The organism is Corynebacterium liangguodongii, from assembly GCF_003070865.1.
Lineage (GTDB): Bacteria > Actinomycetota > Actinomycetes > Mycobacteriales > Mycobacteriaceae > Corynebacterium > Corynebacterium liangguodongii.
The window spans coordinates 507,644-565,314 of record NZ_CP026948.1 but is presented as its reverse complement, the minus strand read 5'-3'; the positions used below and the strand labels follow the sequence as shown (position 1 = coordinate 565,314).

40 protein-coding genes (2 of these 40 running past the window's edge) are annotated in these 57,671 nt (G+C 67.2%); 19 read left to right on the top strand and 21 right to left on the bottom strand.

Going from position 1 to position 57,671, the window contains the following annotated elements:
• From C3E79_RS02690 to C3E79_RS02665, 6 genes are all read left to right on the top strand, one after another.
• Nucleotides 1-1,315: the 3' portion of an LCP family protein gene (locus C3E79_RS02690; RefSeq protein WP_235840539.1), read on the top strand. It extends 287 nt beyond the left edge of the window; the window shows 1,315 of its 1,602 coding nt (coding positions 288-1,602); its start codon lies off the left edge, out of view; the stop codon is at nt 1,313-1,315.
• Nucleotides 1,316-1,333: 18 nt separating this feature from the next.
• Nucleotides 1,334-2,014, top strand: a complete 681-nt coding sequence (locus C3E79_RS02685; protein WP_108403522.1) for a TIGR03089 family protein — start codon at nt 1,334-1,336, stop codon at nt 2,012-2,014.
• A gap of 121 nt (nt 2,015-2,135) precedes the next feature.
• On the top strand, nt 2,136-3,407 hold the full coding sequence (locus C3E79_RS02680; RefSeq protein ID WP_108403521.1) for an ABC transporter substrate-binding protein: 1,272 nt from the start codon (nt 2,136-2,138) through the stop codon (nt 3,405-3,407).
• A gap of 100 nt (nt 3,408-3,507) precedes the next feature.
• A complete protein-coding gene (locus C3E79_RS02675) occupies nt 3,508-4,482 on the top strand; it encodes a carbohydrate ABC transporter permease (RefSeq protein WP_108403520.1) in 975 nt (324 codons plus the stop codon).
• Complete coding sequence (locus C3E79_RS02670; RefSeq protein ID WP_108403519.1) at nt 4,479-5,300, top strand: carbohydrate ABC transporter permease; 822 nt, start codon at nt 4,479-4,481, stop codon at nt 5,298-5,300. The genes C3E79_RS02675 and C3E79_RS02670 overlap by 4 nt, the downstream gene beginning before the upstream one ends.
• Nucleotides 5,300-5,509: a hypothetical protein gene (locus C3E79_RS02665; protein WP_108403518.1), complete on the top strand. Its 210-nt coding sequence runs from the start codon at nt 5,300-5,302 to the stop codon at nt 5,507-5,509. Before C3E79_RS02670 ends, C3E79_RS02665 begins: the two co-directional genes overlap by 1 nt.
• A gap of 37 nt (nt 5,510-5,546) precedes the next feature.
• Here C3E79_RS02665 and C3E79_RS02660 read toward each other — a convergent pair whose 3' ends face one another.
• The 6 genes from C3E79_RS02660 to acpS are packed head-to-tail and all read right to left on the bottom strand — an operon-like array spanning nt 5,547 to nt 9,308.
• Nucleotides 5,547-6,032 (bottom strand): YdcF family protein, encoded by a 486-nt coding sequence (locus C3E79_RS02660; protein WP_108403517.1) that lies wholly within the window; start codon nt 6,030-6,032, stop codon nt 5,547-5,549.
• A complete protein-coding gene (gene purE, locus C3E79_RS02655; RefSeq protein WP_108403516.1) occupies nt 6,025-6,525 on the bottom strand; it encodes a 5-(carboxyamino)imidazole ribonucleotide mutase in 501 nt (166 codons plus the stop codon). The genes C3E79_RS02660 and purE overlap by 8 nt, the downstream gene beginning before the upstream one ends.
• A gap of 2 nt (nt 6,526-6,527) precedes the next feature.
• Nucleotides 6,528-7,676: a 5-(carboxyamino)imidazole ribonucleotide synthase gene (locus tag C3E79_RS02650; RefSeq protein WP_108405012.1), complete on the bottom strand. Its 1,149-nt coding sequence runs from the start codon at nt 7,674-7,676 to the stop codon at nt 6,528-6,530.
• A gap of 29 nt (nt 7,677-7,705) precedes the next feature.
• Nucleotides 7,706-8,155, bottom strand: coding sequence for a hypothetical protein (locus C3E79_RS02645; RefSeq protein WP_108403515.1), 450 nt, complete (start codon nt 8,153-8,155; stop codon nt 7,706-7,708).
• On the bottom strand, nt 8,155-8,883 hold the full coding sequence (locus tag C3E79_RS02640) for a biotin--[acetyl-CoA-carboxylase] ligase (RefSeq protein WP_108403514.1): 729 nt from the start codon (nt 8,881-8,883) through the stop codon (nt 8,155-8,157). Before C3E79_RS02640 ends, C3E79_RS02645 begins: the two co-directional genes overlap by 1 nt.
• 47 nt (nt 8,884-8,930) lie before the next feature.
• On the bottom strand, nt 8,931-9,308 hold the full coding sequence (gene acpS / locus C3E79_RS02635; protein WP_108403513.1) for a holo-ACP synthase AcpS: 378 nt from the start codon (nt 9,306-9,308) through the stop codon (nt 8,931-8,933).
• 138 nt (nt 9,309-9,446) lie between these two features.
• Between acpS and C3E79_RS02630 the strand changes: the two genes are divergently transcribed.
• On the top strand, nt 9,447-11,057 hold the full coding sequence (locus C3E79_RS02630) for an acyl-CoA carboxylase subunit beta (protein WP_108403512.1): 1,611 nt from the start codon (nt 9,447-9,449) through the stop codon (nt 11,055-11,057).
• 37 nt (nt 11,058-11,094) lie between these two features.
• Nucleotides 11,095-20,025, top strand: a complete 8,931-nt coding sequence (locus tag C3E79_RS02625; protein WP_108403511.1) for a type I polyketide synthase — start codon at nt 11,095-11,097, stop codon at nt 20,023-20,025.
• A 555-nt stretch (nt 20,026-20,580) separates the two neighbouring features.
• Here C3E79_RS02625 and C3E79_RS02620 read toward each other — a convergent pair.
• Nucleotides 20,581-21,609: an alcohol dehydrogenase catalytic domain-containing protein gene (locus C3E79_RS02620; protein ID WP_108403510.1), complete on the bottom strand. Its 1,029-nt coding sequence runs from the start codon at nt 21,607-21,609 to the stop codon at nt 20,581-20,583.
• 598 nt (nt 21,610-22,207) lie between these two features.
• Here C3E79_RS02620 and C3E79_RS02615 point away from each other — a divergent pair.
• Nucleotides 22,208-23,203, top strand: coding sequence for an ImmA/IrrE family metallo-endopeptidase (locus C3E79_RS02615; protein ID WP_108403509.1), 996 nt, complete (start codon nt 22,208-22,210; stop codon nt 23,201-23,203).
• Between the two features lie 12 nt (nt 23,204-23,215).
• Here C3E79_RS02615 and C3E79_RS02610 read toward each other — a convergent pair whose 3' ends face one another.
• The 3 genes from C3E79_RS02610 to C3E79_RS02600 all read right to left on the bottom strand — a co-directional run bounded on the left by C3E79_RS02610 (nt 23,216) and on the right by C3E79_RS02600 (nt 25,992).
• Nucleotides 23,216-24,103, bottom strand: a complete 888-nt coding sequence (locus C3E79_RS02610) for a polysaccharide deacetylase family protein (protein ID WP_235840540.1) — start codon at nt 24,101-24,103, stop codon at nt 23,216-23,218.
• A 302-nt stretch (nt 24,104-24,405) separates the two neighbouring features.
• On the bottom strand, nt 24,406-24,702 hold the full coding sequence (locus C3E79_RS02605; RefSeq protein WP_108403508.1) for a hypothetical protein: 297 nt from the start codon (nt 24,700-24,702) through the stop codon (nt 24,406-24,408).
• A 357-nt stretch (nt 24,703-25,059) separates the two neighbouring features.
• Nucleotides 25,060-25,992 (bottom strand): RNase H family protein, encoded by a 933-nt coding sequence (locus C3E79_RS02600; RefSeq protein ID WP_108926533.1) that lies wholly within the window; start codon nt 25,990-25,992, stop codon nt 25,060-25,062.
• 212 nt (nt 25,993-26,204) lie between these two features.
• On the opposite strand from C3E79_RS02600, the gene gltB reads away from it, so the two are divergent.
• The 3 genes from gltB (at nt 26,205) to glnA (ending at nt 33,858) form a co-directional block, all read left to right on the top strand.
• Entirely contained in the window at nt 26,205-30,761 is a 4,557-nt protein-coding gene (gene gltB / locus C3E79_RS02595; RefSeq protein ID WP_108403506.1) for a glutamate synthase large subunit, read from the top strand.
• A complete protein-coding gene (locus C3E79_RS02590; protein WP_108403505.1) occupies nt 30,761-32,293 on the top strand; it encodes a glutamate synthase subunit beta in 1,533 nt (510 codons plus the stop codon). The genes gltB and C3E79_RS02590 overlap by 1 nt, the downstream gene beginning before the upstream one ends.
• Nucleotides 32,294-32,421: 128 nt before the next feature.
• Nucleotides 32,422-33,858 carry a type I glutamate--ammonia ligase gene (gene glnA, locus C3E79_RS02585; protein ID WP_108403504.1) on the top strand — a complete coding sequence of 479 codons (1,437 nt, stop codon included), beginning with the start codon at nt 32,422-32,424 and terminating at the stop codon, nt 33,856-33,858.
• Nucleotides 33,859-33,978: 120 nt separating this feature from the next.
• On the opposite strand, the gene C3E79_RS02580 is transcribed toward glnA, so the two are convergent.
• The 4 genes from C3E79_RS02580 to C3E79_RS02565 form a co-directional block, all read right to left on the bottom strand.
• On the bottom strand, nt 33,979-37,065 hold the full coding sequence (locus C3E79_RS02580) for an exonuclease domain-containing protein (protein WP_108403503.1): 3,087 nt from the start codon (nt 37,063-37,065) through the stop codon (nt 33,979-33,981).
• 231 nt (nt 37,066-37,296) lie between these two features.
• Nucleotides 37,297-38,307 carry an ABC transporter substrate-binding protein gene (locus C3E79_RS02575; RefSeq protein ID WP_108403502.1) on the bottom strand — a complete coding sequence of 337 codons (1,011 nt, stop codon included), beginning with the start codon at nt 38,305-38,307 and terminating at the stop codon, nt 37,297-37,299.
• Nucleotides 38,304-39,125: an ABC transporter ATP-binding protein gene (locus C3E79_RS02570; protein WP_108403501.1), complete on the bottom strand. Its 822-nt coding sequence runs from the start codon at nt 39,123-39,125 to the stop codon at nt 38,304-38,306. Before C3E79_RS02570 ends, C3E79_RS02575 begins: the two co-directional genes overlap by 4 nt.
• Nucleotides 39,122-40,132: a FecCD family ABC transporter permease gene (locus tag C3E79_RS02565; protein ID WP_235840541.1), complete on the bottom strand. Its 1,011-nt coding sequence runs from the start codon at nt 40,130-40,132 to the stop codon at nt 39,122-39,124. Before C3E79_RS02565 ends, C3E79_RS02570 begins: the two co-directional genes overlap by 4 nt.
• 221 nt (nt 40,133-40,353) lie before the next feature.
• Between C3E79_RS02565 and C3E79_RS02560 the strand changes: the two genes are divergently transcribed.
• Genes C3E79_RS02560 through C3E79_RS02545 form a run of 4 tightly spaced genes read left to right on the top strand, consistent with a single transcriptional unit; the run spans nt 40,354 to nt 43,105 of the window.
• Nucleotides 40,354-41,868 (top strand): acyl-CoA carboxylase subunit beta, encoded by a 1,515-nt coding sequence (locus C3E79_RS02560; protein ID WP_108403500.1) that lies wholly within the window; start codon nt 40,354-40,356, stop codon nt 41,866-41,868.
• An 18-nt stretch (nt 41,869-41,886) separates the two neighbouring features.
• Nucleotides 41,887-42,084 (top strand): acyl-CoA carboxylase subunit epsilon, encoded by a 198-nt coding sequence (locus tag C3E79_RS02555; RefSeq protein ID WP_108403499.1) that lies wholly within the window; start codon nt 41,887-41,889, stop codon nt 42,082-42,084.
• A 9-nt stretch (nt 42,085-42,093) separates the two neighbouring features.
• Nucleotides 42,094-42,696, top strand: coding sequence for a Maf family protein (locus tag C3E79_RS02550; protein ID WP_108403498.1), 603 nt, complete (start codon nt 42,094-42,096; stop codon nt 42,694-42,696).
• A gap of 10 nt (nt 42,697-42,706) precedes the next feature.
• Complete coding sequence (locus C3E79_RS02545; RefSeq protein WP_108403497.1) at nt 42,707-43,105, top strand: DUF3151 domain-containing protein; 399 nt, start codon at nt 42,707-42,709, stop codon at nt 43,103-43,105.
• 7 nt (nt 43,106-43,112) lie between these two features.
• Here the strand turns inward: C3E79_RS02545 and C3E79_RS02540 are convergent, their stop codons facing one another.
• Nucleotides 43,113-44,810, bottom strand: a complete 1,698-nt coding sequence (locus tag C3E79_RS02540; RefSeq protein ID WP_108403496.1) for a cation:proton antiporter — start codon at nt 44,808-44,810, stop codon at nt 43,113-43,115.
• A gap of 31 nt (nt 44,811-44,841) precedes the next feature.
• On the bottom strand, nt 44,842-45,906 hold the full coding sequence (locus C3E79_RS02535) for a Cj0069 family protein (RefSeq protein ID WP_108403495.1): 1,065 nt from the start codon (nt 45,904-45,906) through the stop codon (nt 44,842-44,844).
• 182 nt (nt 45,907-46,088) lie between these two features.
• Between C3E79_RS02535 and C3E79_RS02530 the strand changes: the two genes are divergently transcribed.
• Together C3E79_RS02530 and C3E79_RS02525 are read left to right on the top strand one after the other, a co-directional pair.
• Complete coding sequence (locus C3E79_RS02530) at nt 46,089-46,940, top strand: sulfurtransferase (RefSeq protein ID WP_108403494.1); 852 nt, start codon at nt 46,089-46,091, stop codon at nt 46,938-46,940.
• A 146-nt stretch (nt 46,941-47,086) separates the two neighbouring features.
• A complete protein-coding gene (locus C3E79_RS02525; protein ID WP_108403493.1) occupies nt 47,087-48,847 on the top strand; it encodes an acetyl-CoA carboxylase biotin carboxylase subunit in 1,761 nt (586 codons plus the stop codon).
• On the opposite strand, the gene C3E79_RS02520 is transcribed toward C3E79_RS02525, so the two are convergent.
• Entirely contained in the window at nt 48,808-49,581 is a 774-nt protein-coding gene (locus C3E79_RS02520; protein ID WP_108403492.1) for a trypsin-like serine protease, read from the bottom strand. The genes C3E79_RS02525 and C3E79_RS02520 overlap by 40 nt on opposite strands.
• Complete coding sequence (locus tag C3E79_RS02515; RefSeq protein ID WP_108403491.1) at nt 49,581-52,991, bottom strand: pyruvate carboxylase; 3,411 nt, start codon at nt 52,989-52,991, stop codon at nt 49,581-49,583. Before C3E79_RS02515 ends, C3E79_RS02520 begins: the two co-directional genes overlap by 1 nt.
• A 150-nt stretch (nt 52,992-53,141) precedes the next feature.
• On the opposite strand from C3E79_RS02515, the gene C3E79_RS02510 reads away from it, so the two are divergent.
• Complete coding sequence (locus C3E79_RS02510) at nt 53,142-54,488, top strand: M20 metallopeptidase family protein (protein WP_108403490.1); 1,347 nt, start codon at nt 53,142-53,144, stop codon at nt 54,486-54,488.
• 89 nt (nt 54,489-54,577) lie between these two features.
• On the opposite strand, the gene C3E79_RS02505 is transcribed toward C3E79_RS02510, so the two are convergent.
• The 3 genes in view from C3E79_RS02505 to prpD are tightly spaced (at most 10 nt apart) and all read right to left on the bottom strand, a layout consistent with a single transcriptional unit that may run on beyond the window.
• Nucleotides 54,578-55,726 (bottom strand): bifunctional 2-methylcitrate synthase/citrate synthase, encoded by a 1,149-nt coding sequence (locus C3E79_RS02505; protein ID WP_108403489.1) that lies wholly within the window; start codon nt 55,724-55,726, stop codon nt 54,578-54,580.
• Nucleotides 55,727-55,736: 10 nt separating this feature from the next.
• Nucleotides 55,737-56,660: a methylisocitrate lyase gene (prpB, locus tag C3E79_RS02500; RefSeq protein WP_108403488.1), complete on the bottom strand. Its 924-nt coding sequence runs from the start codon at nt 56,658-56,660 to the stop codon at nt 55,737-55,739.
• On the bottom strand, nt 56,660-57,671 hold the 3' portion of the coding sequence (prpD, locus tag C3E79_RS02495) for a 2-methylcitrate dehydratase PrpD (protein WP_108403487.1). It continues 500 nt past the right edge of the window; 1,012 of the gene's 1,512 nt are visible here — the last part of the coding sequence; the start codon falls outside the window, past its right edge; the stop codon is at nt 56,660-56,662. The genes prpB and prpD overlap by 1 nt, the downstream gene beginning before the upstream one ends.

The following is a 57,671-nucleotide window of genomic DNA, read 5'->3' as shown; positions in this document are numbered from 1 at the left end:
GCGTACCGACGCCCAAGGCAACCCGCTGAGCGAGGACGAGCTTGCCCGGCTCAACGCCGGTGTCGCCGACGGCGAGATCAATACCGACACGATCATGGTCATCCGCATCCCCGACGATGGCTCCCGCGCCACCGCGGTGTCGATCCCGCGCGATACCTACATCCACCACGACGAGTTCGGCAACATGAAAATCAACGGCGTCTACGCCTCCTACGCCGCCAAGGAGCGCGAGCGCCAGCTCGCGGGCGGCGCCTCCGAGGGCCCGGAGCTGGAAAAGCGCGTCGCGCGCGCGGGCCAGGAGGGGCTGATCGACGCCGTGGCGGACCTCACCGGCGTGGAGGTCGACCACTTTGCCCAGGTGGGCCTGCTCGGCTTCGCGCTGCTCACCGACGCCGTCGGCGGCGTCGACGTGTGCCTCAACGCCCCCGTCGACGAGCCGCTCTCCGGGGCGAAGTTCCCCGCCGGGGAGCAGACCCTCAGCGGCGCCCAGGCGCTCTCCTTCGTCCGCCAGCGCCACGACCTGCCGCGCGGCGACCTCGACCGGATCGTGCGCCAGCAGGTCTACATGGCCTCGCTGGTCCACAAGACGCTCTCGGCGGGCACGCTGGCAAACCCGAGCAAGCTGCGCGAGCTCGCCAGCGCCGCGGAGCGCTCAGTCACCCTCGACGAGGGCTGGGACGTCGTGAAGTTCGCCCAGCAGATGTCCGGGCTCGCGGCCGGCGACGTGACCTTCACCACCATCCCGGTCACCTCGGTCGACGGGGTGGGCGATTACGGAGAATCCATCGTCACCGTCGACGTCTCCCAGGTGCACGACTTCATGGACGCCGCCGTGAGACCACCGGAGCCCGCCCCCGAGGACGGCGCCGCGCCCGCGGCGCCCGCCGGGGCCGACGCGCTGACGGGCGCTACCATCTACGCACTCAACGCCGGGGAGACCGACGGGCAGGCCGGCGGCGTGGCCGGCTGGCTGAAGGAGCGCGGCGTCGATATTGCGGAAGTCTCCAACGCCGTGCCCGGCGTCTACTCGCAATCCCAGGTCGTCGCGCTCGACGCGGAAGACCCCGCGGCCCAGGCCCTCGCGCAGATGCTCGGCGGGCTGCCCGTGACGGCAAACGAGGGCCTGGAGCCGGGTAGCCTCGTCGTCGTCGTGGCGGGCGACTACGCCGGGCCGGTCTCCGCCGCGGCCGCCACGGCGACCTCGGCGCAACCCTCCCCCGAGGACGCCGTGGGGACCCCCGGGGAGGATTTCGGCACCGCCGTAGTCGCCCCCGAAATCGACGCTGGCGGCGACGGGCCGCGCTGCGTGAACTAGGCCCTATGATGGGCGCACATGAGCATCATGGCACCCCTGCTTGCGCACCACCCCCAGGCACCCAGGCTCACGGTCTACGACGAGGCGGCGGGCACGAGGATGGAGTTCTCCGCCCTTACGCTGGATAACTGGGCGGCGAAGATCGCGAACATGCTCGACGAGGAGTTCGAGCTCGAGCCCGGCGCAACGGTGCTCATCGACCTCCCGGCCTCGTGGCAGCTCGCGGTCATCGCGCTCGGCGTGATCAACTCCTCCCGTAAGCCGGTGTTTGCCGGCGAGACGGACGCGGCAGAGGAGCAGGCCGCGCCCGCGCTCGTCTTCACCACCGTCGAGGCCGCGCCCTCCTATGCCGCCGCGCGCGATGTCGTCGTGGTCTCCCCCGATCCCTTCGGCCGCGGCGTGATCGAATCCGGCGGGCAGCTGCCGGAGGGCACGGTCGATTTCGGGCCCACGGTGCGCTTCTACGGGGATAGCTATCTCGGCGACTCCCCCGCGCTTGCTGCCTACGCCGATGGGGAGCTCGGCGCCCACCGCTACATGGTCGATCCGTGGCGAGACCGAGTGGACGTCGATAAGCGTCTGCTCGCCCCGCTGGCGGCCGGCGGCTCGGTGGTGGCCTGCCTGGGCCTGAACTCCACGGAGCGGCTGCGCGCGATCGCAGAGGCCGAAAACGTCACGCACTATCTCTCCCGCGAGTAGCCGCCTGCCCGATTCCGGCGCGACACTCCCCCTGCTTGGGGGTAAAACGCTGGATTTTTACCGGGGAATTGCTGCGCATAACTACATTAAAGGCACCAAACGACCGAGAAAGGTGCCCCACATGTTCTCCTCTTCCACCCGGCGTCGGCTGCGCGTCCCCGCCGTGATCCTCACCGCCGCCATCGGCTCGGCGGCGCTCGTCTCCTGCGGCTCCCAGGAAGGGCCCCAGGGCGGCTCGGCGGCCCCGGTAGCTGATGCGCAGGGCCGCGGCCCCATCACCTTCGCGATGGGCCGCAACGACACGGACAAGCTCATCCCGGTCATCGAGAAGTGGAACTCCGAGCACCCGGACGAGCAGGTCACCCTCAAAGAGCTCGCCGGCGAGGCCGACGACCAGCGCGATACCCTCGTGCAGTCGCTGCAGGCGGGCAACTCCGACTACGACGTCATGGCGCTCGACGTGGTCTGGACCGCCGACTTCGCCGCGAACCAGTGGCTCGCCCCGCTCGAGGGCGAGCTCGGGGTCGATACCTCCAAGCTGCTGCAGGCCACCGTCGACTCCGCCACCTACGGCGGCAAGCTCTACGCCCTGCCGCAAAACACCAACGGCCAGTTGCTCTTCCGCAACACTGAGCTTGCCGCTCAAGCCCCGCAAAAGTTCGCCGACATCACCTCCGCCTGCAAGGCCGTGAACAACGCCGACTGCCTGACCACCCAGCTCAAGCAGTACGAGGGCCTGACAGTGAACACACTGGGCTTCATCAACGGCTTCGGCGGCGAGGCGCTCGATGCCTCCGGCGCGCCCGCCGTCGAGTCGCCGCAGTCCAAGGAGGGCATCCAGGCGCTTGTCGACGCCTACGCAGACGGCACCATCTCCAAGGCCTCCACCGCCGCCACGGAAGAGGAGACCAACCTCGCCTTTACCGAGGGCAAGACCGCGTTTGCCATCAACTGGCCCTACATGTACGCCAACGCGGTCGAGGCCGGCGTCGGCGTCGAGGTCCAGCCGCTCGTGGGCAAGGACGGCGTGGGCGTGTCCACCCTCGGCGGCTACAACAACGGCATCAACATCCACTCGAAGAACAAGGCCACGGCCCGCGACTTCATCGAGTTCATCATCAACGAGGACAACCAGCGCTCCTTCGCCGCGGCCTCCTTCCCGCCGGTGCTCGCCTCGATATACGACGACGCCGAGCTGATCTCCCAGCAGCCCTACCTGCCGGCGCTGAAGGAGTCTCTGGAAAACGCCAAGCCGCGCCCGGTCTCGCCGTTCTACCCGGCGATCTCCAAGGCCATCCAGGACAACGCGTACGCGGCGCTGACCGCGGGCAAGAGCGTCGACGACGCGACCCGCGACATGGCCGCCGCGATCCGCCAGGCCGCCGGCTCCTAGGAGGGCCCGCAGCCCGCGTAGCGAAACGCCCGAACCCGTGAGACGATCGGGGACGGGCGTTTCCCCGTCTCAAGCCCCCAGACGCAACGAAAAGATCCTGATGACCACTGCTACCGCTCAACCCCGCCGCTCAGATACCGGCCGCGCCGCGCTGCTGACCGCCCCCGCGCTCGCCGTGCTCGCCGTGGTGATCGGCTACCCCATCATCCGGGCGATCATCTTGTCCTTCCAGGGCAACCGCCGCCTCGATCCGGCAACGGGCCTGTTTACCGACGGCGGGTTCGCCGGGTTGGAGAACTACCTGTACTGGATCACCAACCGGTGCATGTCGCCCACCGGCGTGATCGGCACCTGCCCGCCCGGCGTGTTGTCCACGGATTTCTGGCCGGCGGTGGGCATTACCTTGTTCTTCACCGTGGTCACGGTCTTGTTGGAGACTGCCCTCGGCATGGCCATGGCGCTAATCATGAACACCGAGTCGCGCGGCCGAGCGTTCATCCGCGCCGCGGTGCTCATCCCCTGGGCAATCCCGACGGCGGTAACGGCGAAGCTGTGGCAGTTCATGTTCGCTCCCGCCGGCATCATTAATTCCCTGCTCGGCGCCGACATCGCGTGGACGACAGACCCCTGGGCGGCGCGCACCGCGGTGATCATTGCGGACGTGTGGAAGACCGCCCCGTTTATGGCCCTGCTCATCCTCGCCGGGTTGCAGATGATCCCGCGGGAGGTCTATGAGGCCGCGCGTGTCGACGGCGCGACCCGCTGGCAGCAGTTCACCCGGATCACCCTGCCGCTCGTGCGCCCGGCGCTCATGGTCGCCGTGCTCTTCCGCACCCTCGACGCGCTGCGCATGTACGACCTGCCGGTGATCATGATCTCCGGTTCCTCCAACTCGCCGACGGCGACGATCTCCCAGCTCGTCGTCGAAGACATGCGCCAGGGCAACTTCAACTCGGCCTCGGCCCTTTCCACACTGATTTTCCTGCTCATCTTCGCCGTCGCGTTCATCATGATTCGTTTCCTCGGCGCGGACGTCGGCGGTGGGCGTCGTGAAGCGAAGGAGGATTCGCGATGAAAAAGTTCGTCCACTACGCCGGGGTGTTATTCATCATGTTCTGGGGTCTCGCACCCTTCTACTGGATGCTTATCACCGCGCTGCGCGATAGTGCGCACACTTTTGATACCACCCCTTGGCCGACCCACGTCACGCTGGATAACTTCCGCGACGCCCTGGCCACGGACAAGGGCAACGACTTCCTCGGCGCGATCGGCAACTCTCTGCTCATTTCCTTATCGACGACCCTGATCGCGGTGGCAGTCGGAGTGTTTACCGCCTACGCCATCGCGCGGCTCGACTTCCCCGGCAAGGGCGTCGTCACCGGCGTCATCCTCGCCGCCTCCATGTTCCCCGGCATCGCCCTGGTCACCCCGCTGTTCCAGCTCTTCGGCGACCTCGGCTGGATTGGCACCTACCGCGCGATGATCATCCCGAACATCTCCTTCGCGCTGCCGCTGACCATCTACACCCTGGTGTCGTTTTTCCAGCAGCTGCCGTGGGAGCTCGAGCAGGCCGCGCGTGTCGACGGCGCCACCCGCGCCCAGGCCTTCCGCCTCGTGCTCCTCCCCCTGGCCGCCCCGGCGATCTTCACCACCGCGATCCTCGCGTTCATCACCACCTGGAACGAGTTCATGCTGGCCCGCCAGCTCTCCACCACCGCCACCGAGCCTGTCACCGTGGCGATTGCGCGCTTTAGCGGCCCGAGCGCGTTCGAATACCCCTATGCTGCGATCATGGCCGCCGGCTCCCTGGTCACAGTGCCGCTGATCATCATGGTGCTCGTCTTTCAGCGCCGTATCGTCTCGGGTTTGACCGCGGGCGGAGTGAAGGGCTGATGCGCCGCGACCTGCTGTGGCAAACCCTCATCGGCTTCGTGGGCTTCTTCGCGCTTCTCGCGCTGGCTCAGGCGGTGCTCAACTTGTTCCGGCCCTCCCCCGCGCTGTGGCCGGGTCTGCTGGCCGGGGCGCTGTGCGTTCTCACCTGGTGGCTGGTGCGCCGCTGGCTGCGCTGGCGCGAGGGCCCGGCCGGGGCCGCCGCCCCTTAGGGTAAACCCGGACGCCTCAACCCGCGGTCTTTCCGCCTCAACCCGGACCATTCTTAGGCTTCCGGGTTGAGGCGGAAGCGAGCAGCCGCCTCCACACCACCCGCGCCACGGAGTGCGGCAGCGCGATGACCTCCCGGGCATAGTTCTTCGCCCGGGAGCGCCGCGGCGTCGGCGCGCTCACGACCTCGACCGGGATGCCTAAGTGCCACGCCCACGCGCGGGTGCGCGGGACGTGGAAGGAACTAGTCACCACCGTCAACCGCACCCCGGGATACAGCGCGGCGGAATTCTCCAGATTCTCGTTGGTCGAGCGGGCCAGCGGTTCCTCCACCACCGAGGCAACCCCCCGCTGGGCAAGCCAGGCGGCCATCACCGCGGCCTCCCCGCGGTGCCCACTGACGACAATGTCGCGCGAGGGCTCAGCGCTCCAGAGCGTAAGCGCACTGGATAATCGCGCCTCGAGCATCGGCGAGGGGCGCCCGCCGATGACGCGGGCGCCGAGCACGACGATGGGGCTATTCACCAAGCAGGCGCGCGCGCAGCGCCTCGTCCTTGCGCTCAACCTCGGCGGCCATATCGGCCTGGTAGGCGGACATCTTCTCCAGCACCTGCGGATCACCAGCCCCGATGATGCGGGCGGCGAGCAGGCCGGCGTTCTTCGCGCCGCCGATGGAGACGGTGGCCACGGGCACGCCGCCGGGCATCTGCACGATGGAGAGCAGGGAGTCGAGGCCGTCTAAGTCCTTTAAGGCGCGCGGGATGCCAATCACCGGCAGCGGGGTTGCCGCGGCGACCATCCCGGGTAAGTGGGCGGCTCCCCCTGCGCAGGCGATGATGACCTTTAGGCCACGGCCGTGGGCGGACGTGGCGTAGGCGAGCATCTTCTCAGGTGTGCGGTGGGCGGAGACGACGCCGACTTCGAAGGGGATGGAGAACTGCGCGAGCACCTCGGCGGCGGGGGCGACGGTGTCCCAGTCGGAATCGGAGCCCATGATCAGTCCGACAATTGGCTGCATGCTTACCTCCATTGTGCGTTGATGATGTAGTGCGCGGCGTCCTCGGCGACGTCGAGGGCGCGCTCGAGCGACTCGTCCGCGACGTTGACGTGGCCCATCTTGCGGCCCGGGCGATAGCCCTTGCCGTAGAGGTGGACCTTGGCCTCTGGGTATTTCTTCATCACGGCGGCGACGCGCTCGCGCATGGGCACGGCCGGGTCGGAGTCACCGCCGAGGGTGTTGACCATCACCGTGTACGGCGCGGTGGGTTCGGTCGAGCCGAGCGGCCAGTCGATCACCGCGCGCAGGTGCTGCTCGAACTGCGATGTCACGCACCCGTCCTGGGTCCAGTGGCCGGTGTTGTGGGGTCGCATGGCCAGCTCGTTGACCAGCACTGCGTCTGCGGTTTCAAAAAGCTCGACGGCGAGCACGCCGGTGACGTCGAGTGCCTCGGCGATCTTCACGGCGAAGCCCTGGCAGGCGGCCGCCCGCTCCGCGTCAAGCCCCGGCGCGGGCGAGATGGCCACCCGGCAGACCCCGTCTGCTTGGCGGGACTCGACTACCGGCCAGGCCTTGACCTCGCCTGAGCGGTTGCGCGCGACCATTGCGGAGAGCTCGCGGACGAAGGGGACCTTCTCCTCGGCGTAGAGCTCCACGCCCTCGCCCACGAGCTTCTCCACGAGCTCTGTGAACGCCTCGAGCGAGTCAGGAAACCACACGCCGTGGCCGTCGTACCCGCCGCGGCGGGACTTCAGGCACACCCGGCCTCCGACGCGCTCGAAGAAGTCGCTGGCGTCTTTCGCGGAGGCGATGGGGGAAAAAGGTGGGACCGGGGCGCCGAGCTCGGTAAGCCGGGCGCGCTGCTCGAGCTTGTCCTGGGCGTAGAGGAGTGCGTGGGGGCGGGGTTCGACGTTGATTCCGGCGTCGATAAGCATGTGCGCGTACTCGTTGGGCACGTGCTCGTGATCGAAGGTCACCGCGTCGGCCCCCTCCGCGATGGCCTGGAGGTCAGCGAGGTCGCGGTAGTCGCCGATGCGGACGTCGCCGAAGACCTGCGCGGCCGAGGCATTATCGTCTGCGGCCAGCACGCGCGGCGCGAGGCCGAGCTCGATGGCTGCGGTCTGCATCATCCTGGCCAGCTGGCCGTCCCCAATGACTGCAACAACGGGCATGTTTTCTGCGTAACTCACGCCCACCTACCTTAGCCCTGCCCGAGCTGGGCGCACAGGACACGCTCCACCTTGCGGGCACGCCCGACCTCGGGGAAGTAGAGCGGGCGCTCAAAGCCGTAGACCGCAACCGAGATCCCGCCGCGCTCGCGGCGCACGGAGTGGATGTCACCAAAAGGGATGGAATCGATCGCGCCGCGGCGCCCGCGCGCGAGCACGCGGTGCTGCGTGACCACGAAGCGGCGCCGCCGGGCGGCAACCAGCGGCAGCAGGAAGCGCACCACACCGACGATCGCCCACAGCGCTACGACGAGGTTGCGGGCGGCCGCGGGGACGGCGTGAAAGTCCATCCAACCGATCGCCCCCCAGCACACCCCGGTGACCACGACGAACTCCAGCAGCGGGAAAATCATGCTGCTCAGCGGGCTCGTCGTATCCGCCAGCACGACCTCGCCTTCGGCGAGCGGCAGTCTGCCCGCCATTACGCCGGACGCAGGTGGGTGACGTCCCCCGCGCTATACGCGGTGCCGCCGATGAGGATTTCGCCGGCCGCGTTCACCCCTTCTACCGTGCCCTCAACGTCGCCTTCCGCCCGCGTGAGGCGCACGTGCTTACCGACGCTCTCGCACACCCTCCGGTAGTCCTCCAAGAGCTGCCCGTCGCCCTGCGCCCACTGCTCGAGGCGCCGCGCCAGCGCGGTAAGCAGGTCCACGGCAAACTCGTCGAAATCGACCTCGATGCGCTCGAGGTTGAGCGAGGTCGCTCCCTCGACGGGGAGGTCTTCGGCGCGCCACGCGACGTTGATGCCGATGCCGATGACCACCCGCGGCGGCGCGGAGGAGAAATCGACCTCGGAGAGGATGCCGGCGAATTTCTTTCCGCCCAAAAGCGCGTCGTTGGGCCACTTCAGCGCCGCCTCTGGGACGACGTCCGTGACGGCCAGCCCCGCGGCCAGGGACGCTAGCCCCAGGGGTGCGCTAGAGGGGGCGTCGACAAGCACGCTCAGCGCGAGCTGGGACCCCTTCGGGCTCACCCACCTCCGCCCCATCCGTCCCTTGCCCGCTGTTTGCTCGTCGGCAATGAGCACACTGCCGGGGCTGCCGGTGGCGAGCAGCTCTGCGTTGGTGGAGCCGATCGTGTCTACCCAGCGCACGTCGCGCCACGCGTGCGCGACCGCGCCTTGAATGTGTTCAATATTGCGCACTGTCATGGGGTATAAGCCTATTCGTTTTCAGCGGGGCGCGGCCTACACCAGGCCTAAACTAGGCACACCGCCACCGCACAGTTGCCGTCGTGGGACAGAGAGAGCGAGGCGGCGGGCGGCGCCACCGACTCAAGCTCGCCGTGGAGCGCAAGGGCAACACGCCCGAAGGCGTCGGAGATGACCTCTATGTCACGGAAGTCGACGGCGCCTACCACCGGCGGGGCACCGAAGAGCGATTGCGACCAGGCCTTGATGTAGGCCTCCTTGGCGGCCCAACGCGCAGCAAGAGAGGCCGCGCGGTCCGCCTTGGCGGCGCAGTCACGCAGCTCGCGGTCAGTAAAGACTGAGCTAAAGGTCGTCCCGGCGCTACCTAACTGCTCGCGAAACCGCTCGATGTCGACGACGTCAACGCCGATGTGCCGTGCTTCCATGGAGCGCCCCCTTCCCATTTATGTGACTAAACTCACATTACAATATAATCGCAGTATACGACCATAACTTACCATTTAGTAACCTACCAACCAGTAACCAATCGGCCATGGACCCACCTGCGCCGTTATTCTTCCCCCATGACGCTTTCTGCCTACGAACAATTGGGCGAGGCCGGTGCCCCGATCACCACATCGGACAAGCTCGCCGATCTCTACCGCCGCCGCGCGAATGCGCAGGCTCCCGTTGGCCCCCGCGCTATCGAGAAGCTGCGTGAGCAGGGAAGAATGACAGCCCGCGAGCGCCTCGACTACCTGCTCGACGAGGGCTCGTTCGTCGAGTCCGGCCAGCTCGCGCGCCACCGCACCCACGACTTCGGGATGCAGTCAAAGCGGCCGCTTACGGACGGCATCATCACCGGGTTCGGCACGATCGACGGCCGCGAGGTCTGCATCTTCTCACAAGACGGCACCATCTTCGGCGGCGCGCTCGGGGAGGTCTACGGCGAGAAAATGGTCGCCATCCAAGACCTCGCCCTCACCACCGGCCGGCCGCTCATCGGCCTCTACGAAGGCGCGGGGGCGCGCATCCAAGACGGCGCCGTCTCCCTCGACTGGATCGCCGCGACCTTCCGCCGCAACGTGCAGGCTTCCGGCGTCGTCCCGCAAATCTCCGTCATCATGGGCGCCTGCGCCGGCGGCAATGCCTACTCCCCGGCCTTAACCGATTTCGTGGTCATGGTCGAGGGAACCTCCAAGATGTTCGTCACCGGCCCGGAGGTGATCAAGACCGTCACCGGCGAGGAGGTAACCCAAGACGAGCTCGGCGGCGCGTGGACCCACATGCTCGAGGCCGGGACCTGCCACTACGTCGCCTCCGACGACGCCGACGCGCTCGACTGGGTCGCAGACCTCGTGGGTTACTTTCCTCCCAACAGCAGCCGCGCAGGCGCGCGGCAGGACGCCGAACCCACCGCCGGCACCGACGCGCTCGACGGCCTCATCCCGGATCACCCCCACCAGCCCTACGACGTGCGCGAGGCCATCTCCCGCATCACCGATGGCGGGGACTACCTCGAGGTCATGGAGCAGCGCGCCGAAAACGTCGTCGTCGCCCTCGGGCGCATCGAGGGCGTGGCGGTCGGCTTCGTGGCCAACCAACCTATGGTGAGCGCCGGCTGCCTCGACATCGATGCCTCCGCCAAGGCCGCGCGGTTCGTGCGCACGTGCGACGCGTTCAACATACCGCTCGTCATGCTTGTCGACGTCCCCGGCTTCCTCCCCGGAGCCGACCAGGAGCACGGCGGGATCCTGCGCCACGGCGCGAAGCTGCTCTACGCCTACGCCGAGGCCACGGTACCCAAGGTCACCGTCATCATGCGCAAGGCCTACGGCGGGGCGTACTGCGTGATGGGCTCGAAGGGGTTGGGCGCGGACGTGAACCTCGCCTGGCCCACCGCCCAGATCGCGGTGATGGGCGCGGCCGGTGCGGTCGGATTTATCAACCGCAGGGAGATCAACGCTGCCCGCCGCCGCGGCCTCGGCCCCGCGGAGCTCGCCGACCTCATCGCCTCCTTCGAGCGGGAGTACGAAGACACGGTGTTAAACCCCTACGTCGCCGCAGAGCGCGGGCTGATCGACTCCGTAATCGCCCCCTCAGAAACCCGCGAGGCAATCGCCGCCCACCTGCGCCTTTTGCGCGATAAGCGCGTCGCCCTGCCCGCCCGCAAGCACGGAAACATCCCCCTCTAGACCTCCCTCTCTCATACCTCCTAAGGACCTCATCACGATGCGAAACCTCACGCCCTTGACCTCCATGGCGCGCCCCGCGATCCTCTTCCACGGGCAGGGCACCGACTGGCAGCGCGCGCTCACCGATTCCGCCTCGACCCCGCTCGTCCGCGAGCGCCTCGAGGAGCTGCTCGGTGCGGCCCGCGCGCTCACCGGCCCGATCGCCCGTAAGCTGGCCGCCGCCGCGCCCGGTGCACACGAGCGTCTCCGCGCCATCATGGACGGCCACCCCGCGGTGGAGGAGACTGACCGCCTGCCCGCCGTGGCCGTGCCGGGCATCGTACTCGGGCAAATCGCTGCGGTCGATCAGCTGCGCGGCCTCGGCCTCGATGTCGACGGCGCCGCCCTCGCTGGACACTCCCAGGGCAGCCTCGGTGTTGCAGCGGTATCCCACCCGGTCCACGCCCTCGCCTTCGCCTTCATTCTTGGCGCGGCCGCGCACTCGACCTCCTCCGCGCGCGATACCCGCCGCCGGATGCTTTCGGTGCGCGGTGTACCCAGCGATTACGTGGCCACGCCAAGCGCAGGCGGTGTGGTGCGCGCCGTGATCAACGGGCCTCGGCACATGGCGCTCTCCGGTGAACCGGGTGCTCTCGCGGATGCACGAGACGTCATCGAGCGGCGCTCCGCGGAACACAACGCCAAGCTCGCAGACGGCGAGTTCGGAGGCTCTCGAATCCAGCCGGTCTTCGACGAGCTCGACGTCGCCTACCCTTTCCACCACCCCCGCAACGCCCGCGCCGCCGAGCTGGCCGGCGAGTGGGCCGCGTCCTGCGGGATCGACCTGGGGCACGACAGGCCGCAGGAGCTGGCGCGAGAGATCCTTTGCAATCCCCACGACTTCCCGGCGCGGGTCAAAGACCTGCTCGCCCGGGGCGTGTCCCACGTGATCGCACTCGATCCCTCCCTCGCCACCATCGCCTCCCGGCTCCTTGCGGGCACTGGGGTGCCGGTGGTGGCAGCGGCGAGCGCGGCTACCCGCGACGACCTCGCCCGCCCGGGTAAATCCTTGCCCGAGGCGGCAGACTACTCCCGCTTCGCCCCCCGCCTGGTGCGCCTGCCCGACGGTGAGACCTACACCCAGACTCGGTTCTCCGCGCTCACGGGCCTCTCCCCGATCATTCTCGGTGGGATGACTCCGACCACCGCGGACGGGGAGATCGTCGCCGCGGCCGCCAACGCCGGCTACTGGACGGAGCTCGCTGGCGGAGGGATGTACTCCGAAGACGTGTTTACTGCCCACAAGGACACCCTCGTGGAGCGTCTCGAACCGGGGCGCACCGCCCAGTTCAACACGATGTTCTTCGACCGCTTCCTGTGGAACCTTCAGTTCGGCCACAGCCGGATGGTGCCCAAGGCTCGGGCGGCAGGAGCCCCGTTTTCCGGGGTGTGCATCTCCGCCGGCATCCCCGATGTCGAAGAGGTCACCGAGCTACTCGCCCGGCTGCGCGCCGAAGGCTTCCCGCATATCGCCTTCAAACCGGGCACCGCCGCCCAGATCCGCGCCGTGCTCGACATCGCGGAGGCCAACCCCGACGTCCCCATCATCCTCATGGTCGAAGACGGTCACGCTGGCGGCCACCACTCCTGGGAAGACCTCGACGATCTGCTCGTGGAGACCTACGGCGAGGTCCGCTCCCATGACAACGCCTACCTCGCCGTCGGCGGCGGCGTGTATTCCCCGCAGCGCGCCGCTGATTTGCTCACCGGTGCCTGGGCAGCGCGTTGGGATCTGCCGGAGATGCCGGTTGACGCGGTCTTCGTGGGCACCGTGGCGATGGCCACCAAGGAGGCCAAGGCGACCGATTCTGTGAAAGACCTGCTGGTGGCCACCCCTGGTGTGAGCCCGGGAGACAACGGCGGCTGGGTCTCGCGGGGCACGGGGCGGAGCGGGGTGGCGTCGTCCCAAAGCCACCTGCTCGCCGACATCCACGACCTGGACAACTCCTTTGCCCGCGCCTCCCGGCTGATCACCAGCCTGAGCATCGACGAGTACGAGGAGCGCCGCGAGGAGATCATCGAAGCGCTGAACAAAACCTCGAAGCCCTTCTTCGGGGACATCGAGGACATGACCTACGCGCAGTGGGCCAATCGCTTCGTCGAACTGGCGCACCCGTTTACGGATTCTTCCTGGGACAAGCGCTTCCTCGCCGTGCTGCGCCGCATCGAGGCTCGCCTGCACGAGCGCGACCATGGGGAGATCGAGTCGCTGTTCGAAGAAGGTGTGGGCGCGCAAGAAGGCGTCGCTACGCTGCTCGCTGCCTACCCCCTCGCTCGCGAGATAAAGGTCTCCCCGCGCGACGCGGCGTGGTGGATCGCCCTGCACTACGCCTACCCGAAACCGATGCCGTGGGTGCCGGCCATCGACGGCGACCTCAAGACGTGGTTTGGCAAGGACACGCTCTGGCAAGCCCAAGACCCCCGCTACAGCGCCGATGAGGTGCGCATCATCCCCGGCCCCGTCGCGGTAGCGGGTATCACAAGGAAAAACGAGCCCGTCGCCGAGCTGCTTGCACGCTTCGAGTCCGCCGCCACGCGCACGCTAATCGACGCCGGGGCCGAGACCACCGAGCGCTTCTCCCGCCTCGCGGACGCCACCAGCGTGGAGGACTACCTCAAGGCCGTCCCGACGCTGATGTGGCACGGCCACCTCATGGATAACCCCGCCCACACCATGGATGAGAGCGCGTACGAGATCATCGAGGACGCCGACGGCTGGGTCATCCGCATCGTCACCGATTCCTACTGGGACCACCTGCCCGATCAGCAGCGCCCTTTCTACGTGCGCGAGGTGAAAATCCCCATCGACCTGCCGAGCGGTGTGCACACTGGTGCCTCCCCTGTCGTCTCTGACGAGCGCCTGCCTGCCGCAGTCTACGATCTGCTCGCCGGGCTGGCCGGGGTGGGCTCGACCTCCGAGGCCGGGGACACCATCACCGCCATGCCGCAGCTAATCGACGGCATCGCCCACGCATCCTTTACCTTCCCCGCCTCGCTGCTGGCCGCGCATACCGCCGTGACCGGAACCGCGCTTGGCGGAGAGGTCCGCGTGGGTACCGCGGACGTATTAGTCGGGCCCTGCTGGCCAGCAATCTATGCCGCACTCGGCTCCGGCCTGCTGCCCGACGGCTTCCCCGTCATTGAGGGGCTGCTCAACGCCGTGCACCTCGATCACGTCATCGACCTGCGCGCACCCCTGCACGAGCTGGCGGACGGCCGCACCATCGACGTCGCATCGCGCTGCGCGTCCATCGAGGAATCCTCTGCCGGGCGCATCGTCACCGTGGAGCTCGAGCTCTCCTCCGGTGGGGAGCTCGTGGCCACGCAGATGCACCGCTTCGCCATCCGCGGCCGCGCCACGACGACGACCCCGCCGGTTGCCGCCCCACCGTTCGGCGGCGGCGACTTGGCGGGGGCCGTCGAGGCCACCCCGCGCTCCTTCCTCGAGCGCGCGGAGGTGAGCGCCCCGCACGACATGACCCCGTTCGCGTTGGTCTCCGGCGACTACAATCCCATCCACACATCCTCCAACGCCGCCGGCCTGGTCGGGCTTGGAGCGCCCCTAGTGCACGGCATGTGGCTCTCCGCCACCGCCCAACACCTCGCCGGGCGCCACGGCGAAGTAACCGGCTGGACGTACAACATGTACGGCATGGTGCAGCTTGGCGACACCATCGAGATCACTGTCGAGCGTGTCGGGCGGGTCGGGCTCCGGCCCGCGCTCGAGGTGACCTGCCGCATCGGCGGCGAGGTGGTCTCGCGCGGCCAGGCGCTGCTCGCGCAGCCGCGCACCGCCTACCTTTATCCGGGCCAGGGCGTGCAGGCCGTAGGCATGGGCGCCGGCGACCGTGAGGCGAGCGCGGCCGCGCGCGAGATCTGGCGCCGCGCTGACCGACACACACGCACCCAACTCGGATTTTCCATCCAGCGCATCGTGGATGATAACCCCACCGAGATCACGGTGCGCGGCGAGGTGTTCAAGCACCCGAATGGCGTGCTGCACCTGACCCAGTTCACCCAGGTGGCCCTGGCCGTGGTGGCGTACGCGCAGACCGAGCGGCTGCGCGACGCGAACGCGCTGGCCACCAGCGCGATGTTCGCCGGGCACTCGCTGGGCGAGTACACGGCGCTTGCGTCACTCGGCGGGATTTTCGACCTCGAGGCCGTGATTGACATTGTCTACTCGCGCGGCTCCGCGATGGGTTCGCTCGTGCCGCGCGATGCCGAGGGCAACTCCGACTACGGCATGGGTGCGCTGCGCCCGAACATGATCGGCATCAATCCCGACGAGGTCGAGGCGTACGTCGCCGGTATTGCCGCAGACTCCGGCGAGTTCCTGGAAATTGTCAACTACAACATCTCCGGCCAGCAGTATTCGATCGCCGGCACGAAGCGGGGCCTCGCCGCCCTGTCGGCGGCCGCTAACGGCGTGCGCGAGCGCGCCTACGTCACCGTCCCCGGCATCGACGTTCCCTTCCATTCCCGCGTCCTGCGCCCCGGCGTGCCGGCGTTCGCCCGCAAGCTCGACGAGCTCCTGCCGGCCGTCATCGATGCCGACACGCTGACGGGGCGCTACGTTCCCAACCTCGTGGCGCGCCCCTTCGAGCTCACACAGGACTTCATCGACGCGGTAACCGCCGTGGTACCTTCCGAGCGCTTGGCGGGCGTGACCGTGGACAACACACCCACGGGCGAGCTCGCCCGCACCCTGCTCATCGAGCTTTTGGCCTGGCAGTTCGCCTCCCCGGTGCGGTGGATAGAAACCCAGGACCTCATTATCAGCCAAGTCGACCAACTCATCGAGGTCGGCCTCGCCTCCTCGCCGACGCTGACAAACCTGGCGAAGCGCGAGATGGGTGTCATCGGCCACCACATCCCGGTGTTCAACGTCGAGGCCAGCCAGGACCAGGTCATGCTGAACGATGTGGTCTCCGCACCGGAGCCGGAGGTCGAACCGGAGGTTGAGCCGGAGGTTTCCGCGCCGGCCACCGCCGACAGCACGCCAGAACCCACCCCCGACACGCAGGCGGCTACCGCTCCCGCCGCACCGGCTCCCACCGGCGGCTCTCCCGCCACCGATCTGCCGTTCGGCGCGGCGGATGCCATTGAGGTGCTCTTCGCCTTCCAGAACAAGATCCGCCCCGAGCAGATCAACGACTCGGACACCATTGAGGAGCTCACCGGCGGGGTATCGTCGCGCCGCAACCAGCTGCTCATGGACATGTCCGCTGAGCTCGGTGTGCCCGCCATTGACGGCGCCGCAGAGTCGGACGTGGCCACCCTGCGCGAGCGCGTTAACTCCGCCGCGCCCGGGTATGCCCCCTTCGGCTCCGTGCTGTCCGAGGCGATCGGGGCGCGCCTGCGCCAGGTTCTCGGGGGTGCCGGGCTCAAGCCTGCGCACGTGACCGACTACGTCACCGGTACCTGGGCGTTGCCCACGTCCTGGGTCCCGCACGTCGAGGCGGAGATCCTGCTGGGTACTCGTGCGGAGGAGTCGGTGCGCGGCGGCAGCCTCGCGACTCTTCCGGGCGCGTCCACGAAGGCCGAGGTAAATACGCTTATCGACGCCGCCGTGGCAGCCGTCGCCGCACGCCACGGCCAGAACGTAAACCGGGCCCAGTCTGCTGGCGGATCTGGCGGTAGCGTCGTCGACTCCGCGGCATTAGACGCATACAAGGACGAGGTGACCGACACGCTCGTTAGCACAGCGCGCACTCTCTTGAGCAAGCTGGGCATCGAGGACGAGCACGTCGAGGTCCCCGCTCCCGACACCACGATCCTGGACACCATCGAGGCTGAGCTAGGCTCCAGTTGGGTCTCCCAGGTCACCCCGCGTTTCGACGCCGCCAGGGCCGTGCTTTTCGACGACCGCTGGGCCCAGGCCCGCGAGGATCTCGCCCGCGTCGCCCTCGGAGAAGCCGACATCGATGCCGCACGGTTCCGCGGCACCGGCGAGGTCGTTGCCGCGCAGGCCCGCTGGTACGCCGAGCACGGTTATTCCGGCCCCTTGGACGAGATCGCCGCGGCCGCAGCCGATACCACCCCTGGCTCCTATGCCGGGGAGATCGCCCTGGTCACCGGCGCGGCGCCGGGTTCGATTGCCACTGCACTTGTGCAGCGCCTGCTCGCGGGCGGGGCAACCGTGATCATGACGGCATCGAACGTTACCCAGGAGCGCAAGGAGTTCGCGCGCACGCTTTACCGCGACCACGCCTGCGCAGGGGCCGCGCTCTGGCTCGTGCCCGCAAACCTGTCGAGCTACCGCGACATCGACGCGCTGATTGCCTGGCTGGGCACGGAGCAAAAAGAGACCGTAGGGAAAGACGTGCGCGTGATCAAACCCGCGCTCGTGCCCACGCTCGCGTTCCCCTTCGCCGCCCCCAGCGTATCCGGTTCGCTCGCGGAGGTCGGCGGCAGCGCCGAGACCCAGGCGCGCCTGCTGCTGTGGTCCGTCGAGCGCACCATCGCGGGGTTGTCCGAGCTCGCGCAGAAGTCAGCCTCCGGCCGCCGCACCCACATCGTCCTGCCGGGCTCGCCCAACCGCGGCACCTTCGGCGGTGACGGTGCCTACGGCGAAGTCAAGGCCGCGCTCGATGCCGTGGTGAACAAGTGGTCCTCTGAGACCGGCTGGCCCGAGGGCGTGACCCTGGCCCAGGCTCGCATCGGCTGGGTCGCCGGCACGCACCTGATGGGCGGCAACGACGCGCTCGTGCCGGCCGCACAGGCTGCGGGCATCCACGTGTGGAGCCCCGAGGAGATCGCCGCCGAGCTCATGGCCCTGGCATCGGAAAAGGCGCGGGAAAAGGCCGCCGAGGCTCCGCTGGACCTCGACCTAACCGGAGGACTCGCCGACGCCGGGATTTCCATTGCAGAGCTTGCCCGCACGGCGGATCTGCCTGCTGCACAGGATGCGGCGGCGATCCAGGCGTCGACAAGCGAGAAGATCAAGGCCCTGCCCAGCCTGGCCAATCCCTCCCAGCCCGCCGGCGTCGACGTCGGCGAGGTGACCTGCCCGCTCGAGGAGATGATCGTCATCTGCGGCATCGGCGAGGCCTCCTCCTGGGGCTCAGGCCGCACCCGGCGCGAAGCCGAGTACGGCATCCGGCGCGACGGCGGAGTCGACCTCACCGCCGCCGGAGTGCTCGAGCTCGCGTGGATGACCGGGCTCGTGCGCTGGTCGGAAGACCCCAACCCCGGGTGGTACGACGCCGCGGGCGAGCCTATCGCCGAGGAAGACATCTATGAGCGCTTCCGCGACGAGGTCGTCGCGCGCGCCGGCGTGCGAGAGCTGACGGACAAGTACTTTCTCACCGACCGAGGCTCGATCGACCTCGCAGAGGTCTTCCTGGACAAAGACGTCACCTTCACCGTGTCCGGCGAGGCGGAGGCGCGCTCCTACGAGGAGGCTGACCCGGATAAAACGGTCGTGCGCGAGGCCGACGGCGAGTGGACTGTCACGCGCCTCGCCGGGGCGAAGTCCGCGTTGCCGCGCAAGGCGACACTGACACGCACCGTCGCCGGGCAGATGCCCGATGGCTTCGACCCCGCCGCGTGGGGCATTCCGCCGCAGATGATCGACAACCTAGACCGCATCGCGGTGTGGAACCTCGTCACCGCCATCGATGCCTTCGTCAGCGCAGGCTTCACCCCCGCCGAGCTGCTGCGTGCGATCCACCCGGCCGATATCGCCTCGACCCAGGGCACCGGCATCGGCGGCATGGAGTCGCTGCACAAGGTCTTCGTCTCCCGGCTTCTCGGCCACGAGCGCCAGTCCGACATCCTGCAGGAAGCACTGCCCAACGTGGTGGCCGCGCACGTCATGCAGTCGCTCGTGGGCGGCTACGGCTCGATGATCCACCCGGTCGGCGCCTGCGCCACCGCCGCTGTGTCCGTGGAGGAGGCCGTGGACAAGATCGCGCTGGGCAAGGCCGACTTCGTCGTCGCCGGCGGCATCGACGACGTCCAGGTCGAGTCCCTGCAGGGCTTCGGCGACATGAACGCCACCGCCGAGACCGCGGCGATGCGCGCTAAGGGTATTTCCGATCGGTTTATCTCCCGCGCCAACGACCGCCGCCGCGGCGGCTTCCTCGAGGCCGAGGGCGGCGGGACGGTGCTCATCGCCCGTGGCTCGCTGGCCGCCGAGCTCGGCTTGCCGGTGCACGCCGTGATCGCGTACGCGTCGTCCTTTGGCGACGGCGCGCACACCTCGATCCCCGCGCCGGGCCTGGGGGTGTTGGCCGCGGCCCGCGGCGGTGAATCATCTCGCCTGGCGCGCTCGCTGTCCTCGCTCGGGCTTACGCCAACGGATGTGAAGGTGCTATCCAAGCACGACACCTCCACCAACGCGAATGACCCGAACGAGTCAGAGCTGCACTCCCTACTCTGGCCGGCGATCGGGCGCGACGAGCGAGCCCCGATGTTCGTGATCTCCCAGAAGACGCTCACGGGCCACGCGAAGGCGGGCGCCGCTCTGTTCCAGATCGGCGGGCTTATCGACGCCCTCGCAACAGGCGACATCCCCGCCAACGCGTCACTTGACTGCGTCGATCCCCTGGTCGGCGAGAAGGCGCGCAACCTGGTGTGGTTGCGCTCCCCCTTGTCGCTCGGGGCGGGTGCGGTGAAGGCCGCGGCGCTGACCTCGCTCGGCTTCGGCCACGTCGGCGCGCTCGTGGTTCTCGCGCACCCGGGCGTGTTCGAGGCAGCACTCGCCGCCTCCGGAGCGTCGGTTTCCACATGGCGCTCCCGCGCCACCACCCGCCTGCGTGCCGGTGCCGGGCACCTCGAGGCGGGCATGGTGGGCCGACGGGCACTGTTTACACAGGTGGAGAATCGTCGTTTTGTCCCCGGTAACGATCACGACGGCGAAATTGCTCTGCTGCTCGACCCTGGCGCGCGACTTGGGGCAGACGGCATGTACCCGCGGCGTTAGGCGTCCTGACGTAGGAATTCTGTAAGCCAGGCAACCTGTACGCGTGAGGGAGGGTCATTCGATTGCGTCGCCGTGCTGCCGCCGCCCTCGTTGTCGGGGTAGCGCGCGGCGCAGCGCGGGCTTGCCACCACAATATTGATGTCGAACTCTCTATCGCACGTTGAGCGCCCCGGGCATGGGACGCCCGGGGGGGTGATCTTCACTAGCTGTGCGGAAGCGCACGAGACCGAACTAGGCGATGTCGATATCGAAGAGATCTCGCACGATTCTTTTTTGGAGAGAGCGCGCTCGCCGAGGAGCAATCCTCTTATGCTCCCGACAGCAGCAACGAAGGCCAGCGCAGTGCGCGCGATCGGCCACGACTACTTAAAACCGAGTGGCGCGAGCTGCCTTCTCCCCCGCGGACCACCGTCGGGTATCACGTCTTTGAGCCTGCAGGTCAGGGGTCAAAGCTCCACGGAGAGTGGACCTTCAGAAGTCCCCTCGCGTGGATCGGCCAATAAGGACCCCCATCACCGACTCACAAGCCCTGATCAACGCCGCAGGGAAGCACGGCTAATCCTCGGGATGCAGCACGATTCGGATCGGGTTGCCCACCTTTTTCTCCAGGTGCTCCACAGCTGTCTGCGCCTCAGTCAATGGCAGCGTCTCTGTCACCGAGTCATCGAAATTGACAACACCATTTTTAAGCATTTCAATGATGTCTGACACGCTCCCCGGCTGAGACCCATAGTGACCCAACACTGACTGCTTTTTCATTTGAAATTCCAAGTCATTAGGGATCACCACCTCCTTGCCAGAAATACCTGCCAAGACTAGCGCACCACCGGTGCCAAGAACCTCCAACGCTTGCTTCCGCACGGGCGGAACTCCGGCGAAATCGAAAGCAAAATCTAGGAAATTACCCCCCGTCGCTTCGGAGACGATCTCTGCGAAATTTTCAACCGAGCTATCGATCGCAAGATCCACACCATATTCTTCAGCCCTCTTGCGCGCGGCTTCGGACGGATCAATAGCGAGGATAGGTTTTGCCCCTTTTGAAATGAGCAGCTTGATTGCGTGAGCACCAAGTCCACCGACCCCCCAGACTCCCACGGCCTTACCCGCACTGACCTGAGCCGTGTATTCGATGGCGGACCAAGGGGTTGAAATCGCATCGGGGACGATCGCCGCTACATCGAAAGGAACCGAATCCGGCAGCTCAATAGCCACGCTTGCTTTTGCGACGATGTATTCCGCCCAACCACCATCAAAATCGATGCCATAGCCATAGGTCTTGCCATCAGCGGAACGGTATCCACTTCGCAGCACTACCCGGTCCCCTTCTTTACAACAGGTCACGCCCTCACCAAGGGCCGCTACCACCCCAGCCGTTTCATGACCGAGAGTGACCACATTGCCCTCCAGGTGGGGCGGAGTGAGAGAACCGTCGAGCAGGTGCACGTCCGAAAGGCAAACTCCGGCGGCCTTAACCTTGACCAGAACTTCGCCGGGCCCCGGCTCAGGAATAGCAATTTCATCAATCCGGAGTTCTCGAACGTCCCCGTCGATATGCATCCGAGCGGCTTTCATGGTGTCAGGCATCACAGGAACCTTTCTAGAATAGAGTTGGTATCAGATCCACCGCACGCGGGGGACGCCCCCCTCCTCACGGCTTACCGCAACCAGTATAACAAGAGTGAGTGAACTACATGCCTGAAGCGGGATCTCCTGGATATGCAATAATTGCACCATTTTAATGCCGCCAACAGAGAACCCCTACGCTCACGAAGAATCCTCTTCGGGCCCTACCGCTGAGAGCAGGTAAGAAATCGTTTCCGCCGCCTAATGTCTCACGCATGCCGATCACACGGCTGGCCCACAAAAAGCACATCTCTCGTCTCCGCAGAGCGCAGGCATATCCAATCTCGCCTCTCAAGCGGTATCCAAGCGATAGGACGCGGTTAGGACTCCGTAGCGAAGCCATGGGGTTCCGCCCGGCACAGAAACGAAATGCCTAAAACCGGATATCCAAAGGCGTATAGATCGCCCACGAGATTGGTCGCACCGCATCGGTACGGCGAACTATCTGCTTTTGGGCGTATGACTTTGCGCTCGACGTGGCGTCGGCACGCGCCCCGCCCCATACAATCGTTCGAACGTCTCCGGTGCGGTGTCACGGTGCGCGGCTACCTTCTGCGCCATGAGCCTTGATTCCTTCGACGCACACCTCGCAGACCTGCTGACCAGGATCCAGGATGCCGATGAGGCAACCAGGTCGTACATGACTCTCCTGGAATCCGTTGCCAAGCCGACCCGAACCCTCTCCCCGTTTAACTCGATGCTGGTGCAGCTGCAGCGGCCCGGCGCGCACCACGCCCTCAGCCGCACGGAGTGGGAAAAGTATGCGCGGCGCCCGCGGCACGCTACGCCGGCGATCATGATCCTCAAACCGTTCGGCCCGGTCGAGCCCGTCTTCGAATTCAGCGATACGGAGCCGATCCCGGGTCGCGAGGACGAGGCTATCGACCTGACCCCGCCGTTCGAGCTTGTGAAGGCCTCCGCGGACCCAGCTCCCTACGTGAACAAGCTGCTCGACCACGCCTGCCACATCGGGATCGATCCGGTAGCATCCCATCTTGGCGACGCCTTAGCTGGCGACGCGCGCCGCATCAACCGCGGCGTCAAAGTCGTACATAGGCAGCGAAACGAGCACCACTTCACCCTGCGGTTCCTCGTGCGCTACAACCAGCGGCACTCGCCCGCGGCGCAATTCCAGACGCTCGCCCACGAATACGCTCACGTGCTCCTTGGCCACCTGGGCCCGCTCGACTCGGATGCCCCCGATAACGAGTGGAACGCCGAGACGCGGTCGCGCACGCACCTTCCCCGGGCCATTGCCGAGCTGGAGGCTGAATCCGTCGCGTACCTGGTGTGCATGACTCACGGCGTCGACGGCAACTCCGCGGCCTACCTGCGCGGTTATGTCGGAAGCGCGCTCGACGGCAAGACGACGTGGCCGCGCGCGATGTCGATTATGAAGATCGCGCAGTCCGCCAATACGATTACCCAGCTTCTTGGCGACTACGCCGACATCACGCCGCGCAGGTCGATCCGCACCGTCCACCCCAACGGCACGACCCCGTTTTCCGTTGTCGGAGCCCCCGGCCGCCAGGAAACGCTCTTCCGCGCCTCGTGAGAGGGTGTGAAGCTACAACGGTGCGGCGCCGAGCTTCGTAAAGGTGTAGCCCGCCGCGCGCAGCTGCTCAATGGCCGCGCTCACCCCCGCGGCAGTGCCACCCCCGGGCTGGTTCATGTGCATGATCACAATCGCCCCAGGGGTAGAGCCGAGAAGGTTCTGCTCCACAACCGGGCGAGGCAGCGTCGCGCCCGCGTCGCCGTTGACCGCAAAGCCGGCGATGGAAACGCCGAGGTCCCCCGCGATGCGCACCGCCACGTCGTCGTAGTGGGCGGTACCCGAGCGGAACCAGTTCGACTCCACGCCAAGGAAATCCCGCATGAACTGGCGGTTTCCCTCGATCTCCTCGACGACCTCGGCGGCGCTGGCGGTGCCGGGGATGCCGTAGGCGGCGCGGCCGTTGACCGAGAGCGGCTTGTGCGCGGTGCCGTGGTTTTCGATCTGGAAGAGCGGATTGCCCGCGATCTCCCGGGCGCGCTGCGGGTTGGCCTCGATCCAGCGCTTGTTCCAAAACAGTGTCGCCGGGACGTTGTGCTCGGTGAGGGTGGCGAGGAGGGGGTCGTCGATAAGCGAGCCCTGCGGCCCGCCGCACGCGTCGAACGTGAGCGCGATGCTCCTCGGGTTCGGCGTGCTTTGCACGATTCCCGGCAGGTCAAGGCCCCACCCCTGCGGCTCGGCGTGCGCGTAGCGCGCCGCGATCTCCGCTGGAGCAGGCTTGGCGACGCCCACCACCGTCGACGTGGGAACCGGAGCCGAACTCTCAGGAGCGGCGGGAGGCTTTTTCGGCGCCGCGCACGACGCGAGCAGCCCCGCGGTTCCCACAATCCCGGCGGCGAGGACGTCACGGCGGCTCATGAGCGGGGCGGGATCCGCTGCCCCGCGGCGGTGAGGCACTGGCATGGTGTCATGTTAAATCGCGCGGGCAGCGGGCGCCCGGGTGCCGCCTTCCGGGTAAACCCAGACGGGTAAACATGCGCCGATTCTCCGGGTTTTCGCGCATTCTTACCCGTCTGGGTTTACCCGGAAGCGGAGAGGTGTGCAGGAAGCCCCGGTTAGCCGATATATAAGTCGCCTGAGTCGCGTGGCGCTAAATGCACAGTCAGATGCACTTTTCGCGTGACCGTCCTTGTGGTGCTCTCCTCTCGGTGTCCCCGCCTCCTTGGGCGATAACACACAGCAGTATGGGGTGGGGAGCCTGGCGGTCAGTTTGCGTCTAACGCTGCGGCTTGTTTTTCGAGGAACGGGACGATCAGATCAGCCTCAAGAACACCGATCTTGGCGTGCTCGAGACTATCCCGGAGGAGCTTCGGGGGGAGGGTCAGCCCGTCACGTCTAGCGGTTGCGATCACGGTGTAGAAAGCGAGGTCAGGCTCCCCTACCTCGAGGTCAGAGACTAACGCGTACCAAACATCATCCTGTTTGACATCGCTAATCCACTCGATCAGCGCACACTCAACCGGGTACCAACCACGTATCCGATTATCGATTTCATCCCCCATTCCGCACCTCCTTCCAACCCCTTGTATCTTTGTCTGACAGGTTTACTTTGACCATTATACGACCACTTTCGTCTACCTCCATTATATGTTCTCCGCATATCGGATAGAACGATGCGATCTTTTGAACGCCGCGTACTGGGTACCAGTCCGCGCGATACAGGTTGCCGTCGATCCACTTTGCCGCCCCTCGCCGGTCCCCGAGCGCGCCAGGTGCGGTCATGAAATCTGGGTCGTTGAGTGCATCGGTCAATAGCTGTCAGCGTTCTTTGAAAAGTAGCCCACCAAAAACTCCGCAATGCGCAGCCCGTGAGAGGTCTACTCTGCAACTGCGGAGCCGACCGCCGAAACATTCACACGCTAGGCATGCGCGGAGGCGCCCGGTCGCGCCCACCCCGGCAGGGATTCGCTGGGGACGAAGGTGGCCGGGTCGGTTGAGGCGAGGAGGGCCCGCAGGTCGGTTCTGATGCTGGCCACGTGCTGGTTGGGCGACTGCTTCCACTGGGTGCAACGGCGCGCGGCAACTGCGGCGCGATCCGCCAGCTCGTTGAGGGGGTTGCCAGCGTGCCCGCGCACCCAGCTCACTCGGACGGTGATGCCGCACGCCTGAACGTTGTCTAGCTTGCGCAGGCACTCCCTCTCAAAGGTGCGCCCTTTCCAGACTGGGCTCTCGGAGCTTGGCTTGCGCGCGGCCTCCAGGGAATCGGTGAGGATGTCCACCTCGCGCGCAGTGCGACTCTCGAGCAGGCTGCTGAGGACGAGGGAGACGGCGGCGAATTCGCCCTCGGCGATGGTGTCGGCACGGACATGCCCGACCCGGACCCTGTGTGTGGAGCCGACGTAGGCGATGCCGATGCGGTTGTCGCCTCGTTGCTTGGAGGCGTCTGCGGCGTAGACGCGGTGCGATTTCCAGCGGGGGACCTGAGGCGGGCAGGGATCGTACCCGAGCGGGGTGTGGGCGGCGCGGGCCGCCTCCCCCGTGGCCTTGAGTCGGGGGCCGGTGACAACGCTGCGGAGGTCGAGTCCGGGGTGGCTCCCTACGGCGTCGGCAAGCAGGCGGCGAACCGTCGTGTCTCCCATATAGAGGATCATGCCGCCGCTTTGGTGCTTCCACGTCTCAATGAAGGCATCGACGAGGGCTCCCAGTGCGTCGACACGCGAGGCCATCGGCCGGCTCGCCGAGTAGACGATTTCCCCGTCGACGGCTGCAGTGACGAACAGTTCGTCACCAGCGCGGTTGGCGGTGGAGTGTATGGCGGCAGTCGGCTTCGCGGAGAGCATCACGCGTGTCACCGTACAATTTCATCGCGACACCCATCGCCCGCGATTCACGCACAGGCGCGACAGGACGACCACACCCCGCCCTATAGCGTGATGTGCAACACATTAGAGTCCGCCACGCTGGGCTTTTCTATCGACCAATCAAAAGTTGAATTGCGGTAGACCACCGTGGACGTGTTTTCTATAGCTTGATAGATCTTCGAAAGCGAGTGAGGTGACCAGCGTTGAGTCAAAAACGCATCGGCCTATACAACCCGGCGCACGAGCACGACGCGTGCGGCGTCGGTTTCGTGGCCGATATGAAGGGCCGCGCCAGCCGGGCAATCGTCGAGTACGGCCTCGACGTGCTCATCAACATCGACCACCGCGGCGCAGCCGGCGCCGAGGTCAACACCGGCGACGGCACGGGCATTCTGATAGGCATCCCCGACCAGTTCTATCGCGAGGTCACCGCAGAGCTCGGCTTCTCGCTGCCGGAGCCGGGGCACTACGCCACGGGCATCGCCTTCATGCCCACCTCCCGCATGGCCATGCTCGACGCCAAGCGCGCGGTGGAGACCATCGCCGCGGAGGAGGGCGCCGAGCTGCTCGGGTGGCGCGAGCTGCCGTACAACCCCGAGGGCGTGGGCAGCATGGCGCTTGACGCCATGCCGTATTTCCTCCAGCCGTTCTTCGCGGCCAAGGGCCGATCGGGCATCGAGCTCGACCGTGTGATGTGGTTCATCCGCAAGCGGCTCACCCGCGAGCTGGGCGAGACCGACGGGCGCGACACCGTCTATTTCCCCTCACTGTCGTCTCGCACGATCGTCTACAAAGGCATGCTCACCGCGGACCAGCTCCCGGAGTTCTACCCCGACCTGCGCGATCCGCGGGTCGAGTCAGCGGTCGCGCTGGTGCACTCGCGCTTTTCCACCAACACCTTCCCCTCCTGGCCGCTCGCACACCCCTACCGCCTCATCGCGCACAACGGCGAGATCAACACCGTCAAGGGCAACGAGAACTGGATGCGGGCCCGCGAGGCGCTGATCAACTCCGATGTGCTCGGTCCGCTGGAGCGGGTGCTGCCGATCTGCACCCCTGGCGCCTCGGACACCGCGCGCCTCGACGAGGCGCTCGAACTGCTCACACTCGGCGGCTACAGCCTGCCGCACGCGATGTCCATGCTCATCCCGCAGGCCTGGGAGCACAACCCGACGATCTCGGACGAGCTGCGGGACTTCTACGCCTACCACTCCTGCCTCATGGAGCCGTGGGACGGCCCGGCGGCCGTCGCGTTTACGGATTCGCGCTACGTCGGCGCCGTGCTCGACCGCAATGGGCTGCGGCCGGGCCGCATCTGGGTGACTGACGACGACCTCGTGGTCATGGCCTCCGAGGCCGGCGTGGTCGACATCCCGGCGGAGAAGATTGTCAAGCGCACCCGCGTGCGCCCGGGCCGGATGTTCGTCGTCGATACGCAAGCCGGGCGCATCGTGCCGGACGAGGAGATCAAGCACGCGCTCGCCACCGCGGCGCCCTACGGCAAGTGGATCGAGGAGAACTTCACGCCGCTTGGTGCTCTCCCCCAGACCCGCTATAGCTACATGCAGCACGACCGCGCTGTGCTGCGCCAGCGCGTGTTCGGTATCACCGAAGAAGACGTCGACCTCATCATCCGCCCGATGGCGCTCACCGGCACCGAGGCCTTGGGGTCGATGGGTTCCGACACCCCGATCGCGGCCTTGTCCCAGCGCCCGCGCCTGCTGTTCGATTTCTTCGCGCAGCGCTTCGCCCAGGTCACCAACCCGCCCTTGGACTCGATCCGCGAGAAGCCTGTGACATCGATGCACACCCTTCTCGGCGCGCAGTCGGATGTTCTCAACCCTGGCCCGGAGGCGGCCGCGCGCATCCAGCTCGACTCGCCGATTATTGATAACCACGCGTTTTCCACCCTCGTGCACGCCAATGACAACGGTGAGTTCCCGCACTTTAGCTCGCGCAAGATCTCCGGCCTCTACCCGAAGGCGCACCACGGCAAGGGCATGAAGGAAGCCATAGAGCGCGTGCGCCGGGAGGTCTCCGAGGCGGTGCGCGACGGCGTGAGCCTGATCGTGTTGACCGACCGAGAGTCCGACGAACGCTTCGCGCCGATCCCGTCGCTGCTGCTCACCTCCGCGGTGCACCAGCATATGGTTGCTGAGCGCACCCGCACCCGCGCATCGCTGGTCGTCGAGTCCGGCGACGCCCGCGAGGTCCACCACCTGGCCATGCTCATCGCCTTCGGGGCGGATGCGATCAACCCGTACATGGCCTTTGAGACGATCGACGAGCTGCGCATGATCGGCCAGCTCGGCGAGCTCACGCTCGATCAGGCGTGCACGAATTACGTCAAGGCCGCCACGAACGGCGTGCTCAAGGTCATGTCGAAGATGGGGATCGCCACCGTCGCGAGCTACCGAGGCGCGCGCCTGGCGGACATCACAGGGCTGAGCCAGGAGCTTCTTGACGACTACTTCGGCGCCGAACCCTCCCCGATCGGGGGCATCGGGCTTGCCGACGTCGCCGCCGACGTGGAGATCCGCCACCGCCACGCCTTCCTCCCCCGCCCCGAGGAGCAGGCCCACCGCGACCTCGTCATCGGCGGCGAGTACAAGTGGCGCCGCGAGGGCGAGTACCACCTGTTTAACCCCGAGACGATCTTCAAGCTGCAGCACGCCACGAAGACCGGCCAGTACGCGATTTTCAAGGACTACACCCGCACTGTCGACGAGCAGTCCGCCCGCTTGGCCACCTTGCGCGGGATGATGGAGTTCGCCCCCGACCGCGCGCCGATCCCGATCGATCAGGTCGAGCCGGCCAGCGAGATTGTCAAGCGCTTCTCCACCGGCGCGATGTCCTACGGTTCGATCTCCGCCGAGGCTCACGAAGTGCTCGCCATCGCCATGAACCGCCTTGGCGGCAAGTCCAACTCCGGCGAGGGCGGCGAGAACGCGGCGCGTTTTGAGCGTGAGCCGAACGGCGATTGGAAGCGCTCGGCGATCAAGCAGGTCGCCTCGGGCCGCTTCGGAGTGACCAGCCACTACCTGTCGAACTGCACGGACATCCAGATCAAGATGGCCCAGGGCGCCAAGCCCGGCGAGGGCGGCCAGCTCCCGCCGAACAAGGTCTACCCCTGGATCGCCGAGGTGCGCATCACCACCCCGGGCGTCGGCCTGATCTCCCCGCCGCCGCACCACGACATCTACTCCATCGAGGACCTCGCGCAGCTCATCTTCGACCTCAAGTCGGTCAACCCGGATGCTCGCGTCCACGTCAAGCTCGTCGCCGAGCAGGGCGTGGGCACGGTCGCCGCGGGCGTGTCGAAGGCGCACGCGGACGTCGTGCTCATCTCTGGCCACGACGGCGGCACGGGCGCCTCCCCGCTCACCAGTCTCAAGCACGCCGGCGGCCCCTGGGAGCTCGGCCTTGCCGAGGCCCAGCAGACGCTGCTGCTCAACGGCCTGCGTGACCGCATCACGGTGCAGGCGGACGGCCAGCTGAAGACCGGCCGCGACGTCATGGTCGCCGCCTTGCTCGGCGCGGAGGAATACGGCTTCGCCACCGCGCCGCTCGTCGTCGAGGGCTGCATCATGATGCGCGTGTGCCACCTCGATACCTGTCCGGTGGGCGTGGCCACGCAAAACCCGCAGCTGCGCAAGAAGTTCACGGGCCGCGCGGAGCACGTGGTGAACTTCTTCATGTTCATCGCCGAGGAGATCCGCGAGTACCTCGCCGAGCTGGGCTACCGCTCGCTCGATGAGGTCATCGGGCGCGCCGACCTGCTGCGGCAGCGCACGGACGCGGAGTTCGTTGCCAACAACCCGCGCGCGGCCCAGCTCGACCTCTCCCCGATCTTCTCCACCGCGCGCTCGAAGTTCTTCCCCGACCAGACGCGCAAGCGCACCACCGCCCAGGATCACGGGCTCGACGAGAGCCTCGACCTTAAGGTAGTGGCGGATTCGGCCGGTGTGGTGGACGGGTCCCACCCGACGTTTAGCGGAACCTACCCGATCCGCAACATCAATCGCAGTGTGGGCGCGCTCGCTGGGGGCGTCGTCACGCGAGCGAGAGGGGCTGGTGGGCTTGACGACGCCGCCGTGACGCTAACCTTCAACGGCCACGCCGGCAACTGCTTCGGCGCCTTCGTCCCGCACGGCATGACCCTCGACCTGATCGGCGAGGCCAACGACTTCGTGGGCAAGGGGCTCTCCGGCGGGCGTATCATCGTGCGCCCGAACCCGGTGGCTCCGGCGCAGCTCGATCTCGGCGAGCCGGACATCATCGCCGGAAATGTCACGGGTTTCGGCGCGACCTCCGGCGAGCTCTACATCGCGGGCGTGGCCGGCGAGCGCTTCTGTGTGCGCAACTCCGGCGCCACCGCCGTGGTCCACGGCATTGGCAACCACGGCTGCGAGTACATGACCGGCGGGCGCGTCGTCGTCCTCGGCGAGGTCGGCGACAACTTCGGTGCCGGCATGTCCGGCGGCATCGCCTACCTCGCGCCCGTGGATAACGAGGCCACCCTGGCCCGCAAGATCAACCCCGGGGAGGTCGACATCTGCGCGGTCGATGACTCCGATATCGCATTCCTCACCCAGGTCTTTTCCGACCACACCCGCTACACGGGCGCGGAGATCCCCTTCCAGCCGGAGGAGATGATCAAGATCATGCCGCGCGACTACCGCAAAGTTCTCGACATCATCGACCTTGCGCGCCGCACCGGCCGCGACGAGGCGGAAGCAATCATGGAGGCAGTGAGCTAATGGCCGACCCACACGGATTTTTGCGCTACCAGCGCCAAGAGGCGCAGCACCGCCCGGTTCCGCTGCGCCTGATGGACTACCGCGAGGTCTACGAGCAGACCACCGGGGACCACGACAAGACCCAGGCGGCCCGGTGCATGGACTGCGGCGTGCCGTTTTGCCACGAGGGCTGTCCGCTGGGCAACATCATCCCGGAGTGGAACGACCTGGTGCGCCAGGGGCGCTGGCGCGAGGCTTTCGACCGCCTGCACGCGACGAACAACTTCCCTGACTTCACCGGGCGTTTGTGCCCGGCGCCGTGCGAGGGCGCGTGCGTGCTCGGCATTAACGACGATGCCGTGACCATCAAACACATCGAGCAAAAGATTATCGACGTCGGATTCGACAACGGCTGGGTCGAACCCGTCAAGGCGAGCTTCGACACCGGCCGCTGCGTCGCCGTCGTCGGCTCGGGCCCTGCCGGGCTCGCCGCCGCCCAGCAGCTCACCCGCGCCGGCCACCGCGTCACCGTCTTCGAGCGCGACGACCGCCTCGGCGGGCTGATGCGTTACGGCGTGCCGGAGTACAAGATGGAGAAGTCCCACATCGACCGCCGCATCGAGCAGATGCGCGCCGAGGGCACCGAGTTTCGGGTCAACACCTCCCCCACGGCCGCCGATCTCGCCGACTTCAACGCCGTCGTGCTCGCCACCGGCACCCCGGTGCCGCGCGACCTGCCCGTCGACGGCCGCGAGCTCGACGGCATCCACTTCGCCATGGACTACCTCACCGCGGCGAACAAGTACTGCGAGGGAGATACCGACGCGCCCGCGATCGACGCGCACGGCAAGAAGGTCGTCATCATCGGCGGCGGCGACACCGGTACCGACTGCTTCGGCACCGCGCTGCGCCAGGGAGCGGCGAGCGTGACCCAGTTCGACATCCGCGCCCGCGCCCCGAAGTTCCGTGGTGCCTCGACCCCGTGGCCGATGTACCCGCTGCTCTTCCGCACCGCCACCGCCCACGAGGAGGGCAACTACGTCATCACCGGCGACGAGTCCGCAGACGAGATCGCCCGGCTCGGCCTGGCGGCCCGCGGCGTCGGCGATTCCCTGGGCACGCGCCTGTTCTCCGTGAACACGGTGAGCTTCCACGGCTCGAACGGCACCGTCTCGTCCTTGCGCGGCAACGAGGTCCGCGTCATCGATGGCCGCCGCACCCCCGTCGAGGACACCGACTTCGAGATGGACGCGGACCTGGTCCTCATCGCCCTGGGCTTTAGCGGCTCGAAGGCCGCTGGGCTCAACGCCGAGCTGGGCATCACGATCGACGAGCGCGGCCGGATGACCCGCGACGGCTCCTACCGTGCCGCCCGCACGACCGAGGCCGGACCGGCCGTCTACGTCGCCGGGGACTGCGGCCGCGGGCAGTCGCTCATCGTGTGGGCGATCGCAGAGGGCCGCGCGGCCGCGGCCGCGGTGGATGCGGACCTCATGGGTGAGACCGCCCTGCCATCGCCTGTCGAGCCGACGAAGGCGCCGCTGAGCATCTAGGCACAAGCCCGGCAACACGTGACGTAGAACTCACTTTTCCACACGTGTCTATACATTGACAGTTATTCACTACACTTCCCGTAGGCACCCGCCTCGTACCACGAGCCGCAATACAAGGAGACTCCCTCATGGCTTTTAAGAACACCGACGACGTTGTCAAGTACATCAAGGACGAAGGGGTCGAGTTCCTCGACATCCGCTTCACCGACGTCCCCGGTACCGAGCACCACTTCACCCTGCCGGCTTCCGCGTTCGACGCGGAGGCCGCCGAGGCAGGGCTGGCCTTCGACGGCTCCTCCATCCGCGGCTTCACCACCATCGACGAGTCCGACATGATCCTCCTGCCGGACCCTGCCACCGCATACCGCGACCCCTTCCGCGCCGTGCCGACGCTGAACATGAAGTTCTTCGTCCACGATCCGTTTACCTACGAGCCCTTCTCCCGCGACCCGCGCACCGTGGCCAAGCGCGCAGAGGAGTACCTCGCCTCCACTGGCATCGCCGATACCGCCTCCTTCGGCATGGAGGCCGAGTTCTTCATCTTTGACAAGGTCTCCTACGCCGCGGAGACCAACGCCTCCTTCTACCACGTCGACTCCGACGAGGGCTGGTGGAACCGCGGCGAGGATAGCTACCTCGACGGCACCCCAAACCTGGGCAACCCCACCCGCCACAAGGGCGGGTACTTCCCCAACACCCCGGTGGACAAGACCCAGGAGGTCCGCGACGCCATTGTCAAAAACCTCCAGCTCGTCGGCTTCGATGTCGAGCGCTTCCACCACGAGGTCGCATCCGGAGGGCAGAACGAGATCAACTACCGCTTCGACACCCTCCTCCACGCCGCCGACGACCTGCAGACCTTCAAGTACATCGTGAAGAACACATGCCACCAGTACGGCAAGGTGGCCACCTTCATGCCTAAGCCGCTGGCCGGCGACAACGGCTCCGGCATGCACGCCCACCAGTCGCTGTGGAAGGACGGCTCCCCGCTGTTCTACGACGAGTCCGGTTACGGCGGGCTGAGTGACACCGCCCGCTACTACATCGGCGGCCTGCTCCACCACGCCCCGGCGGTGCTCGCGTTCACCAACCCGACTCTGAACTCCTACCACCGCCTGGTCCCGGGCTTCGAGGCCCCGATCAACCTCGTCTACTCCCAGCGCAACCGCTCCGCCGCCGTGCGCATCCCGATCACTGGGAACAACCCGAAGGCCAAGCGCATCGAGTTCCGCGCCCCGGACCCCTCGGGCAACCCCTACTTCGGCCTGGCCGCCATGCTCATGGCCGGCATCGACGGCATCAAGAACCGCATCGAGCCGCACGCCCCGGTGGACAAGGACCTCTACGAGCTGCCGGTCGAGGAGGCCAAGTCCATCCCGCAGGCCCCGACCTCCCTCGAGGCCGTCATCGAGTGCCTGCGCACGGACCACGACTTCCTCACCGAGGGCGACGTCTTCCCTGCCGACCTCATCGAGACCTACGTCGACTACAAGATCGCCAACGAGATCGCGCCGAGCCGCCTGCGCCCGACGCCGCTTGAGTACGAGATGTACTTCGACTGCTAGGCGGCACCGCCCCTAGGTGGTTCCGAGCATTCAACGACGAGCATTGGACCACATACCCGCATGTGGGCACCGATGCTCGTTTTTGTATGCACGGATGTGACGCAGAAGCGGCGGCCGCACCTAGAGTGCCCGCAGCACATCCGCCCAGTCGTCCTGGCCGCGGTGGCCGAGGATGGCCACCGCTCGGCGGAGCGGGGCGTCTGGCAGCAGCCCGAGCGCCGCGTTGATCTCGCGCAGGGCCTGCCCCGGGTCGTCGGCCAATGCGGGGTCAATGCCCATCCCGGAGAGCAACCCGGCCAACCCGCGTGCGGTTTTGTCTGCGGCGGGGGCTGGGGTGACGTCGAAAAGCGAGGGCTCGAAGCGCAGCCAGACGCGATCGCCCTCGGTTGAGCCGAGCTCCTCGAGGAAGCGGCGAATCGTCGAGCTTAGCGTCTGCTTGAGCTTGTTCACCCGGACAAACTGGTCCCCGAGCCGGCTCGGGATCGCCACCTCGCCGCCGACGGGCACGCGATAGATCCCGGCGACGCCGCGCGGCACGAGAAAACCCGACCCGCGCAGGTGGTCGCGGGTTACGGTGAGCAGCAGCTGCCAGGCGCCGTCTCGGACATAGAGGTTCTTAAACTCCGTCGGGTCATCTTCGATGATCTCGGGGCTCTCGTCGGAGCGGGAAACGGCGCCGTCGGCTACCTGGAAGCCGCTGCTGGCGACGTAAGCTCGCACCGAGGACTCGCTGATGCGCAGCCGCGGCGCCTCGGCGAGCAGGTCGGTCAGCGGAACTGAGCCGGACGGGCTGGCGTCGATACGTTTGCCAATCCAATCCGCAATCGTGGTGTATTCCTCCAGCCCCCACTCCGCCAGACCGTAGGTGTTCGGGGCGACCCGGGAGATGCGCTCGTCCAGCGCGAGCTGGTTGGCCACCGAGCGAACGTTGGCCTCCGCCCCGAGGGCGGCAAGGATCTCCTCAGGTGTCATCGGTACGCCAGTGACGGAGAGGACCGCAGCCGCACGATCCTGGTGGCTCGCGGCCCGGGCCAGCGCTCCGCCGGGGAGCTCGACGAATCGCCGCGTGCCGGAAAGCCACACACGCGCCTCGGACTCCTCCGTGCCGAGTGCCCGAGCGAGTTCAGCCGGGTCGAATACGCCATAGCGATCAGCCATTTGAGCGACCGCTGCGAGGGCCGCACCCTCAAGCCCCGGGCGTATCAACCACCCATCGCGGACCTCCCAGAGCCCACAGAGCCTGCGGAAATACTCCTCGTACGTCACGCCCACCGGCTCTGCAACCTCGCCGAGCTCGGGGATCTCCCGGAGCACCCGGCGCAGCGGGGCAAGCGGCCCGAATCGTGTGGCGATCTGCCGCGCCACCTCTGGGCTCAGGCGCGCGCGGGATTCGAAAGTGCCGCGCAGAGAGACCTCCAGCTGGCGGACGCGCTCACGGGTCACGCCGAAAGACTCGCCCAGCTGCTCCAGAGTCGCCCCGCCAAGCCAGCGCTGCGTGGCTATGCGGGCGAGACGCTCGTCGCCGGCGCACGCCTCGACCAGCTCGCCAACGCACGCCTCCAGCAGGGCCGAAAGCGTATCGCGGGAAGCCCCCGGGAAAGGCGCGCCGGTGAGAAACGTCCACCCAGCGACAATGGATTCCGGGGCGCCCGGATCAGCCGTTCCCTGCGCGTCGATCTGCGCGTCGAGCGCGGCGAGAGCCACGGCCTCCACGAGATGGCGCAGTCGCTTCTCCCCCACCCCAGGCAGCGCGCGCAGATCCGCCACGGTGGCGGCGAGCATCTGGGGAAACTGGGCCCGCCACCGCTGCCCGGCGCGCTCCGCCGGGGAGTTCGCGAGATCGACTGGCTCGCCAAGAGTCAGGTAGGGCGACAACGCGTGCAGGGCTTTGTGCGGGTGGTGGGCTATCCACACCTCCGCAACCTCCGCGGTCGAACCCACGTCCGGCCGCCCCAACCACGGGAACAGATCGGCGGCATCGGGCCGCGATTCATCGCGCGTGACCGACGGGCCATCCTCCCCGGTGCACTCCACGCTGGAGACGAGGGTGGAGAAGGTGTGCTCGTTGACAATCGGGATGCCGAGCTCGCGCGCCCTCAACGCCTTTCTGCTATACGAATCCGGGTTGGCGGCGGCGACCACGACCGTCTGCTTCGACACCCCGGCGGCGCGGAGCCCAAGCTTTGCGACGCGTGCCTCCCACTCCTCACGCGGCAAACTCAGCGCGCCGGTAAACGCCACCCGATCCCCCGGCCGCAGGTAGACGCCCTCGAACGCCTCCCCCTCCACTGGGTTGGCCAGCAGCGTTTCCACCTCCCGAGCCGGCACGCCGAGCATCTCCCCCAGCTCGGTGAGCTCGGCGCGCTCCTGCGCCGTCACCACGCCGTCCAACCAGGCGCTCACGGCGAGCTGGCGGAGAAATTCCTCGTGGGTGAGCGCGATATCGTCGGGGGAGAGACCATCGCTTAACGCCACATCCGCAAGGTGCGCAATCTCGGCCGCGGTAAGCGTGCGGTCCGCCAGGCAGGAGGCGAGCGCCGCCCGGTAGCGCTGCACGTTCGCCTGCGCATCAGCCGGGAGCTGGGCGAAAAGGTCCGCCAACCAGTGCCCGCCCGCGGGTTGCGGGGCCGTGCGAGAAAGACGCGGAGGCTCGCTGGGATCGGACCTTAGCGATACCACCCGCGAGCCAGGCTTCACCACGATCGAGTGGCTCTGAGCGAGTGCGCGCAGGAGTTCAGCCGTGGCTTCGGCATCCGCCAGGGCGGCGTGGGGGTTGGCGTTGGAGATGCCGAGGGCTGCTGTGGCGTCGGCAAGCTTGCTCACGCCGAGAAGCTTGGCCGAAAGCGCCTGAGTATCCAGCCACTCCACGTCGGCCAAGTTTGACTCCGCCCCCGCCATGCGCATCTCGCGAGAAAGGAAGCGGCGCTCGAAACCCGCGTTGTGCGCCACCGGGATGCGACCTTCGAGTAGCGACGCCAGGTACGGCGCGATCTGCGCGAACACCGGAGCGCCCACGACGTCGGTGGCAGTGATCTTGTGCACAAAGCTATTCGAGATGTCCCGGTTGGGCTGCACGAGAGTGTCCCATTCCCCCACCCGCCGAAGCTCGTGGTCCAGCACGACGACACCGACCTCGATGATCTTGTCCATCCCGCCAAACCCAGTGGTCTCTATATCCACAACCGCGAAGCCTGCTGGGGTGCTCATCAATCTGTTCCGCCTTGGTGTCCGGGTGCTTATCGACGCCTCCAAAACTACCCCCTCCTCATACTGGGTGGCAGGGGGTGCTGATGTGTTTTGCCTGCCACGGTATAGCTACTAGACCTCAACGATCCGGCGGCTTCCCGCCGATGAGGAATCCTCCAGAGACCGCGAATGCCGGCGTAGCGCCCGGCCCACACACCACGTTGCTGCCCAGGGCTAACGGTGAAGAGACAGCTACGGTCCGTACGATGCGACAGCCAGGCCGAGTGCTTCCACAATCGCAGCGTAGCCGCGATCGGTGTTGAGTCCCGAGACCCCCGAGGCGTCCGTCGCAGGGATCGCATGGACTCGCTGGTTCTTCACCGCCGGGATGTCGGCAAGTGCTGGGTTGGCCAGCAGCTCGGCAAAGGGAGCGAGGCCTTGGCCGCGGAAATCCTCGACAAAGATGACCTCCGGAGCCATCTTCGCCAGCATTTCCGCATCGATCGGACGGGGTTGGGTGATCCCGACGGCACCTCCTGCGTTCATTCCTCCCGCGCGCGCCGCCAGGCCGGGAAGCATCTGCCCGTCCGCCATAGCCATGACCTTCCCCCCGCGGGACATGAGCGCGGCAAACCTCGGCGCTCCGGCAACTTTCGCTTCATCTAGCTTGCTTATCGACGTCTCAAACCTCCCCGCGAGCTCCTCCGCCTTCTCCTCCTCACCCAGCGCCCTCCCCAGAGTCCGGGTCGCCGCAGCGACCCCCTCCGGGGATGCGAAGGTCTCTGCGCTGAAGTTCAGCACGGCGACACCTGTGGCCTGCAGCTGCTCGCCCGCTGTTTTTTCCCCGCCGTGGCGAGCAGTGGTGAGCACCAGATCGGGGTCGAGCGCGAGGATCTGTTCCGGGTCGGGGTCAGTGCCTGCGGGCAAAGCGACCTCGACCTGGGACGCGAGCTCCGCCTGCGTTCCTCCAGCGGGGTCCTGGCTTGCCTTCGACACCGCCGCGACGCGATCCGGCCCGGCGAGCTGGAGCGCTAGATCCGCGGTTTCGGTAGATACCGCGACGATGCGCTTCGGCTCGGAGGGGATGTCTACCGCCGCGCCATCAACTTCCACAGTACGTGGCCACTGGGCAGCGTGGATGTCCGAACTCGTCGGGGATGTCGCTGCTGGGGCTGCGCCCGTATCATCCGGTGCCGCGCAGGCACCCAGCGCCAGCCCGACGGTGAGGATCCCTCCCGCCAAGCACGCTATCTCCTTGTTCATGATGTCCGTCCTTTCGAATGATCGTCGATACGCCTCAACGGGGTGACCGCCAAGGACTTCGTTGTGTCGAGCTGCCGTACGTCGACCTCGACGCCGTAGGCCTCGGAGAGCATTCCGGGAGTGAGGATCTCGGCCGGGGTGCCCTGCGCGCGCACGCGTCCTGCGACGACGAGGGTGAGGTAGTCGCAAAACCTTGCGGCGAGCGAGAGGTCGTGCAAGACAACAACGGCAGTACGCATCCCCCTTCCTCCCCCGACCCAGGAGCTCAGCAACTCCAAAATGTCGAGCTCATGCCCCATGTCCAGGGCGGATGTGGGCTCGTCGAGAAGCATGAGATCCGCACCCTGGGCGAGCGCGCGGGTAAACGCAGTGAGCTGCTGCTCTCCGCCGGAGGTACGAGATACCGGAACGTTCGCCCACTGCGTGGCCCCGGTGATGCGCAAGGCTTCCGACACGGCTTCCTCGTCCGCTCGGCTCAGAGAGCCGAACCGCGGCAGCCTCGCGTAGCGGGCCATAGAGACGTACTCGCGTCCCGTGAACTCGATCCCGGGATCGGTTGCTTGGGCAACGTAGCTCATCAGCCGCGCGCGCTGCCGGAAGGTCAACCCCGCAAGGTCTCGGCCCAACACGCGGATTTCCCCCGAGTATTCTTCGAGCCCGAGCGCCGCCTTCACCAGGGTCGACTTGCCCGCGCCGTTCGGGCCGATCACGCCGTGGACGAGACCGGGCGCGAAGCCCGCGTTGAGCCCGCGCAGGATAGCATGCCCGTTGCGGCTTATTGAGGCGTCGACAATCTCGAGGGCGAATTCCCCGCTCATGTTGTCCTCGCCCTCGTAAGCACGAGACCGAGCAAGAACGGCGCCCCTACCAGAGCGGTTACAGTCCCTGTCTGCAATGTCACCGGGTTGAACAGCATCCGCGCTGCTGTGTCGGCGGCGACGAGGAAGGCCGCCCCGGCTAGCGCGCTGGCGGGGAGGAGGAAACGGTGGTCGCCCCCAAAAGCGAGCCTTAAGATGTGCGGGACGAGCAACCCGACGAAGGAGATCGCGCCGGTGACCGCCACTCCGGCGGCCGTGGTCAGCGCCGCGCCGGCAAGCACGACGTTTTTGACCCGCACGACGTTGAGCCCAGACGTCTGAGCGAGCGACTCACCGACGCTAAGCAGGTTCAGCTCGCGGGCGTAGATAAGGACGGTTACCGCGCCAATGCATAGCGGGATGACGCACATGCGCACGTCCGCCATCGTGCGACCCGTGAGGTCCCCATTGAGCCAAAACATCGCCGAGCGCGCGTCCTCCGCGTTGACGGCGTTGGCAACCACCGCGCTGATCACCGCCCCAAGAAAGGCATTGACTGCCACGCCCACCAGCAGCAGCGACGCCGTAGATCGCGCGATCATGCCCACTCCCTGGACAAGCGCGACAATGGCCAGCGCCCCGGCAAAAGCTCCAAGCGGGAGTGCCCACGGTGCGCTGTCGACAACCCCGCTGACAATCATCACCACCGCCACGGTGGCGGCACCTGCGGAGACCCCTGTGATTCCTGGCTCGGCAAGCGGGTTGCGAAACACCGCCTGCATCGCCGCGCCGGCGACACCCAGTCCAGCGCCGACGAGTGCCGCGACGAGGACCCGCGGTACGCGAACCGCAGTAACCAGCGCTTCTTGCGCAGCGACGGGCTCGTTGAGCGGGCTTAACGACGCCACAACTTCAGCCAGCGGGATCCTCACTGGCCCAATGGCGACGGCGACCACGATCGTGGCCGCAAGCACAGCGGCCAGCGCGACGAGAACAATTAGCCGCGGGATCCGACTCCTTATGTGCACTCCTTCACACTACATGGCGCCCATTTCCATACAGGCCAGCCCGGACGCCACAACTGCTACCTTCTCGAGGATTGGGTACGCGGCGCCTTCCCCGCAGGCTCCCCCCCTGCTCGCGTTGATAGCTGCTAGAGCTCAACCACCACAACCACCACACCCCGGCGGGCGGGAAACCCGCACCGATGTTGCCCGCACCCAATCCCTGAACACTAGGATGGGGCGCTATGAGTTCAACCAAGCCGGATTTGACCACCACCGCTGGGCGCATCGCCGACCTGCGCAACCGACTTGAGGAATCCCTCCAGCCGGTTGGGCCGGAGGCCGTCGAGAAGGTGCACGAGGCGGGACGGTCGACGGCGCGGGAGCGCGTCGAGAAGCTGCTCGACGAGGGCACCTTCGTCGAAACCGACGCGCTTGCCCGCCACCGCGTCGAGGCATACAAGATGGATCGTACAAAGCCGGCCACCGACGGCGTGGTCACGGGCTACGGGCTCATTGACTCCCGCAGGGTCTGCGTCTTTTCTTTCGACGCGACGATCTTTAACGGCACCCTCGGCGAGGTCACCGCGGAGAAGATCCTCAAGATCTATGAACTGGCCACGAAGACGGGTGTGCCGATTATCGGAATCTACGACTCTGTGGGCGCGCGGGTGACCGAGGGGATCGTCTCTGCGGCGATGCAGGCCAAGCTGCTGCGGGCGGCAACGACGGCATCGGGGCTGATTCCGCAGGTTGCGGTGGTTGCGGGGGCGGCGACAGAGTTGGCGTCGATAGGCGTCGCGCTCGCGGACGTGACCATTGTGGCCGAGGGCTCCGCGCTGCACCTGACGGACCCGGAGGTTGTCTCGAAGGTCTCCGGCACCCCGGCGACGGCCGAGGACATCGGCGGGGCGGCGGTCCATGCCGAGGCGACGGGCATCGCCCAGCTCACCGCCGCAAGCGATGTCGATGCGCTCCAGCTCGCCCGCGACCTCGTTGGATACCTGCCGGCGAATAACCGGGCGAGCTCCCCGGTCGGCGAGGCCGCCGAGGCCAGCGGCGCGGACCTTGATACGTTCATGCCCGACGACGAGGCTGCGGCCTACGACGTGCGGGAGATCATCGCGGCGGTGACAGACGGGGATTTCCTCGAGCTCTCCCAGGCCTACGCGGGAAGCGTGGTCACGGGCCTGGCGCACATCGGCGGGCGCGCCGTCGGCATCGTGGCTAACCAACCCTCCGTCCTCGCCGGCTGCCTCACGCGCGACGCCGCGCGCAAGGCGGCGCGCTTCATCCGCACCTGCGATGCGTTTAACATCCCGCTCGTCCAGTTCGTGGACACGCCGGGCTTCGTGCCGTCGGTGGACGAGGAGCGCGCGGGCGCGGTCGCCGCGGCCGCGGCCCTGGCCCACGCGTTCGCGGAGGCCCAGGTGGGGACGATGACCGTGGTCACGAGGAAGGCTTTCGGCACGGCGTACGCGGTGATGGGGCCGAAGGACCTCGGAGCAGACCTCGTCTTCGCGTGGGCGACAGCGCAGATTGCCCTTGCCGACGCCCAGACGGCCGCCTCCGCCCTCGGCGTCGACGCCGAGGGCTACGCCGCGGATAACCTCAACCCGTACGTCGCCACGGAGCGTGGGCTCGTCGACGCCGTCATCGAGCCCTCCGCCACCCGCGCCCAGCTGCTCGAGGGCCTGCGCCTGCTAGAGCGCAAGGTGGTCTACACCCCGGCGAAGAAGCACTCGAACATCCCCCTGTAGCTATAAGGAGAGCAGTCCATGGACATCACCATTGTCAAGGGCAACCCCACTGACGACGAGGTTGCCGCGCTCACCGCGGTGCTCACCGAGCTCGAGGCGGAGGCGCGGGCCAAGCGCGGCACCGGGGAGCGCGACCTGTGGGGAACACCCACACTCTCCCGCCATTTCTCCACCGTGTTCAACCCCGGGGCGTTTTCGAACGTCACCTACTTCTAGCACCCGGCGATGCCCCCTCGCATAGTCTTAGCCTCCCAGTCGCCGTCGCGGCGGATGCTGCTGGAAAACGCCGGGGTGGACCCGGTCTGCCACCCCGCCCACGTCGATGAGGACGCCCTGATCGCCCGCGCCACCGGCGGGCCTTCTGACGTCGTCGCCACGCTCGCGCGCGCGAAGGCGGAGGCGGTCGCACCCGCTTACCCCGGCGACGTGGTGGTGGGCTGCGATTCCATGCTTCTTCTCGACGGCACCTTGCAGGGCAAGCCGCACACCATCGAAGCCACGATCGAACGCTGGCGCGCGCAGCGCGGCAGAAGCGCGCAGCTGCTCACCGGCCACGCCATCGGCTACCGAGGGCGCTGGGTGGTCGAGACCACGGCCACGACGGTTCACTTCGGGGCCGCCTCCGACGCCGACATCGCCGCCTACGCCCGCTCCGGGGAGCCGCTCGAGTGCGCAGGGGCATTTACACTCGAGGCGCTCGGCAGCTGGTTCATTGACTCCATCGAGGGCGATCCGACGAGCGTCATCGGCCTGTCCGTGCCGCTGCTGCGCCGCGCGCTGTACTCCTTCGGGCTCGACGCCTCGCAGTTCTGGCGGCCCCACGGGTAGCCTGGCGGGCATGAAGTTCGACGACCTGCTTGCCCCGCCGCCGCTCCACCTCCCGGAGGACCCGGCCGCCGGAGAGGACCTGCTTGAGGATGCCACGGCGCGCTCCCACCCCGACTCCCCCGCCGTGTGGGCCGCCCGCGCCTCGCGCGAGCTCAACGGCGGCGACGATCTCGTCGCCTACGCCTACGCACGCACCGGCTACCACCGCTCCCTCGACCGGCTGCGCGCGAACGGGTGGAAGGGCTGGGGGCCGGTGCCCTACAGCCACGAGCCGAACCGGCCAGTGCTCGAGGCTATCGCCACTCTGGCTCTTGCCTCGCAGAAGATCGGCGAGACGGCCGAGTACGACCGCTGCCGCCAGATGCTCTCGGACGCGGATCCGGGGAGCGTCGATACGCTGCTGGGCTAGCCCCCCGCTAGCGCGCCTCCCCGCCCTGCCGGTGGCGCGCGCTCTCCTTCGCCAGCGCCTCGACAGCGAGCTGCTGGGCGTCGAGCGCGCCGAGCTCGCGGTCGAAGTCCACGGCGTCGATCACCCCGGAATCGCGCGCCCCCAGCAACGCCTCGCGCTGCGCCCCGATGCGCGCCGCGGCGTAGGCCCGCATCTCCCCGAGCAGCTCCGCGTCGCTGCGGGCCAGGCCGCGCACCGCGTTGTCGATGTCTATGAGGGAGGCCCGCGGGATGTCGCCGGCCTTGATGCCCGCGTCCTCGAGCATGCTGCGCAACCGCTGCGGCACCTCAACGCCTAGCGCCGCGGCGCGCATTTGCTCGCGGATGCGGGCGCGCAGCTGCGGCGAGCTGGGATGGTCTTTACCTGGGCGCAGCGTGTCGACGACCCACCCAAGGCTCGCCCCCTGCCCAGCGAGCGAGACCGCGGCAACGAAGAACGCGACGAGAACCAAGAACCCGCGGGCCGGCGTGTCGTGGGGCAATGTCTGCGCCGCAGCCAGCGTCACAGCCCCGCGCATCCCAGCCCACACGAGCACACCCCCGGCGCGCGGGCCCAGTGCTTGGAGGGAGAAATAGGCATCGTCGGAGAGTTTCCGGATCTCTCGCGTGCGCCTCGTCTCCGGCTCCCGCGAGAGCACGGACTCGATCCGGCCGGCCAGCTCGGAGCTCGGCAGCGCTCGGCCGCCGAGGTAGGCCACGAGCGGGAAGACGGTGGCTGCGCGCACGAGGAGCACCGTGGCCCACGCCGCCAGGGCCACGCCGAGGGCGAAGAGCGGGGTGTAGCCCGTCACGTGGGCGTGCGCGACGAGGTGCGGCATCTGCAGGCCCATGAGGACGAAGACGAGCGATTCTAAGATAAGGCCCACCGTGTCCCAGGTCCGGGCATCGGAGATGCGGGTGGCCGGGTGGAGCAGCCGGGCGGAGGCCTCCGAGGCCACCAGCCCGGCGACGACGGTGGCCACGAGGCCGGAGGAGCCGAGCTCCTCGGCGGGCAGGTAGGAGGCGAACGGGATCGCTAGGGAGAGCACCGTGCTCGACGTCGGGTGCGGCAGCAGCGTGCGCAGGAACATGAACGCCCGCCCGACGGCGTAGCCGATAGCAACGGCGCCGATGACTGCCCAGAGGAAGTCCGCCGCGACCTCGCCGGCGGAGACGGAGCCCTGGGCGGCGAGCAGGGCGGTAGAGAGCAAGACGAGTGCGGAGGCGTCGTTGATGAGTCCCTCCCCGTCCAGGATGGCGATGATCCGGCGGCTCACCCCGGCGCGCCGGACGATCCCCACGGCGACCGCGTCGGACGGGCTGACCACCGCGCCCACGGCAACGGCGAAGACGACGGGGATCTCGGGAACGAGGGCGTGGATGACCACACCGACGGCGAGCGCCGTCGCTCCAACGAGCACGACGGCGAGGATGAAGATCGCGCTGAAGTTGCGTCGGAAATCGTGCTGCGGCATCCGCATGGCGGTGGCGAAGAGCAGCGGCGGGAGGATGAGCTGCAGGATGATGTCGGGTTCGATGCCGATCTCGGGGACCTGCGGCAGGTACGCCACCGCCGCCCCGATCACCAGCAGGATGACCGGGGCGACGAGGCCGAGGCGCTGGCTGAGCGGCTCGGCGAAGGCGATGACGACGAGGGCGATGACGACGAGAAAGGTGATGAGTGCCACGCACGCACCTTACCGCCGCCCCCGCCGGGGTTTAGGCGTTGTGCTTGTCTTCGACGCGCTTGATGGCCTCCGCGGCCACGAGCTCCTGGATGCCCATGTCGAGCTCGGAGGTAAAGCCCACGCAGGAGCAGTTGATCTCGCCGAGGACGTAGGTGTCCTTGCCGGTGGCGTCGTCGTCAGCAAGCATGAAGTCCGCGGTCCAGATCAGCGGGATGTTGTCGCCGCCGAGGTTCTCGGCGATGACGGGGCGGGCCTCGGCGAACATGTCGATAAGCTCCTGCCACTCCTCGGGCTTGTTGTAGGTGTACGTCGCACCGGAGAACAGGGTCGCGGAGAAGGCGTCGCCGCCCTCTGCGGGCTTCTTGTGCACGACGAAGACCGGGTGCGGGCCGACCAGCAGGATGCGGATCTCGCCCTCGACGATGCGCGGCATGAAGCGCATGTCCACGATCATGCCGTTGTCGCCGACGATGTACTGGTCGCAGAAGTCCATGAACTCGCCGAGCTCGCGGTCCTCGGTGTGGTTGTCCACGGCCTCGGTGCACTTGAGCTTGGTATCGAGCGGCAGGGCGGTGCCGGGCTCGACGGCGGCGGCCGCATCGGCGTCGGCGAGGCGGACGCGCCAGATACCGGATCCGGTGGAGCCGCGGTTCTGCTTGAGCACGCGCTCGCCGTAGGACAGCGAGGTGGGGAAGGTGTTGTGGAAGGACTCCACGTCGTAGTAGGCGGCGGTATCCGAGGGGACGAGGTCGGTGTTGTTGAGCTTGACTAGTGCGTCCTTTGCGCCGTAGGAGATCATCTCCTGCGGGGTGGACATGCCCACCAGGCCGGCCTCTGACAGGCGGGTGAGAAGCTCGAAGTAGCCTTTCTCGCCGCCGGGGATGTTGCCCGGGTTGACGCGGGAGATATAGGCGTCGAAGTTCTCGGAGACGTAGGTGTACAAGTCCTCGGCCCATTCGGCGCGGTAGAAGACGACCTCTGCGTGCCAGCCCTTTTCCTTAATTGCTTCCACGATGGGCATGGTGTCTTTGCGGTGGCCGTTGAAGTGCTTGTCGGATCCGCCTTCGACCTCGAAGACGACGATTGCTTTGTGCATTTTTTCTCTCTCCTGTCGCGGGTGCCTGGGTTCGCCTCTGACCATAGGGCTAACCTCGGGTACGTGCCTGGCGAGCGTCCACGAAGTGGCCAATGTCACACACGGGGTCGCACCAGGGGGCCGCGCTCACCCGCGGGTAGTGTGGGTGGGGAATGCACGCACCCGTGGAAAGGTACCCACAGATGGGAATCGAACTCGACCCTGCCCCCCTCTTTCAGGAGTTCGCGCACCCGGAAAAGTTTGTCTCCGCGTCCTGGCTCTCCGCCCGCCTCGGCGCGCGCGGGCTGACGGTCGTCGAGTCTGACGGCGACGCTTTCCTCTACGACATCGGGCACATCCCGGGCGCGGTGCGCATTGACTGGCACCGCGACCTCAACGACCTTGTGCGGCGCGATTTCATCGACGGGGCGAGCTTCGCCCGGCTCATGAGCGAGCGCGGGATCTCGCGGGAGGACACCGTGGTGGTCTACGGAGACAGCGCGAACTGCTGGGCCGCCTATACCGCCTGGGTGTTCGAGCTCTTCGGCCACCCGGATGTGCGGCTGCTCGACGGCGGGCGCGACGCGTGGATGGGCGAGGAGCGCGACACCTCTTTCGCCGTGCCCGAGACCGCGGCGACGGATTACCCCATCGTCGAGCGCGAGGAGGGGCGGATTCGCACGTTCGTCGATACGCTGCGCCGCGAGGTGCCCGCGCAGCTTATCGACGCCCGATTGCCCGCCGACTTCGCCGGGACCGACCCGGAGCTCACGACGCTGCGCAGCGGTCATATCCCCGGGGCAGTCAACGTCGCCTGGGGCAGCGCCACGTATCCGAACTCGCTGCTGAAATCCCGCGCGGAGCTCGAGCACGTCTACGGCGGGTTCGACCCTGCCTTGCCCGTGACCACCTACTGCAACCTCGGATCGGCGGCGGCACTGACCTGGTACGTCTTGCGCTACGCGCTGGGCTTCGAGCAGGCCTCGCTCTACGACGGCTCGTGGGCCGAATGGGGAAACCTCGTCGGCGTCCCCGTCGAGCGCGCGGCGCGGTAGAACCCCCTCAACCTACGAAGTGGTAGGTTTTTAGGTACTAAGCGTCCTCCCCCACGCGCCCGGGCTGTAGCATTGGCACCCGGAACGGATATAAGTAGCCGGATAGTAACAGTCGAAGAGCAAGAGCAAAGGACGGATACCCTACCGTGACTCAGTTAAAGAAGGTCTTGATAGCAAACCGCGGCGAGATCGCGGTGCGCGTCATCCGCGCCGCCAAAGACGCGGGCCTGAGCTCCGTGGCCATCTACGCTGAGCCCGATGCTTCCGCCCCGTTTGTCGAGCTCGCCGACGAGGCGTTCGCCATCGGCGGCACCACCGCGGCCGAGTCCTACCTCGACATCGACAAGATCCTCAAGGCCGCGGCCGATTCCGGGGCGGACGCGGTGCACCCGGGCTACGGTTTCTTGTCCGAAAACGCCGAGTTTGCCCAGCGCGTCATCGACGCCGGCCTGACCTGGATCGGCCCCTCGCCCGAGTCCATCGCCGCGCTCGGCGACAAGGTCACCGCCCGCCACATCGCGCAGGCCGCCGGCGCCCCCATGGCCCCCGGCACGAAAGACCCGGTGGCAGACGCGGAGGAGGTCCTAGCCTTCGCCGACGCCCACGGCCTGCCCGTGGCCATCAAGGCAGCCTTCGGCGGCGGCGGACGCGGCATGAAGGTCGCCTACACCCGCGAGGAGATCCCGGAATTGTTCGAGTCGGCCACCCGCGAGGCGGTCGCCGCGTTCGGCCGCGGCGAGTGCTTCGTCGAGCGCTACCTGGACAAGGCCCGCCACGTCGAGGCGCAGGTGCTGGCGGATCAGCACGGCAACGTCGTCGTCGTGGGAACCCGCGACTGCTCGCTGCAGCGACGCTTTCAAAAGCTCGTCGAGGAAGCGCCCGCCCCTTTCCTTACCGACGAGCAGCGCAGCCGCATCCACTCTTCCGCCAAGGCGATCTGCCGCGAGGCGGGCTACTATGGCGCCGGCACGGTGGAATATCTCGTCGGCGCGGACGGGCTTATCTCGTTTTTGGAGGTCAACACCCGCCTCCAGGTCGAACACCCCGTCACCGAGGTCACCGCGGGCATCGACCTCGTGCGCGAGCAGTTCCGCATCGCCCAGGGCGAGAAGCTGCGCCTGACCGAAGACCCGGCTCCCCGCGGACACGCCATCGAATTCCGCATCAACGGCGAGGACGCCGGGGCGAACTTCATGCCCGCGCCGGGGACGATTACCGCCTACGCTGAACCGGCCGGCCCGGGCGTGCGGGTGGACTCGGGCGTGCGCGAAGGCTCCGTCGTCGGCGGTCAGTTCGACTCCATGCTGGCCAAGCTCATCGTCTCCGGCGAAACCCGCGCCGAGGCGATCGAGCGCGCCCGCCGCGCGCTCGCGGAATACACCGTGCGCGGGCTGCCCACTGTTATCCCCTTCCACCAGGCGGTGCTCTCCGACCCGGCGTTTATCGGCGACGGAGAATCCTTCGACGTCTACACCCGCTGGATCGAGCAGGAGTGGGCCGGGGGGATCGAGCCCTACTCCCCCGCCGACGGCGATGCCGAGGCAGAGGGGGACGCCGGTGCAAAGCGCACTTTCGCCGTCGAGGTCAACGGCCGTCGCATCGAGGTGGCGCTGCCGGCCTCCCTCGTCTTCGGCGAGGCCCCGAAGCGCAGGCCGAAAAAGCGCCGCGCGGCAGGATCCAAGGTCGCCGGCTCGGGCGACGCCATCGCCGCACCCATGCAGGGCACCGTGATCAAGGTCAACGTCTCCGAAGGCGACGAGGTCTCCGAGGGCGACGTCGTGGTGGTGCTCGAGGCGATGAAGATGGAAAACCCCGTCAAGGCGCACAAATCCGGCACCGTGACCGGCCTGGCAGCCGTGGAGGGCGGTCAGGTGAACAAGGGCGCGGTCCTCATGGAGATCAAGTAACTCTCCAGCAGCTCGCGCTCACGCTGCGGTGAAATCGGCGCCCCCACCTCCGGCGCCGCCGCGGCGTTGAGCCGCTCCTCGGCCGGGGCCTGCTCGGTTGCCATGATGTAGCCGGAGAGGACGCCTAAGAACCCGCGCCCGGGCACCCACACGGGGCCGCCGGAATCGCCAGGGTGACTTGTCTCTCCAGCGAAGTAGACGGTGTTGTTGATCGTGCCGGCGGCCTTCCCACAGGTTGCTCCCCCTCCGGGGTGGGAGAGCGAGCCGGCGTAGCACACTGTCTCCCCCGCCTCGACCTCGCCTGGGTCGAGGCGCGCCTCGCCCGTGATATCGTTCGGGCCGGCCTTTATACCCGGGCCCCACGTGATCGTGGCAAAGTCGTTCGCACGCCCGGCAAATCCCGGGGCGGAGGCGATGGTGCCCACCCAGTCGGATCGCATCTCCCCCGTCGCCGGGTCCCACAGTGCCACCCGCGCGGAATCCGCACCGCTGGGCACGCTGGGCACGCTGGGCACACAGTGCGCCGCGGTGTAGCTCACCGCCCCGTCGTTGTAGCCCACCGTGCAGGCTGAGACCTCGCCGCCGGACTCGATGAGGATTGCGGCGCCCTGCGCCACGCTCACCTGCTCTTGGGCAGGATCAGCAGGCTCAGGCACCCCGTCGTGGGTCGGGGCGGGCACCGTCGAGGAGGCAATCAGGCAGGCGGAGAGCAGCGAAGAGAGCCAGGCGCCCATCATGAGATGACAAGGACGAGGTCGCCGCCCTCAACCTTTGTCGCCTGCTTGAGGGCGACCCGCTCGACCACACCGGAGCGCGGCGCCGAGATCGCCGCCTCCATTTTCATCGCTTCGATGGAGGCGACCTGATCTCCCTCGGAGACTTCATCGCCCACCCCCACCGTGACAGTCACGACGCCGGCAAACGGCGCGGCGACGTGGCCCGGGTTGGAGCTATCGGCCTTTTCCACCTCAGCAACGGAGGACTCCGCGGACTCGTCGCGCACGCGCAGCGGGCGGACCTGCCCGTTAACGGTGAGGATGACCTGGCGCATCCCCTTGTCGTCGACGTCACCGATCGCCTCGAGGCGCACGACCAGCGGCGTCTTATCCTCGCCGACCTCGCCGTAGTAGATGAGGTTCTCCTCACCCTCGACTAACCCGTAGAAGAACGTCTTATCGGAGAGCTGGTCGGTGATGCCGAAGGTGCGGCGGTGCTCGAGGTATTCCTCGTACTGCTTCGGGAAGAGCAGCTTGTTCAGCGCCGCGCGGCGCACCTGCGCATCAGCGGAGTCCAAATCGGCCGCGAGCTCGGCGGGCACCTCGACGGTGCGGTTGATCACCTGGCGGTCCGCCAGCGCCTTGTCTCGCAGCAGCGGCCACCCGCCGGGCGGGGTGCCGAGCTCGCCTTGGAGGAAGCCGATGACGGAATCGGGGATGTCGAACTTGCGCGGGTTTTCCGCGAACGTCTGGGGGTCCACGCCCACCCCCACTAGGTGCAGGGCGAGGTCGCCGACGACCTTAGACGACGGGGTGACCTTGGTGGGGCGGCCGAGGATCTCGTTGACCCCGGCGTAGGTGTCCTCAATGAGCTCGAAGCGGTCCCCCAGGCCCAGTGCGACGGCCTGCGTGCGCAGGTTGGACAGTTGCCCGCCGGGGATTTCGTGCTTGTATACCCGGCCCGTCGGGCCCGGGATGCCGGATTCGAAGGGAGCGTAGACCTGGCGCACCGCCTCCCAGTAGGGCTCGAGGTCGAATACGGCCTCGAGCGAGATGCCGGTATCGCGCTCGGTGTGGGCGAAAGCGGCCACGAGCGCCGACATGGAAGGCTGCGAGGTCGTGCCCGCCAACGGGGCCGAGGCAACATCGACCGCATCGGCGCCGGCGGCCGCAGCCGCGAGGTAGGTGGCCAGCTGGCCGCCGGCGGTGTCGTGGGTGTGCACGTGCACCGGCAGATCGAAACGCTCGCGCAGGGCGGTGACGAGCTTCGCGGCCGCGGCCGGGCGCAAAAGCCCCGCCATGTCCTTAATCGCGAGCACGTGGGCCCCGGTCTCGACGATCTGCTCGGCCAGGCGTAGGTAGTAGTCCAGTGTGTAGAGGTCCTCGGCCGGGTCGAGGAGGTTACCCGAATACGCCATGGCAACCTCGGCGACGGTGGTGCCCGTCTCCAGCACTGCGTCGATGGCAGGGCGCATCTGGGTGACGTCGTTAAGCGCGTCGAAGATGCGGAAGATGTCGATGCCGCTGCGCGCCGCCTCGACGACGAACGCCCTGGTCACGCTGTCCGGGTAGGGGGTGTAGCCGACGGTGTTGCGCCCGCGCAGGAGCATCTGGATGTTTACGTTCGGCAGGGCTTCGCGGATTTCGTCGAGACGCATCCAGGGCGACTCGTGGAGGAAGCGCATGGCCACGTCGAAGGTCGCCCCGCCCCAGGCCTCGACGGAGACCAGCTGCGGGGTGAGGTGGCCGACGTGCTTCGCCGCGGCGACCAGCGTGTTGGTGCGAATGCGGGTGGCAAGCAGCGATTGGTGCGCGTCGCGGAAGGTTGTCTCGGTCACGCCGAGGGCCGTCTGAGCGCGCAGCTTCTCCGCCCACTTCTTCGGCCCGAGCTCGAGGAGATCGTCGCGCGAGCCCCGCGGGGTCTCGCCGTAGTCGAGTTCGGGGAGCTTCTTCGACGGGGCGATGTCGGTCGGGCGCGGGCCGTTGGGCTGGTTCACCGTCACCGAGGCGACGTAATCCAGAATTCGGCCCACCTCGTCGGGCGCGGCGGGGGTTTCCAGCAGCTGCGGATGGTCCGGGATAAAGCTCGTGTTGATGCGCTTGTAGCGGAAATCCGGCTCGGAGAGCAGCAGGCGCAAAAAGGCGATGTTGGTGGACACGCCGGTGACGGTGAACTCGTTGAGCGCGCGCAGTGCGCGGTCGACGGCAACGTGGAAATCCTTGCCGCGGCAGGTCATCTTCACTAGGAGCGAATCAAAGCTCGGGGTGATCTCGGTGCCCACGCTCACGGAGCCGTCGAGACGCACGCCCGCCCCGCCCGGGGAGCGGTAGCTGGTGATCCGGCCGGAGTCCGGGCGGAAGCCGTTGGAGGGGTCCTCCGTGGTAATGCGGCATTGCAAGGCCGCACCGGTGAGCGAGACCTCATCCTGGCTCAGCCCGAGGTCTTCCAGCGAGGCACCGGCGGCGATGTAGAGCTGGGAGCGCACGATGTCGACGCCGGTGACCTCCTCCGTCACCGTGTGCTCGACCTGGACGCGCGGGTTCATCTCGATGAAGACGTGGTTTCCTTCTTCGTCGACAAGAAACTCCACCGTGCCCGCGCCCTCGTAGTTGATCGACTGGCAGAACTTCACGGCGTCTGCGCAGATCGCCTCGCGCTGCGCGGGCGTGATGTGCTGGGCCGGCGCGATCTCGACGACCTTTTGGTGACGGCGCTGCAGCGAGCAATCGCGCTCGAAGAGGTGCATGACGTTGCCGTGGGAGTCCGCGAGGATCTGCACCTCGATGTGCTGCGGACTGATCACCGCCTGCTCGACGTAGACGCGGGCGTCGCCGAACGCGGCTTCCGCCTCGCGCGAGGCCTCCGCGGCAAGCTTTTCGACGTCCTGCCTGCGCTCCACGAACCGCATCCCGCGGCCACCGCCGCCTGCGACCGCCTTGATAAAGACCGGGAAGTCGAACTCCTCGGCGTAGGCGGCAATCGTGGCGGGATCGTCGGAGGGCTCGGAGTCCTTTAGCGTCGGCAGCCCCGCCCGCTCGGCCGCCCGCGTTGCCTCCGCCTTATCCCCCGTCAGGTCTAAGGTCTCCGGCGACGGGCCGATGAACGTGATCCCGGCCTCGCGGCACGCCCTGGCGAGGTCGGCGCGCTCCGAGAGGAACCCGTATCCGGGGTAGATCGCGTCCGCCCCGGTCTTCTTCGCCGCCTCGATGATTTCGTCGATGTCGAGGTAGGCGCGCACAGGCTGGCCCTCGGTGCCGATTTGGACTGCCTCGTCGGCGAACGGGCGATGGAAAGAGTTGCGGTCCTCGCGCGGGTAGACGGCAACCGTCTTCGCCCCGGTCTCGAACGCGGCGCGGAACGCGCGCACCGCGATCTCGCCGCGGTTGGCAACGAGCACCTTAGAAAAGTTAGGCAATGGGCCAGGCATGGCACGGTCCTTTCCCGGTTGGGGTTTGACTACCTCATCATCCTAGTGGTTGTCTGCGGATTGAGGCCGCGGATTTTCGCCCCACCGCCAGCACGCCCGCGCGTAGAGTTGACTGTGAGAACTTCCCACAGACAAGAAGGCAGGACCACCGTGAGCCAGCATGACCTCGCGTCGCTTTACGACGCCATCGATAACGCAGCCCGCGACATCAACGACTCCGTCGTTGAATGGCGCCACCACGTGCACCAATACCCGGAGCTTTCCAACCGCGAATCGGAAACGGCCGCCTATATCGTCGAGCGCCTGAACGAGATCGGCATCGACGAGCGCGAGATCACCACGGGCCTGGCCGGCCACGGCGTCGTTGCCTTCATCCGCGGTCGTGCCGAAGGCGAGGGCAGTGCGCGCACCGTCTTGTTGCGTGCTGATATCGACGCGCTCCCGGTCAAGGAGAACTCCGGCGAGGACTTCGCCTCCGAACAGGTCGACAGCGACTATCCCGGTGGCCCCTTTCCCATCGCCCACGCCTGCGGCCACGACACCCATGTGGCCATGCTGCTGGGCGCGGCAAAGGTCCTCTTCGACCTCCGCGATGCTATCCACGGCGACATCATGCTCGTCTTCCAACCCGCGGAAGAGGGCCCGCCGCTTGGCGAGGACGGCGGAGCCGACCTCATGATCCAAGACATGGAGGAGCAAGGCCTACTCGACGCCGCGCCGTCGATGGCCTTCGGCATCCACATCGGCCCCGGCCCGGTGGGCTTCATTGGTTACGGCCGCGGCATCCAAAACGCCGCCTCCGAGACGGTGAAGATCACCGTCACCGGCGAGCAAGTCCACGGCTCCACCCCCTGGCAGGGCATCGACCCCATGCCGGCCGTGGGCGATATTTTGAGCAACATCGGCCAGATCTACCGCCAAATCGACGTCAAGGAACGCTTCACCGTCTCGCTGGGGCACGTCGTCGACCAGGGCCGCTTCAACATCGTGGGCAACCAGGTGGAGATCTGGGGCACGGTGCGCTCCCTGACCACCGAGGTTGTCGAGGACATCAACGAGCGCATCGCTCGCTACGTCGAACACCTCGCCGCCGCCCACGGGTGCACCGGCACGGTCGAGTTTTTCGACCAGGTCCCGCCGGTGGTCAACGCGCCCGAGTGGATCGACGCCATCTTGCCCACGTACGAGCGAGTCGCCGGGGACAACCCGGTGGTCCAGCTCCCCGCGGCGATGGGTTACGACGACGTCTCCGAGTTCATCGCCCGCTTCGGCGGCGTCTACGCACTCCTCGGCGGCCAGGACGTGCGCCTTGGTGCCGACGGGACAATCGAGAAGACCAGCGAGGATTCCCGCGGGCTCGTGCCCAACCACAGCCCGAAGTTCTACGTCAACGACGACGCACTCGTCTACGGGGTGCGCCTCCACGCGCACGTCGCGGTGGACCACCTGATGGGCGAACTCAACGCCGAGGTGGAGGGCACCGAGGACAACGCCTAAACCCGCATGCCTCAACCCGGATACCCCGAACACGCTCCGGGTTGAGGGGGAATGTGCACGAGTTGAGGCGTCCGAGTTGAGGCTCAGCCCTACCGCTGCGGCACGTGCCGCTCGTCCGGCCCGTTGTAGGCGGCCAGGGGGCGAATAATCGTCGGGTTTTCAAACTGCTCGATAATGTGCGCGGTCCACCCGGTAATCCGCGACATGACGAACAGCGGGGTGAAGAACTCGATATCAAAACCGAGGATGTAATAGGCCGGCCCGGCCGGGAAATCCAGGTTCGGCATGATGTGGATCGAGGTGTTGTCATACATGGTCTTGGCCATGATGTCGTAGATCTCGACCCACTTCGCAGAGTCCTTCTCCGGATGCTCGGAAGCAAGCTTCTTAAAACAAGCCTCCATCGTCGGCACACGCGAATCACCCTTCTTGTACACGCGGTGCCCGAAGCCCATAACAAGCTCCTTCTTACTGAGCTTGTCCAGCGTCCACGCCTCCGCGTTGGCCGGGTCACCCACCTCCACGAAGTTGTGCATGACAAACTCGTTCGCACCGCCATGCAACGGGCCCTTCAACGCACCAATCGCACCCGCCACAGCCGAGTAGGTGTCCGAGTTCGTCGAGGTAATCACGCGCGCGGTAAACGTCGAGGCGTTGAACGAGTGCTCGGCGTAGAGCACCATCGACTTCTCAAACGCCTCGATATCCGAGGCAACCGTGGCCGGGGACCCCTCACCATCGCCGAAGACCATCCACAGGAAGTTCTCCGAGTACCCCTTGGCGGGGTCCGGCTCGATGTAGCCCTCCCCGCGGCGGCGCCGGATGTCGAGGGCGACGATGGTCGGCAGCTTGGCAAAAAGCGTCGTGGCCGCATCGCGGATGTGGGCCGCGTCCACGGTGAACTTCTCCGGGTCGTTCGCGCCGATGAAGGACACCGCGGTGCGCAGGACGTCCATGGGGTGGCAGTCGGTCGGCATGGCCAGAATGACGTCGATAAGCGCCTGATCCAGGCCACGCCGCGCGGCGGTGACGGAGCGGAACTCGGCAAGTTCGTCGGCGGTCGGCAGCTCGCCGTTCCACAGCAGCAGGGCGACCTCCTCGAAGGAGGCCCGCTCGGCGAGCTCGTGGACCGGGTAGCCCTGGTAGAGCAGCGAGTTGGTTTCGGGGTTGACCTTGGAAATCTTGGTGTAGTCGGCGACGACGCCGTAGAGGCCCTTGCGCACTTCTTGGTCGGTCATGGTGGACTCCTTAGTTCTCAAAAGTCTTGGAATAGGTCTCGGCGCTGTAGGTAAACACCGACTGGTCGAACTGGTTGTATTCGTCGTAACGCACGAGCTCGTACAGGCGGGAGCGGTGCTGCATGCGGTCCAGCCAGGGCTCCTGGGTGCCTGTCTGGGCGATCTCGCGCAACATCGCCTCGGTCTGGCCCATCGCGACGCGGAAGGTGGTCACCGGCCAGATCACGGCGTTGTAGCCGATCTCCTCGAGCCGCCCGGCCGGGATGAGGTCGGTCTTGCCAAACTCCGTCATGTTGGCCAGGAGCGGCACGTCGACCGCGGCGCGGAACTTCTCAAAGTCCGCCTCCGAATACAGCGCCTCGGTGAAGATGAGGTCGGCTCCGGCGTCCGCGTACGCCTTGGCGCGCTCGATCGCCGCATCGATGCCCTCGATCCCGGCGGCGTCGGTACGCGCGCAGATCACGAAGGCGTCATCGCTGCGTTCGCGCACCGCGGCAGTGATGCGCCGCAGCATGAGGTCCCGCGGGACCACTTCCTTGCCGTCCAGGTGGCCGCAGCGCTTCGGGTTCACCTGGTCCTCTAGGTGGAGCGCGGCCACGCCGGCCGCCTCGAACTCGGCGACGGTGCGCGCCGCGCTCATGGGCTCGCCGAAGCCGGTGTCGGCGTCGACAAGCACGGGCAGGGTGGTCACGCGCGCGATCTGGCGCGAGCGGGCGGCCACCTCGGTCAGCGTTGTCAGCCCGATGTCGGGCAGGCCCAAGTCGTTGGCCACCACCGCGCCGGAGACGTAGACACCCTCGAACCCGCCGATGTCCTCGATGAGCCTGGCCACGAGCGGCGAGAACGCGCCGGGCAGCTTCGTGATCGTCTCAGAGGCGAGCGACTCGCGCAGCGCTTGGCGACGCCCGTGGGCCGTGACCTCCGGGGTAAACATCAGAAGATCCCCTCCGGGGTGGTCGGGGCCTTCGACGCGGCTTCGTCCGTGACGCGAACGTTGAGCTCGCTCAAGTCGGTGAGGTTCTCCAGGTCCTGGACTGCGGCGAGGAAGCGCTCCTGCTCCTCCTCGGCGACGATGCCGGCGGCCAGTGTGCGGAACTTCGCGATGTAGTCCTCGCGGCCGAACGGGCGGGCGCCGAGCGGGTGGGCGTCAGCAACCGCGAGCTCGTCCTGGATCACCGAACCGTCTGCGAAGGTGATGACGGCCTTGGCGCCGAACGCCTTCTCGTTCGGGTCGGTGGAGTGGTAGCGGCGGGTCCACTCCGGGTCCTCGACGGTGGAGATCTTGTGCCACAGCGCCACGGTCTCCGGCCTGCCGGCGCGCTCCGGGGTGTAGGAGTCGATGTGGTGCCAGGTGCCATCCTCCAGCGCCACGGCGAACATGTACATAATCGAGTGGTCGAGCGTCTCGCGCGAGGCCGTCGGGTCCATCTTCTGCGGGTCGTTCGCGCCGGTGCCGATGACGTAGTGCGTGTGGTGCGAGGTGTGCAAGACGATCGATTCGATCTCCGCGGTGGTCTTACCTGCGTCTGCGATGGTGGCCTTCATGCGGCGGGCCAGGTCGATCGGGGCCTGCGCCTGGTACTCAGCGGAGTGCTCCTTGGTGTAGGTCTCCAGGATCGCCCGCTTTTCCTCGCCGTCTGCAGGCAGCGGCACGATGTAGGTGCGCTCCGGGGAGTGCAGCAGCCAGGCGATGACGCCGTCCTCGCCCTCCCAGATCGGGGCCGGGGCGCCCTCGCCGCGCATCGCGCGGTCGACGGACTCGATGGCCATCTTCCCTGCGAACGCCGGGGCGTAGGCCTTCCACGAGGAGATCAGCCCCTTGCGGGACTGGCGCGTGGCGGTGGTGGTGTGCAGCGCCTGGCCCACGGCCTGGTAAATGGTCTCCACATCGAGGTCGAGCATGGTACCGATGCCGGCGGCGACCGAAGGGCCGAGGTGGGCGACG

Bases quoted from the DNA above. Each gene is read 5' to 3' on its own strand.
- C3E79_RS02685 (WP_108403522.1), top strand. From the start codon at position 1,334: ATGAGCATCATGGCACCCCTGCTTGCGCACCACCCCCAGGCACCCAGG.
- C3E79_RS02680 (WP_108403521.1), top strand. From the start codon at position 2,136: ATGTTCTCCTCTTCCACCCGGCGTCGGCTGCGCGTCCCCGCCGTGATC.
- C3E79_RS02675 (WP_108403520.1), top strand. From the start codon at position 3,508: ATGACCACTGCTACCGCTCAACCCCGCCGCTCAGATACCGGCCGCGCC.
- C3E79_RS02670 (WP_108403519.1), top strand. From the start codon at position 4,479: ATGAAAAAGTTCGTCCACTACGCCGGGGTGTTATTCATCATGTTCTGG.
- C3E79_RS02665 (WP_108403518.1), top strand. From the start codon at position 5,300: ATGCGCCGCGACCTGCTGTGGCAAACCCTCATCGGCTTCGTGGGCTTC.
- purE (WP_108403516.1), bottom strand. From the start codon at position 6,525: ATGCAGCCAATTGTCGGACTGATCATGGGCTCCGATTCCGACTGGGAC.
- C3E79_RS02650 (WP_108405012.1), bottom strand. From the start codon at position 7,676: ATGCCCGTTGTTGCAGTCATTGGGGACGGCCAGCTGGCCAGGATGATG.
- C3E79_RS02645 (WP_108403515.1), bottom strand. From the start codon at position 8,155: ATGGCGGGCAGACTGCCGCTCGCCGAAGGCGAGGTCGTGCTGGCGGAT.
- C3E79_RS02640 (WP_108403514.1), bottom strand. From the start codon at position 8,883: ATGACAGTGCGCAATATTGAACACATTCAAGGCGCGGTCGCGCACGCG.
- acpS (WP_108403513.1), bottom strand. From the start codon at position 9,308: ATGGAAGCACGGCACATCGGCGTTGACGTCGTCGACATCGAGCGGTTT.
- C3E79_RS02630 (WP_108403512.1), top strand. From the start codon at position 9,447: ATGACGCTTTCTGCCTACGAACAATTGGGCGAGGCCGGTGCCCCGATC.
- C3E79_RS02625 (WP_108403511.1), top strand. From the start codon at position 11,095: ATGCGAAACCTCACGCCCTTGACCTCCATGGCGCGCCCCGCGATCCTC.
- C3E79_RS02620 (WP_108403510.1), bottom strand. From the start codon at position 21,609: ATGCCTGACACCATGAAAGCCGCTCGGATGCATATCGACGGGGACGTT.
- C3E79_RS02615 (WP_108403509.1), top strand. From the start codon at position 22,208: ATGAGCCTTGATTCCTTCGACGCACACCTCGCAGACCTGCTGACCAGG.
- C3E79_RS02610 (WP_235840540.1), bottom strand. From the start codon at position 24,103: ATGCCAGTGCCTCACCGCCGCGGGGCAGCGGATCCCGCCCCGCTCATG.
- C3E79_RS02605 (WP_108403508.1), bottom strand. From the start codon at position 24,702: ATGGGGGATGAAATCGATAATCGGATACGTGGTTGGTACCCGGTTGAG.
- C3E79_RS02590 (WP_108403505.1), top strand. From the start codon at position 30,761: ATGGCCGACCCACACGGATTTTTGCGCTACCAGCGCCAAGAGGCGCAG.
- glnA (WP_108403504.1), top strand. From the start codon at position 32,422: ATGGCTTTTAAGAACACCGACGACGTTGTCAAGTACATCAAGGACGAA.
- C3E79_RS02580 (WP_108403503.1), bottom strand. From the start codon at position 37,065: ATGAGCACCCCAGCAGGCTTCGCGGTTGTGGATATAGAGACCACTGGG.
- C3E79_RS02575 (WP_108403502.1), bottom strand. From the start codon at position 38,307: ATGAACAAGGAGATAGCGTGCTTGGCGGGAGGGATCCTCACCGTCGGG.
- C3E79_RS02570 (WP_108403501.1), bottom strand. From the start codon at position 39,125: ATGAGCGGGGAATTCGCCCTCGAGATTGTCGACGCCTCAATAAGCCGC.
- C3E79_RS02560 (WP_108403500.1), top strand. From the start codon at position 40,354: ATGAGTTCAACCAAGCCGGATTTGACCACCACCGCTGGGCGCATCGCC.
- C3E79_RS02555 (WP_108403499.1), top strand. From the start codon at position 41,887: ATGGACATCACCATTGTCAAGGGCAACCCCACTGACGACGAGGTTGCC.
- C3E79_RS02550 (WP_108403498.1), top strand. From the start codon at position 42,094: ATGCCCCCTCGCATAGTCTTAGCCTCCCAGTCGCCGTCGCGGCGGATG.
- C3E79_RS02545 (WP_108403497.1), top strand. From the start codon at position 42,707: ATGAAGTTCGACGACCTGCTTGCCCCGCCGCCGCTCCACCTCCCGGAG.
- C3E79_RS02535 (WP_108403495.1), bottom strand. From the start codon at position 45,906: ATGCACAAAGCAATCGTCGTCTTCGAGGTCGAAGGCGGATCCGACAAG.
- C3E79_RS02530 (WP_108403494.1), top strand. From the start codon at position 46,089: ATGGGAATCGAACTCGACCCTGCCCCCCTCTTTCAGGAGTTCGCGCAC.
- C3E79_RS02520 (WP_108403492.1), bottom strand. From the start codon at position 49,581: ATGGGCGCCTGGCTCTCTTCGCTGCTCTCCGCCTGCCTGATTGCCTCC.
- C3E79_RS02515 (WP_108403491.1), bottom strand. From the start codon at position 52,991: ATGCCTGGCCCATTGCCTAACTTTTCTAAGGTGCTCGTTGCCAACCGC.
- C3E79_RS02505 (WP_108403489.1), bottom strand. From the start codon at position 55,726: ATGACCGACCAAGAAGTGCGCAAGGGCCTCTACGGCGTCGTCGCCGAC.
- prpB (WP_108403488.1), bottom strand. From the start codon at position 56,660: ATGTTTACCCCGGAGGTCACGGCCCACGGGCGTCGCCAAGCGCTGCGC.